The organism is Frondihabitans sp. VKM Ac-2883, from assembly GCF_015350875.1.
Classification (GTDB): Bacteria; Actinomycetota; Actinomycetes; order Actinomycetales; family Microbacteriaceae; genus Frondihabitans.
Window position 1 is genome coordinate 286,892 of the sequence record NZ_JADKSF010000004.1, and the last position, 57,671, is coordinate 344,562.

Genomic DNA, 57,671 nt, shown 5'->3' on the forward strand with positions numbered 1-57,671 from the left:
TTGACGGGAAAGAGTGTGGGCGTCTCCGGCGTGCGGGGCGAGAGACTGCTTCTTGGGCTCGAAACGCCAGGCGGCGTCGCGCTCCACCTCGCTGGTCGTGTAAGTGACACGGATGATCCAGCCGACGGAGGCGTCTTTGAACGCCGTCCATTCGCGGTCAGTGGCACTCGACTCGTCGAGGCGCGAATCGATGACCTCGCCGAACCGGGAGGACTCGCCAAGGGCATCCACGCCACCGGCGACGCTCACCGGCACGGACCGGGCCGATTCGAGCACGAAATTGCGCTCATCGAGCACAGGGCCTTCGAAACGACGCACGTAGACGACGTCGGCACCCGTCTCGTCGGCGACCTGCTGGGCGGTACGGCCGGCGCGAATGCTCGACTGGATCTCACGGGGCGAGACCTTCTGCACGACGGGCGCCTGGTCGGGCCCGGCCTGCCGCAGTTGCGACTGCAGGGACAGTGTTACGGGCAACCGGAATTCGCTCCCGGCGTCGGTGGCGACGAGCAGCGCGCCGCTCTCCACTCCGATGACCTTTAACTCCTGCATGCCTCACGCCTTCCGCCGTCGCGATTCACCAGTGAGGATGCCACGGAACTCCCGGAATTCCGGGGAATAACGCGGGCGCGCCGCAAGTTCATTTGCTGCGGCGTGAGACGACAAAGACGGCCGCGCGGGCTGGTTTGCTATTGATGATCGATTGGTGCAAACTGTGCCCGCCGATTTGGGTATCAGACCCTGATCTTCGGGCGAATATGAGTACAGAACTGGATGGGCATGGCCACCGACTACGACGCACCTCGAAAGAACGACGACGATTCTGAGTCGATCGAGGCGCTGAAAGAGCGGGTTCCCGACAAGATGTCGGGTGTGGTCGACGTCGACGACGCCGACAACCCCGGGAGCTTCGAACTCGCCGGGCAAGATCTCAGCGACCTCGACCTCGAGGTCGTCGTCTTGCCCCCTCAAGCCGACGAATTCACCTGCGTCGAGTGCTTCCTGGTGAAGCACCGCTCGCAGCTCGACCACGAGACCAAACTCGGGCCTATCTGCCTGGAGTGCGCGGCCTGATCGCATCGATCGCCAGCGACAACCGCTCCGGATGTCTCGTCGAGACGAGCCAGTAAGGAGCCGGGTCGTTGGGGTCGGTCAGCCCGATCTTGATCACCGGCTTGACCCAGCCGCGAAACAAGGTCCACGCACGAGCATCGAGACGCACACCGCGTTCGGCCGTCGCCTCCTCACCCGAGAAGGCGGCGGCCGCTCCTATTTCACCGGGATAGAGAATGGCCCGGCCGGCCCGGAAGCCCTCCTCGGCGACCGTCAGCACGGGGGAGCCGAACCAGAGCGCCAGCCCGAATCCGACGAAGAGGGCGATTCCGACACCCCAGCCGACGGGCACGTTGATGGGCAGGAAGACCAGCACCGACGCCGGCACCACGAGCAGGAGTGCCACGAAGACTTGCAGGGGCGGGGAGAGGCGTTCGCGGTACGAGGTCATGAGACTATTCGACCAGACTTCTGCACTACCCTCGACACGTGACTCAGAGCCTCGACGTTCCCTTTGCCCCTCTGGGCGAGGTCGAAGCCCCGTTCTACGCCCACCCGGGCGACGCCGGGGCCGATCTCACCAGTCGAGAGGCCCTCACACTCCTCCCCGGAGAGCGGGCGCTCATCTCGACCGGCGTCTCGATCGCCCTCCCCGACGGGCACGTGGCCTTCGTCGTACCCCGCTCGGGTCTGGCGGCGAAGCACGGCATCACAGTCGTCAACTCGCCCGGCACTGTCGACGCGGGCTACCGCGGCGAGATCAAGGTGACCCTCCTCAACACCGACGCCCGCACCCCGTTCGACATCGCCATCGGAGACCGGATCGCACAGCTCATCGTCATGCCGGTCGTCCGAGCCACGTTCGTCCCGGTCGACACCCTCCCCGAGAGCGTCCGCGGAGAAGGCGGATTCGGTTCGACGGGTACGGGCGGGTTCAGTGTCGCCGCAACGGCCTACGGTGTGGCAAATGACGCCGGCACGACCGGCAGCACCACCGACACGACTACGGAAGGCACCAAGTGAGCAGAAAGAGCCGCCGCGAGGCAGCAGCACTCGGAGAGACGGCGTCGGTCGACGCCGTCGAGCTCGAGACGACCGAGGTCACGGAGGGTGACGAGGTAGTCGACCTCGTCGACGCCGAAGAAGCCGAGACCGACCTCATCCTCGAAGACAAGTCCGCCCCAGACGACCGCGCCGAGGAGGGCCCGCTCGACGAGAGCGAAGCCAACCCGGTGCGCCCGTACGTCGACCTCGGCGGCGTCAAGATCGTTCCCCGCGAGGGGCTCCACCTCCGCCTCGAGGTCGAGGAGGGTTCCAAGCGCGTCGTAGCCGTCGGGCTCGACTTCGCCAAGTCGACCCTGCAGGTCCAGCCGTTCGCGGCTCCGCGGTCGACGGGACTGTGGCACGAGATCCGCGAGCAGATCGCCGACCAGATTCGCAAGCAGGGTGGCACGACGGCCGAGGTCGACGGTCCGTTCGGGCCGGAGATCCGTGCCGAGATCCCGATCGCGGCCGGCTCCGAAGGCGCCGTTCCCGGGCAGACCACCCGACTTGCACGCTTCGTCGGCGTCGACGGCCCGCGCTGGTTCCTCCGCGGCGTGATCGCCGGAGACGCGACAGTCGACCCGGAGGCCGCCGAGAAGATCGAAGAGCTCTTCCGCAGCGTCGTCGTCGTCCGTGGCACCGAGCCGATGCCGCCCCGCGACCTCATCCCGCTGCACATGCCGAAGTCGACCCCGGGCGACCCCGGCACGACGACGGTCTGATCCGGTGACGAGCGACTCGCACGGCGTGCAGCCGGAGCCGAACGGCACGGGTGCCGACGAGGCTCCTGCGGCGACGCTGAGCGAGCAGCTCCGTGCCGCAGCGCAGCGGGCGGGCATCGGCAAGGTCGCGCCGGGTGAGGTGCCGACCGGCCATGCTCTGCTGACGGCCATCGGGGGAGTCCGCGGCCTAGTCGAGTCGATCCTCCCCGGCCTCGGATTCCTGGTCATCTACACGATCACGCACGAACTCCTGCCTTCGGTGTTGGCGCCCGTCGCCCTCGGCGTCGTGTTCGTCGTGGTCAGGGCCGTGCAGCGAGGCCCGGTGCCTCAGGCGATCGCGGGGCTCCTCGGGATCCTGCTCTCCGCCCTCCTCGCCCTGATCTCGGGGCGCACGATCGACAACTTCATTCCCGGCATCGTGATCAACTCCGTGTCGGCGCTGGTGCTGCTGGTCTCGCTCGCCGCCCGCTGGCCGCTGATCGGAATCGTCGTAGGGCTCCTCACTAACGAGGGCTCGGCCTGGCGTGCCGACCGGGCCAAGCGCCGCGTGCTGACGCTGACAACGTGGCTGTGGGTGCTCCTGTTCGGCATCCGCCTTGCCGTCGAGGTGCCGCTCTTCCTCGCCGGCGACGTCGCGCTGCTCGGTGCCCTCAAGCTCCTGCTCGGCGTGCCGTTCTACGCCGCGATGCTCTGGGTGACGTGGCTGCTGGTGCGGACGGTGTATTCGGCCCGGTCGGCCGCTGACGTGGCTGCCGATGGCGCTGCGCCCGGATCCTGATTCGAGTGCTAGATTTGTCTTGACATCAAGATAAATCGTTGGGTTCGATTCTGAGCCTCCGGCCGGTCCGCCCCACACGCACGGACTTAGGCTGGCCTTGCTGGTGGAGCTCCTCGCTCCACGGCGAAGATGGGGCGAGTCAGCGCAAGGGAGACGGCACGTGTCAGACGTAAACAGTTTCGGCTCGAAGAGCACCCTCACCGTCGGTGAGAAAACGTACGAGGTCTACCGCATCGACGCGGTACCCGGCTTCGACAAGTTGCCCTTCAGCCTCAAGGTCCTGCTCGAGAATCTCCTTCGCACCGAAGATGGCGCGAACGTGACCGAGGCGCAGATCAAGGCCCTCGGGTCGTGGGTGCCGTCGGCCGACCCCGACACCGAGATTCAGTTCACCCCGGCTCGAGTCGTGATGCAGGACTTCACGGGCGTGCCCTGCATCGTCGACCTCGCCACGATGCGCGAGGCGATGGCGGATCTCGGCGGCGACCCCACCAAGATCAACCCGTTGTCGCCGGCCGAGCTGGTCATCGACCATTCCGTCATCGCCGACCTGTTCGGCAGCGAGAACGCTCTCGAGCGCAATGTCGAGCTCGAGTACGAGCGCAACGGAGAGCGTTACCAGTTCTTGCGCTGGGGCCAGACCGCGTTCGAAGACTTCAAGGTCGTTCCGCCGGGAACAGGCATCGTGCACCAGGTCAACATCGAGTACCTGGCGCAGGTGACGTTCACCCGCACCGTCGACGGCGTGCTTCGCGCGTACCCCGACACGCTCGTCGGCACCGACTCGCACACCACGATGGTCAACGGCCTCGGTGTGCTCGGCTGGGGCGTCGGCGGCATCGAAGCCGAGGCCGCGATGCTCGGCCAGCCCGTGTCGATGCTGATCCCCAAGGTGGTCGGCTTCAAGCTCTCGGGCGCGATCCCGACCGGCGTCACGGCGACCGACGTGGTGCTCACCATCACGCAGATGCTCCGCAAGCACGGCGTCGTCGGCAAGTTCGTCGAGTTCTACGGCGAAGGCGTCGGAGCAGTGCCCCTCGCGAACCGCGCCACGATCGGCAACATGAGCCCCGAGTTCGGCTCGACCGCCGCGATGTTCCCCATTGACGACGTCACCCTCGACTACCTGCGCCTCACCGGGCGCAGCGACGAGCAGGTCGCCCTCGTCGAGGCCTACGCCAAGGAGCAGACCCTCTGGCACGACCCCTCGGTCGAGCCCAGCTACTCGGAGTACCTCGAGCTCGACCTCGCGACCGTCGTGCCGTCGATCGCCGGCCCGAAGCGCCCCCAAGACCGCATCGAGCTGTCCGTCGCCAAGAGCCAATTCGAGATCGACCTCGGCAACTACGCCGACGCCGAAGAGCACTCGGGCGTCGACGAGGCCGTCGAGGCGACGTTCCCGGCGTCCGACCCCGTCGGGCTCACGCCCCAGGACGAAGACACCGCGCACGAGCACAGTCACACGCACGCCTCGTCCGCCACGCCGTCGCACGCCTCGAAGCCCTCGCCGGTCACCCTGGCCGACGGATCCGAGTTCACGCTCGACCACGGCGCCGTGGCCATCGCGGCCATCACGAGCTGCACCAACACCTCGAACCCCTCGGTGATGCTCGCGGCCGGGCTGCTCGCTCGCAACGCCAGCAAGAAGGGCCTCAAGGCCAAGCCGTGGGTCAAAACCACCCTGGCTCCCGGCTCCAAGGTCGTCACCGACTACTACGAGAAGGCCGGTCTGACCAGCTACCTCGAAGACCTCGGCTTCTACACGGTCGGCTACGGCTGCACCACTTGCATCGGCAACTCAGGGCCGCTCCTCGATGAAATCTCGACCGCGGTGCAAGACAACGACCTCGCTGTCACGGCGGTGCTCTCGGGCAACCGCAACTTCGAAGGACGCATCAACCCCGATGTCAAGATGAACTACCTGGCGTCGCCGCCCCTCGTCATCGCCTACGCTCTCGCGGGCTCGATGAACTTCGACTTCGAGAACGACGCGCTCGGCACGGGGTCCGACGGCACCGAGGTCTTCCTCAAAGACATCTGGCCCGAGGCCGCCGAGGTGCAGAAGACGATCGACGAGTCGATCGACACCGACATGTTCACCCGCGAGTACGGTGCCGTCTTCGACGGTGATGACCGCTGGCGCTCGCTCCCGACACCCGAGGGCGCGACGTTCGAATGGGACAGCGAGTCGACCTACGTTCGCAAGCCCCCGTATTTCGATGGCCTCACGATCGAGACGACCCCCGTCGTCGACATCACCGATGCCCGCGTGCTGGCGAAACTCGGCGACTCGGTCACGACCGACCACATCAGCCCCGCATCGACCATCAAGGTCGACAGCCCGGCCGGCCGATACCTCGCCGACCACGGCGTCGAGCGCAAAGACTTCAACAGCTACGGTTCGCGCCGCGGCAACCACGAGGTGATGATCCGCGGCACGTTCGCGAACATCCGCCTGCGCAACCAGCTTCTCGACGGCGTCGAGGGCGGTTACACGCGTGACTTCACGAAGCCCGACGCCCCGCAGTCGTTCATCTACGACGCCAGCGAGAACTACCGCGCCGAGGGCACCCCCCTCGTCGTGCTCGCCGGCAAAGAGTACGGCTCTGGCTCGTCGCGCGACTGGGCCGCCAAGGGCACATCGCTCCTCGGCGTCAAGGCCGTCATCACCGAGAGCTTCGAGCGCATCCACCGCTCGAACCTCATCGGCATGGGCGTCGTACCGCTGCAGTTCCCGGCTGGCGAGACGTGGGAGTCTCTCGGGCTCGACGGCAGCGAGTCGATCAGCATCTCCGGCCTCACCGCCCTCAACGAGGGCACGACCCCGAAGACGGTGCACGTTGTCGCGAAGCCCACGGCGCATTCCGCTGAGGGCAAGGCCACGGTCGAGTTCGACGCCGTCGTTCGCATCGACACCCCGGGCGAGGCCGACTACTACCGCAACGGTGGCATTCTCCAGTACGTGCTCCGCTCGCTGGTGTAGCTCAGTAGTCCTCCCGACGGACGCCCCGCCACTCCCCATTCTGGGAGGGTGGGGCGTTCGTCCGTTGCCAGGCGACGAAGCCTAAACTTCAGGTGGGGTTATACCCGTGCCCCCGGAAAGCGAGACACATGAGCCTCCTCGAGACGATCCACGAGCCCCGCGACCTCGATGGGCTGAGTGACGAGCAGATGCTCGTGCTGGCCGCCGAAATCCGACGGTTCCTGGTGACAGAGGTGTCGAAGACCGGAGGCCACCTCGGCCCGAACCTCGGCGTGGTCGAGCTCACGCTCGCGATGCACCGGGTCTTCGATTCGCCGAAAGACGCCTTCGTCTTCGACACGGGCCACCAGTCGTACGTGCACAAGCTCGTCACGGGGCGTCAAGACTTCTCTGACCTGCGCCTCAAGGGCGGCCTGGCCGGCTATCCGCAGCGCAGCGAGTCGGTGCACGACATCGTCGAATCGTCGCACGCCTCGTCGTCGCTCTCCTGGGCCGACGGCATCTCGCGCGCGTTCACCCTGACCGGCCACGGCGACCGCCATGTGGTCGCGGTCGTCGGCGACGGCGCCCTCACCGGGGGCATGACGTGGGAGGCCCTCAACAACATCAGCGACGACAACACCCGCCGCCTGATCATCGTTGTGAATGACAACGGCCGGTCGTATGCGCCGACCATCGGTGGCATGGCCCGGTTCTTAAACTCCGTGCGTACCGCTCAGGCCTACCGAGACATGCACGTCTCCTCGAGAGCGGCTTTCGATCATTTAGGATCCCCGGCGCGCGCGTTCTACCGGGGCGTCCGGGGCGGCCTCCACGGCTTCCTCAGCCGCTTCACCAACAACGACGCCCTCTATTCGAACCTCGACATCAAGTACATCGGCCCGATCGACGGTCACGATCAGAAGGCCATGGAGGAGGCGCTGCAGCAGGCGAAGAACTACGGCGCTCCGGCCATCGTGCACGCCATCACGCAGAAGGGCCGGGGCTTCGAGCCCGCGCTCAAAGACGTCGCCGACCAGTTCCACGCCGTCGGCCACATCGACCCCGAGACCGGCGAGGCCCTCGAGACGTCGAGCGCTCCGGGCTGGACGAGCATCTTCGCCGACGAGATCGTCTCGATCGCCGATCGCGACCGCACAGTGGTCGGCATCACCGCGGCTATGCTGCGCCCGGTCGGCCTCCATCGCTTCGCCGAGAAGTACCCGAAGCGGGTGCTCGACGTCGGGATCGCCGAACAGCACGCGGTCGCCTCGGCCGCGGGGCTGGCCTTCGGCGGAATGCACCCGGTCGTCGCGCTCTACGCGACCTTCGTCAACCGGGCCTTTGACCAGGTGCTCATGGACGTCGGCCTGCACAAGGCCGGAGTCACGTTCGTGCTCGACCGGTCAGGGGTCACCGGCCCCGATGGGCCCAGCCACCACGGCATCTGGGACCTCGCCATCCTGCAGGTCGTCCCCGGCATCCGCATCGCCGCGCCCCGCGACGGCACCCGCCTTCGCGAAGAGCTCCGCGAAGCGGTCGCCGTGACCGACGCTCCCACCGTGATCCGGTTCCCCAAGGGCGAGGCGGGCGACGACATCGACGCCGTCGAACGTCTTGACGACGGCGTCGACGTCCTCGCTCGTGGCGACCGACCCGACGTTCTCATCATGGCCGTCGGCCCGATGGCCCGGCTGGGGCTCGACGTGGCAGCTCGACTCGCCTCGCAGGGCATTGGCGCCACGGTCGTCGACCCCCGCTGGGTGGTTCCCGTGCCTCGCAGCGTCGTCGACCTCGCCGCCCAGCACCGCCTCGTCGTCACTCTCGAAGACGGCGTGAGGGTCGGCGGAATAGGCACGCGCGTGCGTCAAGATCTGCGCGCCGCCGACGTCGACACCGCGGTGACGGAGCTCGGTCTGCCCGACGAGTTCATCGACCACGCCTCGCGCGCCCAGATCTTCGAGGCGGCCGGCCTCACTGCCCAGGCCGTCGCGCGCGACGTCACGGCCATGGTCTTGGGGTCGAAGCTGCCCGTCGCTCGGCCCGAGGGGGCGTCGCCGTCGACTGACTCGCCGGCTTCGGTCACGTCGGCCCAGCGCAGTTCGGCCGACGCCGAATAGCCCGCACGCGAAAGTGCCCGAATCGCCGTCCGATCTGATGATCGGCGACGACTCGGGCACTTTCGACTGGAGGCTCCGGGTGCCTAGGCCGCACCGACCCCGCGGATGAGCGGGTCGTGGAACGCACGGCCTCGAACGCGCTCGGACGCACCGACCCGGTCGAGGTAGGGGGTCGCGCCGCCCATCTGGAATGGCCATCCAGCGCCGAGGATCAAGCAGAGGTCGACGTCTTCGGGGGCCGCGACAACACCGTCGTCGAGCATGCGACCGATCTCGTCGGCCAGGCCGTCTTCGATGCGGATGCGGAGCTCCTCTTCGGTCAGCGCTTGGCCCTTCTCGCCCGACCTGGATCCGCCGACCAGCTTGACGGCCTTGGGGTCGAAGCCTTTGCGGTTGCCCTTCGAGTCACGCTCGAAGATGTGACCGAAGTCAGCGAGGCGGTGCAGAGCCTCGCTCTCGAAGAAGCGATCGGGGAAAGCGGCGTGGTGCGTGTCGAGCACGTGCGCGCCGACCGTCAGCCCGACGAGTTCAAGGAGCTCGAACGGCGTCATCGGTAGTCCGAACGGCGCAGTTGCACGATCGACGACCTCGAAGGGTGTACCGGTCTCGACAGCGTGCATCGCCTCGCCGAGCAGCTTCGCAAGCACGCGGTTGACGACGAACCCCGGTGCGTCGGCCGTGATGACGGCGTTCTTGCCCAGCGTCTTCGCGACGGCCATCGCCGTCGCGAGCGTCTCGTCGTCGGTCGAGGGGGTGTTCACGACCTCGACCAGCGGCATCACGGCCACCGGGTTGAAGAAGTGGAAACCCACCAGGCGTGCCGGTTCAGTGAGCACCGACCCGATTGCCGACACCGAGAGCGACGACGTGTTGGTCGCGAGCACGCACGACTCCGACACCACCTTCTCCACGCGCGAGAAGACGTCTTGTTTAACACCCAGCTCTTCGAAGACCGCCTCGATCACCCAGTCGCAGTCGGCGAAGTCGGCAATATCGGTTGTTCCCGAGATCAGGGCCTTGAGGCGGTTCGACTCGTCGGGCGAGACGCGGCCCTTCGCCTGCAGCTCGTCGATGGACGATCGGATGTCGTCGACACCTCGCGAGACACGGGCCTCGTCGATGTCGGTGATGACGACGGGAACCTTGAGCTTGCGCACGAAGAGCAGGGCGAACTGTGAGGCCATGAGCCCGGCGCCGACGATTCCGACCTTAGTGATCTTCCGGGCCAGGTCGGGGGAGGGCGCGCCGGCCGGGTGCTTGGCGCGCTTCTGCACCAGGTCGAAGGCGTAGATCGAGGCGCGGAACTGGTCACCCGAGATGAGATCGGCCAGCGCTTCGTCTTCGGCGGCGAAGCCCTCGTCGCGGGTGGCCTTCTTCGCCCCGGCAAGAAGGTCGAGAGCGGCGTACGGAGCCTTCGCGACCGTGCCGATCCTCTTCTGAAGCGTCTTGCGAGCGATCGCTATAGCCGCGTCCCACTTGACGGCGCGCTCGATCTTGCCCGGCACGTGGGGTCTGGCCACTTTGACCGCCCCGCTGACGACACCGTCGGCCCAGCGGATGCTGTCTTCGAGGAAGGTTGCCGAGCCGAACATCACGTCGGCTATTCCGAGTTCGAGAGCCTGCGCGGGTTTCAGCGTGCGGTTGTTCTTGAGAGGGTTCTCGACGATCACCTTGAGAGCGTTCTCAATGCCGATCAGGTTAGGCAGGAGCCAGGCGCCGCCCCAGCCCGGGATGATGCCGAGGAACACCTCGGGAAACGCGAGTGCCGGTGCTGCCGAGTCGACCGACCGGTAGTCGGCGTTAAGGGCGATCTCGAGACCACCGCCGAGGGCGAGCCCGTTGATGAACACGAACGTGGGCACCCCTGCATCATGAAGCTTGCCGAGAGCGTCGTGGCCGAGCCGGGCCATCTGCCGGCCCGCCTCGCGCGAGGGAATCTGGCCGACCTTCGACAGGTCGGCGCCGGCGGCGAGAAAGTAGGGCTTGCCGGTGACGGCGATCCCCCGGATCTCTCCGGAAGCCGCACGGGCCCGGAGGCCATCGAGCGTCTCGGAGAACTCGACGAGAGTGACCGGCCCGAGCGTCGAGGGGCGCCGGTGGTCGCGATCGTTGTCGAGAGTGACCAGGGCCAGGATGCCGCCGGAGGGCAGAGCCACATCGCGCACGTACGAGTGCGTGACGACCTCGTCGCGCGAGAGTTCGAGAAGGAGCGAGGTGTCGGTCACTTGATCTTCTTCTTTCCGTCGAAGTGCGGGTTCTCCCAGATCACGCTTCCGCCTTGACCGAGGCCGACGCACATGGCCGTCAGCCCGTAGCGGACCTCGGGGTGCAGCTCGAACTGGCGGGCGAGCTGGATCATCAGGCGGACCCCCGAGGAGGCCAGCGGGTGGCCGACCGCGATGGCGCCGCCCCACGGGTTCACCCGCGGATCGTCGTCGTCGATGCCGAAGTGATCGAGGAGCGACAGCACCTGCACCGCGAACGCCTCGTTGAGTTCGAAAAGGCCGATGTCGTCGATCGTGAGGCCGGCCTTGTGAAGAGCCTTCTCGGTCGAGGGAACGGGACCGATTCCCATGATCTCGGGTTCGACTCCGGCAAAGGCGAAACTCACGAGCCGCATCTTGGACGCCAGGCCGGCACGCTTGGCTGCGTCTTCTGACGCGATCAGCGAGACCGTGGCACCGTCGTTAAGGCCGGACGAGTTGCCGGCAGTGACGCGGCCGTGAGGACGGAAGGGCGTGCGGAGCGTCGCAAGACCCTCGAGAGTCGTCTCGGGTCGAGGAGCCTCGTCGCGGTCGGCGAGCCCCCATCCCGCTCCGGAGCGGACGGCCACCGAAACGAGGTCGGGTTGGATGTGACCGTCACTGTAAGCCTGAGCGAGCTTCTGCTGAGACCGGAACGCGAAGTGGTCGGAGCGCTCCTTGGTCAGCGACGGGAACCGATCGTGAATGCGCTCGGCGGTGTTGCCCATGTTGAGGGCCTCGCCGCTCACGAGCTTCTCTGCCACGAAGCGGGGGTTCGGGTCGGCATCGAATCCCATCGGGTGGCGGCCCATGTGCTCGACGCCGCCAGCCAGCGCGAAGTCGTAGGCGCCGAAGGCGACGGCACCCGCGACGGAGGTGACGCTCGTCATCGCTCCGGCGCACATGCGGTCGATCGCGAACCCCGGCACGGATCGGGGCAGTCCCGCCAGCAGGGCCGTCGTGCGGCCGAGAGTGAGCCCCTGATCGCCCGTCTGCGTCGTCGCGGCTATGGCGACGTCGTCGATGTCGGCCGGGTCGAGCCCCGGGTTGCGGTCGAGCAGCCCCCGCATGGCCTTGACGACGAGATCATCGGCCCGGGTCTGCCAGTACATTCCCTTTTCACCGGCTCGCCCGAACGGGGTGCGAACCCCGTCGACGAAGACGACTTCTGTTCTGATGGCCACATTGCCTCCTGAATCGACTGCGCCTGTTGCAGACGCCAACGGGTCGATCCTAGAAGCGGCACCTGTGGGCCAGTAATCGACTGCGCTTATCTACGAAGCCGATTCGGAGCCCTGCGCGAGCGATTGGTGAGCCTCGACAAAGGCCTGCAGGATGGCGGGGGCCGTGGCCGCGATCTGCCACTCGCGCGCACCGGCCTCGCGCAGACCGTCGCCGATGTGGGCCAGGTCGAGAACCTCGGGCGCCTCCCAGGCGACGCGTCGCAGGTGGTCGGGAGTGAGGAGGTTCTCGACCGGGATCGACATCGCCTCGGACATGTGCTGAAGGCGCGGCCGAGCGGCTTTGTAGCGGGCGTCGCCCTCGGGATTGCGGTCGGCCCATGAGCGGGGCGGGGGGAGCTGGTCGGTCGACGGCCCGCGGAGCGAGGGAAGATCGGTCGACGCGCGGCCTCGTTCGAGAGCGGCCCACCAGCGACCCAGCTCGGTACGGCTCGCTCGACCGACGAACGACTTCAGAGCGCCGAGGTCACGCTTCGTGGCGGGGTTCTCGCGAACGGCCGCGATGATCGACGAGTCGGGAAGGAGGCGCCCAGCAGCGGTGTCGACCTCTTGCGCGTAGTCATCCCGCGCCTCCCACAGCTCGCGAACGAGGCCGAGAGCACGCTGCCCACGCAGGGTGGAGAGACCCGTCGTGCGACGCCACGGCTCCTGGCGGGGAGGTTTGGCCTCGCGTCGCAGGGTCGCCTGGAACTCCTCCTCGGCAATCTCGACCTTCTCCTGCTCGACGAGCACGTCGTACATCGCGTCGCGGAGGTCGACGAGCAACTCGACGTCGAGGGCGGCGTAGACGAGCCAGCTCTGGGGGAGCGGCCTCGTCGACCAGTCGGCGGCCGAGTGCTCCTTGGCCAGGTGGATGCCGAGGAGCTCTTCGACGACGGCGCCGAGCCCGACTCGGGGAAGGCCTGCCAGACGGGCACCCAGCTCGGTGTCGAAGATGCGCACCGGGTCGAGGTCGACCTCGCGGAGGCAGGCGAGGTCTTGCGACGCGGCGTGGAAGATCCACTCCTCGTCTATAATGGCGTCGTTGAGTTCACGCAAGGATCCAAGTGCCGGCGGGTCGAAGAGGAACACCCCGGCACCGCGGCGGAAGACCTGGATCAGATACGCGCGCTGGGAATAGCGGTAGCCGGAGGCGCGCTCGGCATCGACGGAGACAGGGCCGTGACCCTTCGCGATGGCGTCGATGGCGTCGAGGTAGGCCTCGCGGGTCGTGATGACGTCGACGAACGCGTGGTCGTCGTCGGCGGCGGGAACGTGGTCGACGGGAGCCTCCTGGGGCGGGGTTTCTTCTTCGATCCTACTTGTCACGCCCGACCCTTCGAGAGGCCAGCAGCGTGACGCCCTCCGCCGTCGGCGGGAGACCGGCGAGGGTGCAGATGAGCTCGGCCCAGGCCCGCACGTGCGGGGCGAGGTCCGCATCGCTCGGCGACCAGGAGGCGCGGAGCTCCAACAGCGCCCCGTCGCTCTGAGACGAGAGCTCGCCGTAGCCGCTCGACAGGATCTTCGTCGCCGTGCCCGAGGCCGACGAGTAGGCGGCGCCGTTGGCACCGAGCGACTCGATCAGCCAGCTCCAGGCGACGTCGGCGATGAACGGATCCAGGCCGATCTCGGTCTCGAGCGGAGCTTGGGCGAAGCTGACTATGCGCCAAGGTCCTCCCCAGGGCTCGGGCTCTTCCGGGTCGTAGAGGACGATGAAGCGTCCGGTGCCCAGCTCGGGGTCGGCGTTCTCGCCGACGCCGACGACGTCGGCGGCAAGGGCGAAGGCCGACGGGGCCAGCCCATTCGGCGCAGGGATCTCCGTCACGACGAGGTCGTCACGCGCGTCGATGGCGCGAATGGCCTCCACGGCCTCGACGAAGGCCCGGGGGCCGGTGATAGCCGGTTCCTGAGGACGTGAGGGAGTATCGGACACGAGATGAAGATTAGGCTCCCGGCAGAACCGTGGCTCCGAGGCACGCCGTAGGTGACCTTGGTCGCTCATGGCGGGCCAGCGCACGACCGGGCATTCTCGCGGCCCAGCCTGGTCGGTCGAGTCGCTGTGGCTCAGGCGGCCTGGACCTTCCAGCGCGCGTAGAGCGACGACTGATCGTCGATGAGCAGCTGATCGAGAGTGAGAGCTGACGCATCGAACCGCTCGGTGCCGAAGACGGGCAGGCCCGAGCCGATGACGATCGGCGAAGTCGAGAGGCACAGCTCGTCGACGAGACGATCGTGCAAGAACTGCCCGGCGAGCGACGGACCTCCCTCGCAGACCAGCGAGCGGAGACCTTCGGCGTGCAGGCGTTCGACGATGGCGGCCGGGGCCAGCCGGCCGTCAGTGTCAGCGGCGACCAGGATCGTCGCGAGCCCGCAGAGCGAATCGCCGAGCGACTCCGTGACGCGCGCCACGGCCGACGACGGGCAGATGACGACCACCCGATCGGCGCGCTCCGCGTCGATGCGGTGGCCGCTGAGGTCGCCTGAACTCGTCACGACGACCAGCTTCGCGGTGGACGGCACCCGATACCCCTCGGCGCGAACACTCTTCGCCCCGACGATGACGGCGTCGGCGACATCGCGGATAGCCCGCAGAATGGCCCGGTCGGCCGGGTTGCTGAGAGTGTCGGAGGTGCCGTCGGTGCCCGCCGCGTCACCCGACACGGCGGCGATCAGGTTGAGGCGGAGCCACGGCGTCGTCGGCGGCGCGTACCAGCCCTTCAGCACCTCGTGCGTGTCGTCGGCGCCGACCTCGAGACGCGTGGCGACATCGGGGCCGGCTTCTCTCGACCGGTGCAGAAGGCGCAGGATCACGCGGTGGTCTTCTCGCGAATCTGCCGCTTGGCCCGCCCGAGCAGCGCAGTCATGCCCCGAATCCGCAACGGGCTCACGGCCTCCACGAGACCGATGGTCTGCGGATAGTCGTCGGGCACGCCGAGAGCTTCGTCGACCGTCAGCCCCTCGAGGCCCTGCGCGATGATCGACGCGAAGCCACGAGTCGTCGGCGACTCGCGCGGTGCGGTCGCATACAGGTGCACGAGGCCGTCCGTCATCTCGACGAAGATGAAGACCGGCGATTGGCACTCCACGACCTGCTCGAGCAGATCGGGGTGATCCGCATAGCGTTCCGGCAGCCCCGGCAGCTCGTTCGAGAACTCGAGGAGGAGCTGCAGCCGGTCTTTCACGGAGAGGTCGAGGAAGTCGCGCTGGATCTCGGCCAGGGCCTCGGGGAGGGCCGGGCTGGATCCTTCGCCGTTGCTCGTCGGAACCGTGCTCATCGGGTGGTGGCCGCCGGAGCCTCACCGGGCTCGGCACCCGTGACGATCGGCACGCGCACGGCGGAGCCCCATTCCGTCCACGAGCCGTCGTAGTTGCGGACGTTCTCGAAGCCCATCAGGTGGTGCAGCACGAACCAGGTGTGGCTGGAACGCTCGCCGATGCGGCAGTAGGCAACCACCTCGTCGTCGTCTTTCAGCCCGGCGCCGTCGCGGTAGATCGCGTCGAGTTCGGCGAGGGACTTGAAGGTGCCGTCGTCGGCCGCAGCCTTTCCCCACGGCACGTTCTGCGCGCTCGGGATGTGACCGGCGCGCAGGGCGCCCTCCTCGGGGTAAGCGGGCGCGGTCGTGCGCGAGCCGTTGTACTCCTCGGGGGAGCGGACGTCGATCAGTGGGCTGCCGAAGTGGGCGAGCACGTCTTCTTTGTAGGCGCGGATGCCGGTGTCGTCTCGCTCGGGGACGGGGTACTCGACCGGGGTGATCGCGGGCTGGTCGAGGGTGTACTCGCGGTCCTCGGCCTCCCACTTCGCGCGACCGCCGTCGAGCAGGCGCACGTCTTCGTGGCCGAAAAGCGTGAAGACCCAGAGGGCGTAGGCGGCCCACCAGTTGTTCTTGTCGCCGTAGATGACGACGGTCGAGTCGCGCGAGATGCCGCGCTCGCTCATCAGCTCGGCGAACTTCTCACCCGAGATGTAGTCGCGCTGCACGGGGTCGTTGAGATCGGTGTGCCAGTCGACCTTGACCGAGCCGGGAATGTGGCCGGTCTCGTAGAGCAGGACGTCTTCGTCGGACTCGACGACGACGAGGCCGGCCCGTGCGGCAGGGTCGCCGGCGAGCTTCTCGGCGAGCCACTCGGTCGAGACGAGGCGCTCGGGGTGGGCGTAGTCGCTGAACTGAGCGGACGGATCGCGATCGACAGGCATGGTTCCTCCAGACGTCGCCCGGAGGCGACACGTACGGTTACGGCGTGCGGCGTAGAGTTTCACTTCGCCGTCTGCGGCGGCAGTGTTTTTTCGCCGTCTCCGTCGACAACGCTAGACGGGCGCCATGTATGCCGCGCGGAGCCCGCGCAAAACTCTGACACAAATCTGACACGGAGAGGACGGCGCCGCCGGATGACCGACGAGAGCAGCCCCACCGCGGGCGAGGCGGACACCAGGATCCGAGACACCGTCTCTCTCACCGACCGCTCTCCCTCCATCACCGCCGCTGAGATCGTCGCCCACCTCGTTCCTCCCCGTCAGTTCGATGGCGCCTCGCTCGACAACTACCGCCCCGACCCCGGCTACCCGTCGCAGGCGGAGGCGGTCGAAGCGGTCCGCACCTTCGGCGACCAGGCCACACCCGCGCGGGCCGGTTTCTTCCGCCGCAAGGCGGCCGTGCCGAAAAAGCTCGGTCTCTACCTCGACGGCGGCTTCGGCGTCGGCAAGACGCACCTGCTGGCGGCGCTCTGGCACCAGACCCCGGGGGCAGCAGGCTCGGGCACGAAATTCTTCGGCACCTTCATCGAATACACGGCCCTCGTCGGCGCGGTCGGCTACCGGGGAGCGGTAGCGCAGCTCGAAGGCGCGACTCTCATCTGCATCGACGAGTTCGAGCTCGACGACCCGGGCGACACGATGATCATGACGAGACTCCTCGGCGAACTCGCCGACCAGGGAGCCCGGATCGCCGCGACGTCGAACACCCCGCCGAACGCTCTGGGTGAGGGCCGCTTTGCCGCAGCCGACTTCCTCCGCGAGATCCAGGCGCTGAGCGATCGCTTCCGCACGCTGCGCATCGACGGCACCGACTACCGACGCCGCGAAATCGAGGCGCACGCGATCGTGACGGGGGAGCTCGAGCATGCGATCGCGTCGGCTCGGGGCGTCGTGTCGGTCGACGACTTCCAGGCAGTCGTCGAACACCTGTCGACTGTCCATCCGTCGAAGTACGTGAAGTTGATCGACGGCATTGACACGGTCGCTCTCCGCGACGTCGGCCCCCTCCATGATCAGACGGAGGCGCTCCGCTTCGTCGCGTTCGTCGACCGGTTGTACGACGCCCAGGTGCGCGTCATCGCCTCGGGGCTCGCGCTCGACGAGGTCTTCGGCGCCGAGATGCTGGCGGGCGGCTACCGCAAGAAGTACCTCCGCGCCATGTCGCGACTCGTCGCGCTCACGCTTCTCTAGGCCCCGGCTCCCGCTTTCCCGGCGCTTCGCGCTCTCACGGCACTTTCGGGCCCAAAGGCCAGATTCGCGAAACGTGTTGTTTACAAACGGGCGAACCGTGTTACATCCGGGAAACATACGTGCGCACGAACCGAAACGTCGGGACGCCAGTATGAGCCGTATCCCGAGTCAGGACCGGTCGTCGCCCCTGCACTTTCCAGCGTCGTTCGGTCCGGGACACCCTGCACTGCACAACTGAGAGGTGACACCAGATGCTCGACCAAGGCAATACCGCCTTCATCCTGATCACGGCCGCCATGGTCCTGCTCATGACCCCCGGCCTCGCCTTCTTCTACGGTGGCCTCGTCAAGGCCAAGAGCGTCATCAGCATGATGATGCTCAGCTTCGGCGCAATCGGCCTCATCGCCGTCCTGTGGGTCTTGTACGGCTACTCCATCGCCTTCTCGAACGGCCCCAGCGGCTCCGCCGGAACCGACACGTTCATCGGCATCGACGGGTTCCTCGGCTTCGACCCGGCCATGTTCGGCCTCAACTCGCTGATCGGCCAGGAGGCCGCCTTCCCCCAGCTCGCCTTCGCCGCCTTCCAGGCGACGTTCGCCATCATCACCGTCGCCCTCATCTCGGGTGCGATCGCCGACCGCGCGAAGTTCGGCGCCTGGATGGTCTTCGCCGGCGTCTGGGCCACGATCGTCTACTTCCCGGTCGCCTCGTGGGTGTTCAACTTCACCCTCGGCAAGGATGGTTCGGTCGTTGACGGCGGCTGGCTCGCCGGTCTCGGCCTGATCGACTTCGCCGGCGGTACGGCGGTCCACATCAACGCAGGATCCGCCGGTCTGGCTCTCGCACTCGTCCTCGGCCGTCGCGTCGGCTTCGCCAAGGGCGCCTACAAGCCGCACAACCCTCCCTTCGTGATGCTCGGTGCCGGCCTCCTCTGGTTCGGCTGGTTCGGCTTCAACGCCGGCTCGGAGCTCGCTGCCGACGGCGTCGCCGCCCTCGCGTTCGTCAACACCCTCGCCGCTCCCGCCGCCGCAGTGCTCGGCTGGCTCATCGTCGAGAAGGTCAAAGACGGCAAGGCCACTTCCGTGGGTGCCGCATCGGGTGCCGTCGCCGGTCTCGTCGCCATCACCCCGGCGTGCGCCGCCCTCACGCCGTTCTGGGCGATCGTGCTGGGAATCCTCACCGGTGCCATCTGTGCAATCGCGATCGACCTCAAGTTCAAGCTCGGCTTTGACGACTCGCTCGACGTCGTCGGCGTCCACCTCGTCGGCGGTCTCGTGGGAACCCTCTACATCGGCTTCTTCGCGAACGACGTCGGCCTCGCCTTCGGTGGCGGCTTCCACCAGCTCGGCGTCCAGGCTCTCGCGGCCGTCGTTGTCATGGTCTACTCGTTCGTCTTCGCCTTCGTCATCGGCCTCGTGATCGAGAAGACCATGGGCTTCCGCGTCACGAGCGAAGACGAGGTCGCCGGTATCGACACGGCCGTGCACGGCGAGGAGGGCTACGTGCTCCTCGACGAGCGCGCCTAGCGCCTCACTCCCCGCCGGGCCCTCGGCCTACCGAATCGGGCAGATCCGCCACACTCGCGGCAGATCTGCCCGATCTCGTCGGTCGAGGGCCCGGTGTGCACTCGAAGCCGAAAAGGAGCACGATCGAGCAAAGGCCCGATGAGGGGCCTAACCAGGAGGTCGTCATGGCTCGCTCCGGTAAGCAGGTTCAGTTCGATCGCTACGGCGACGTCGATGAGCTCCACTTCGTGGCCCAGGAGCTCCCCGTGCCTGACGACGACGAAGTGGTGGTCGAGATCGTCGCCGCAGGCCTCAACCACATCGAGAACTACATGCGGCAGGGCGACTTCCAGAGTCGCCTGCCGCTCGCGTTTCCGGCCAAGCAAGGATCCTGCTTCGCCGGAATCGTCAAGAAGCGCGGCAGAGCGGTTCGCGACCTGTCAGTCGGCGCCGAGGTGATCGGCCACGCCGTCGGCGGAGGAGCCCACGCGACCTACATCGCCGTGCCCCGCACCGCCGTGGTGCCGAAGCCCCAGCGTGTCTCGTGGGAGATCGCGGGGGGCCTGTACCTCGCCGGTGCCACGGCCTACGACGTCGTCCGCGGGCTTGCTCTCGGCTCCGACGACGTCCTCGTAGTCACCGCAGCTGCCGGCGGCGTCGGACACCTCGAGTGCCAGCTCGCCCTGGTCGCTGGGGCCCGCGTCATCGGCACCTGCAGCCCGCGCAACCACGACTACCTCCGCTCGATCGGCGTGATCCCGATCACGTACGGTGACGGCCTCGAAGAGCGCATCCGCGAAGCCGCTAAAGGCCCTGTCACCGCCTTCATCGACAACTTCGGCGGCGACAACCCGGCCCTGGCAAAGTCGCTGAAGGTGATCCCCAGCCGCTTCTCGTCGAGCGAAGACCGCCTCGAAACCGAGATGCGGTTCATCACGGTCGACCGCGACGACACCGAACCGGCCATGATCTTGAGCGAGCTCGCAACGATGATCGAAGAGGGCAGGATCCAACCGCTCATCTCCGGGTTCTACCCCTTCGACTACATCGTGCAGGCGTTCGCCGACCTGGGCGAGAAGCACTCGCGCGGCAAGGTGGTCGTCGGCATGCAACCCGTTGAGAGCGGAGCGCGATCGAGCTGGTACCTGTCGGGCAAGGCGCGCGACGTGCATTCGGCCTGACGCCGCGGGCGCCGCGAGACGTCGCGCGGACTCGCAGACGCGCCGCGGCACGTCCGTGGGTCCGCACGTCGTCTCGCGGCTGGCGTCTGGCGTCAGACGTCAGGCGACAGGCGTCAGGCGTGGACAGATGCCTTGTCGGCCACAGAGCCAGTCGACGTCGAACGCGAGCCTCCGAGCCGGAACGACGCGCCGCGGTGCTCCTCGGGCAGCCGGTCGCCGCGTGCGAACAGCTTCTCGCGGAGCGACCCCTCCACGTACTCCGACGGATAGGCGCCGCGGGCCCGCAGCTCGGGGATCACGTGCTCGATGACGTCTTCCCACGTACCCGGCGAGACGGCGTACGCGAGGTTGAACCCGTCGACGTCCGTCTCGGCGACGAGCTGTTCGAGATGGTCGGCCACCTCGGATCCTGAGCCGACGAAGATCGGCCCGAGTCCGCCGATGGCGCCGAACCGCGCGATGTCGCGCACAGTCCACTCCCGGCCGTCGAGCTTCGCCGACTCTTTGAAGTTCTCGATCACCGACTGGATCGCGTTGCCCTGCACGTCGCCGATCGGCTGGTCGAGGTCGTACTCCGAGAGGTCGATGCCGGTCCAGCCGGACATGAAGACAAGAGCCCCCTCCTCGCTGGCGTAGCGGAGGTACTCCTCGTGCTTGGCGACGGCCTTCTCGTGGGTGTCGTCGGTGATGATCGTGAGGAGTGTGTAGATCTTGGCCGAGTAGCGGTCGCGGCCGGCCTTCTCGAGGGCGTCGCGGATCCTCGAGACCGTCGCCTTGAGCACGGCCGCCGTGGGAGCCGACACGAAGATCGCCTCGGCGTTGTCTGCGGCGAAGGCGACGCCGCGGGGAGAGGCGCCAGCCTGGTAGATCACGGGGGAGCGCTGAATCGACGGCTCGGAGAGGTGGATGCCGGGCACCGTGTAGTTCTCGCCGCGGTGGCCGATCTCGTGGATCTTGGCCGGGTCGGTGAACACGCCACCCTCGCGGTCTTCGACGACGGCGTCGTCTTCCCACGACCCCTCCCACAGCTTGTACAGCACGTCGAGGTACTCACTGGCGACGTCGTAGCGGGCGTCGTGCTCGAGTTGATCCTCGTGGCCCATGTTGCGCGCCGCGCTCGGCAGGTAGCCGGTGACGACGTTCCAGCCCACGCGCCCCTTTGTGAGGTGATCGAGCGTCGACATGCGCCGGGCGAACGGGTAGGGGTGCTCGTACGCCGTGCCCGCGGTCACGCCGAAACCGAGGTGCTTCGTGACCGCCGCCATGGCCGAGACGAGCAGCACCGGGTCGTTGACCGGAATCTGCGCGCCGTTGCGGATCGCCGCGACGTTGTTGCCGCCGTAGACGTCGTAGGTGCCGAGCACATCTGCGATGAACAGGCCGTCAAACGTGCCCGATTCGAGCAGCTTCGCCAGGTTCGTCCAGTAGTCGATGTCGTTGTAGTGCCTCGAACGGTCGCTCGGGTGGCGCCACAGCCCGGACGACTGGTGGGCGACGCAGTTCATGTCGAAGGCGTTGAAGCGGATCTGTCGGGTCATGGTCTCATCCTCCGTGGGTTGGGGCGGTTTGTCAGGGCGTCCGTAACGCGGTGTCACACGCGCGGAGGCGCTACTTCGCGTCGACCGGCAGGAGGATGTTTTTGACCTTCGAGTCGGTGCTCAGGAAGGTCTGGACTCGAGGATCCTTGAACGCCGCGATCAGCTTCTTGACGTTGTCCGATTTCGCGTACTTGGTGCCGACGGTCAGCTGCCCGGCGAACTGGTCGGGGGCGGCGGGGGCGTAGATCTGCTTCGAGACCGGGATGCCCGCGGCGAGGTAGTACTCGGTGTAGCCGACGGCGGCGTCGAGGTCGTCGAGCGAGCGTGACTGGGCGGCGAAGTCGAGCAGTGTGAACTTCAGGTGCTTCGGATTCGAGGCGATGTCGTCCTGGGTCGCGTAACCCTTGTCGATACCCGGCTTGAGAGTGATCAGACCGGCACGGTCGAGGATCCAGAGCCCCTGCGCCTCGTTCGCGGGGTCGGAGTAGAGCGAAATCGTCGCGCCGTCGGGAATGGCGTCGACCGTCTTCCACTTCGAGCTCCACAGGCCGAATCCCCAGCGGAAGACCGGGGTAGCCGCGGTCTCCTTGAAGTCGGGGTTCGCCTTGAGCACCTGGCTCAGCCAGAGCTTGTGCTGGTAGACCGTGCCTGCGACCTCGCCCTCGCTGACGGCGCGGTTCAAAGTGGTCGAGTCGGAGAGGCCCTTGAAGGCAACCTTGATGCCGTAGTCGGGGGCGACCTCTTTCGCGACGTAGTCGACGAGGGCCTCCTCGGCGGCGTTGCCCTCGGCGGTGGCGACGTAGAGCGTGGCGCCCTTCGTGTCGTTGGCGCTGGCCTCGGGGAGAAGACGCGGAACGGTCAGGCCCGCTGCCACGGCGACGATGGCCACGGCCGCTCCCGCGACGTAGGGCCAGCGGCGGCGCTTGGTCAGGGTGAAGCCGTGGTCGGGGCCGCCTGACGTGGGGGGAGTGGTGTCGGAGGAAGACATGGCTGTGCTGCTTTCGGGTGAGAGGGGCGTGAATAGGGGAGGGTCAGGCGGCGACGCGCGAACGCCGGGTCGGAGGAACGTCGCTTGAGACCCTGCTGGCGAATCGGAGCCGCGGCGTCAGACGACGGGCGAGCCGATCGCCGGCGAACTGCACCAGGGCGACGAGCACGACGAGGATCACGATGGTCGCGAGCATCACCCGCGTGTCGAAGCGCTGGTAGCCGTAGGTGACGGCGACGTAGCCGATGCCGCCCGCGCCGATCGTGCCGGCGATCGCCGAATACTCGATCATCGCGATCGTGTTGATCGTCAAGCCGCCGACGATCGAGGGCAGCGCCTCGGCCAGCTGTGCCGTCCGGATCACCTGCAGCCTCGACGCCCCGGCTGCGCGAGCCACCCGCGAGAACTCGGGTGGGACTCCGCGCAGCGCGTTCTCGACGATGCGACTGAAGAAGGCGATGCCTGCGACCGACATGGGCACGACGGCCGCGGCGATGCCGATGTTCGTGCCCGTGACCAGCCGCGTGAACGGGATGATCGCGGCCATCAGGATGAGGAACGGCAGACTCCGCCCGAGACTCACGATCCAGCCGGTCAGCGTGTGCACGAGCGGCTGCTCGAACAGACCTCCACGGCCCGTGTTGTGAACCAGCGCGCCGATCGGCACCCCCACGGCCACGACCACCACCATCGTGATGCCGACCATGATGATCGTGTCGCCGAGGGCAGGCAGCACGAGGCCCGCGATCTGGTCGACGGGAACGAGATTCGAGTTGCTCACGCGACGACCTCCAGGGTCGGGTCGACGGGCGCCGTGTCGATCGATTCCGAAGCCGAGGATCCGGCGGCACCCCGCTCGGGCTCGGCGCTCGCGGCACCGACCGAGCCCCGGGGCAGCAGCCCCAGCTCGGCGAGCACGCGTCGGGCCCGCTCGACATCGCCCACCACCCCCACCGTCACCGTTCCGACGGTCACGCCGTCGACCACCTCGACCGCCGCCCCGAGCAGCGCCAGAGGGGCGCTGAGCTCGGCGGACGCGCGCACCAGCCAGTCGGTGGGCACATCGGCGCGCCCGTACGTGACCACGAGAGACTCCTGGCCGTCGGCCGCACGGGCCGACGCGCGGTGCGGCTGGAGGTCGATGCCGAGACGGGATGTCGGATCCTGAAGCAGGTCAACGACCCGGCCCGACTCGGTGAACCGGCCGACCTCGAGACGGGCGACGGTATCGGCGATCTCGCGCACGGCGTCCATCTCGTGGGTGATCAGCAGGATCGACAGGTCGAGGTCGTCGCGCAGCTCACGGAGGAGCCCGAGGATCGAGCGGGTCGACTCGGGGTCGAGGCCCGAGGTGGCTTCGTCGGAGAGCAGGATCCGGGGGCGGAGCGCCAGAGCGCGCGCCACACCGGCTCGCTGCCTCTGCCCGCCCGAGAGCTGGTGCGGGTAGTGGTCAGCCTTGTCGCTGAGACCGACCCGGTCGAGCAGCTCGGCGACTCGCGCCTTCGACTCCGCCGGGGTGACTCCGAGGTAGTCGAGGGGGAGCGCGACGTTCTGGGCGGCCGTTCGACGAGAGAAGAGGCCGTCAGACTGGAAGATCGTGCCGATCGCCCGGCGGGCGGTGCGGAGACCCTTCTCCGACGCCGCGGTCAGGTCGACGCCGTCGACGACGACGGAGCCCGAGGTGGGTCGTTCGAGGAGGGTGACGCACTGCGCGAGCGTCGACTTGCCGGCACCGCTTTTGCCGACCACGGCGGCGATCTCGCGCGGGCCGACTTCGAAGTCGAGGCGGTCGAGCACGACGGAACGTGTGCCACCGTGCTCGTACACCTTGCTGAGCTGGTCGATTCGGATCATGCGGCGACGGTAGAGCGTCTCGAGGCGCCGCACCGCTGTACGTCGCGGGGTGACGGGGTGTGACGCTCTGTGACGCGACTGTGGGTGTGGTCTGGCGCAGCGCTGTGTTCTTTCGCAACGGGGTGTGCCAATTTGCGAGTGATCCGCGGCGCCGGCCCCATGATTGCCGCGTGTCGGCGCCCTACGACTTCGGATCGCTCGCAAGATAGCGGCCTCGCCCCGAGAAGTGACGGGTGTCGCCCGAAGGGCGAACCGAACAAACAGTGGGCGATACCGGACTCGAACCGATGACCTCTTCCGTGTGAAGGAAGCGCGCTACCAACTGCGCCAATCGCCCGTGGGACTCGTCGATACTACTGGATGAATCGAGTTCGAACCTATTCGTCGGCCCTCCGAGATGCTCGTCGAGACACGAATCAATCTCAGTTTGTACTTCGGGCAAACCATCGGATAGAGTTCCTGAGGTCGCAGAGATGCGGCAGAAACAACAACCAGGTGTCGTACGTCAGACACTTTGCGGATGTGGCGCAGTGGTAGCGCATCACCTTGCCAAGGTGAGGGTCGCGAGTTCGAATCTCGTCATCCGCTCGAGTGAAAGCTCACCCCGATCAGGGTGGGGTGGCCGAGAGGCGAGGCACCGGCCTGCAAAGCCGTTCACGCGGGTTCAAATCCCGTCCCCACCTCCAGATCCACCGGTTTGAGTCTCTTCAGAGCCTCAGACAGACAACTGAATACATATGAGCGATTGGCGCAGCGGTAGCGCGCTTCCCTGACACGGAAGAGGTCACTGGTTCGATCCCAGTATCGCTCACCACCCGAAACCCCCGATTCGTCGGGGGTTTTTTGCTTTTCCCGCGAGGTCGCCCGGAACGCACCGTTTGGGTGCCGTGGCCCCCTCGTCGCCCATCGTGACGGTGGGCGCCGCATCTAGTCGCGTTTCGCAGGTTTAGTCGCGGCATTTCGCGACTATACGTGCAAATCGCGACTACGAGTGCCGAGCGCCGAGCACCCTAGGCGTTCAGCCAGGCCTCACCGTCGACCGGCACGACGCCGTGCCCGTGGTCGCTCAGCCACCCGGCAAGGCCGGTCTGGTCGGTCGTGACGATGGTCAGACCTGCCGCCAGGCCCTCCTTGATCGGCAGACCGATCTGCTCCCGCCGGCGGCCGTCGGGCGGTGTCTACCTCGGAGGAGCCCCGCGAGCCGAAAGGCAGTGACCAGGGCGAAGTGGGGCGGCCAGAGGCGGATCCAGAGCGGCTCGAAGACCTCGAGCCGAGTGGCCGACGTCGTAATCATTTACCGAAGGGCTCCGAACCGGGTCACCCGGGTGAATCGACTCTTAGCCAAGGCATTGCCCAAAGCACCCGGCAGCGAGTCGTCGAGATCGTACAGTCAGACGCTCAGCTAGGCGCGCGGCATGCGGCGGCGAGCGAGAGGCGCCTCGTCGAGCGGCTCTGTCTGCCACTCTGCCGAGAAAGTCGACGAGATCGGGTCGAGCGTCACGATAAGCCGGTGCGGCGTCTCGACGAAGATCACATCGAGGCGCACGGTGCCGTTCGGCCCGTCGGAGGCAGCGGCGGCCACCACCTCCGAGAGGGCCCAGGATCCCACGCCCACGGTCGCGCGCAAGGTCTCGCCGCGGTCGACCAGCTCGACCGTGTCGGATCCTTCGCCCGTGTCACCCGGCAAGCCGAGCCCACCCGGCAGACCGAGCCCGCCCGGCAGGTAGGCGACCGAGGTGAGCGTCGCGAGGCGGTTGCCCGCCCCGGGCGTGAAGGTGCTCGAGACGCGCGTCGTTGGGACGGAGGCCACGGGCAGCGCGAGCCCGGCGAGCCGCTCGGCCAGAGCATCGTCGGCCTCCGCAGAGGGCATAGAACCATCAAAAGCGGGCAGAAGGTTTTGCCAGACCGCGTCGAGCACGGCTTGCATGTCGGGGGTCTGGCCGGTGATCGCGATGACCACGTCGTGCTCCGGCAGCACCACGGCGAACTGCCCGTAGGCTCCGTCGCCGCGGTAGCCGTGTCGCGCCATCCAGAACTGGAAGCCATAGCCCTGACCCCAGTCTTTGTCGCCGTGGTTCGAGTTGTCGATGTGCGACACCGTCGCGTCGTCGACCCACGAAGCGGGCAGGATCTGCTCGCCCTCCCACACGCCGCGCTGCAGATACAGCTGCGCGAGCTTGGCGAGCGCCACGGTCGGTGCGTAGAAGCCGCTGTAGCCGAGCTGACGCCCCGATGCGTCGGTCTGCCAGCCGACCTCGCCGGTGCCGAGCGGATCGAACAGCCTCGGGCGCAGGTAGTCGGTCAGCGATTGGCCGCTGAGGCGCTGCACGATCGCCCCGAGAGTGAAGGTGCACGGCTGGTTGTAGCAGAACAGCGTGCCCGGCTCTTCGTCGGGCGGCATGAGCAGAAAGCCGCGCACGAGATCGACCGGGTCGATGGAATACGCCCGCGCCACCGTCTCTTCGCGGTGACCGCTGGCCATGGCAAGAAGGTGACGCACCCGGATCCTGCGGCTCTTCTCATCCGTGATCTCGGCATCGAGCTCAGGAAAGTGGCTGACGACGGTGTCGTCGAGCGAGAAGAGACCCTCGGCGATGGCGAATCCCACTGCGGTCGAGGTGAAGCTCTTACTGATCGAATAGAGCAGATGCTGGCGATCGGCGCTGTACGGCGCCCACCACCCTTCGGCTGCCACCTGCCCGTGGCGCAGCACCATGAGGCTGTGCGGTTCGACGCCGGCCGTCGATTCGAGGGCATCGACGAGAGCGGCGATTCCCGCCGCATCGATGCCGACGGCGGACGGGCGGGTGCGGGGGAGAGCGTCAGTGGTCACACGCTCACGCTAGCGCTGCGGCCCCGAGACGGCCCTCGATTCCGACACGCACTACAGCCGTTGGCGAACATGGTTCGGCTGAGGGCGAGATGCCGCCTATAGTTACGGCGACCACCAGATCCGCGCGGGTTGCAAGCCGCGACACATTTGCAGGAGAACACCATGGCTGCCGACTACGACGCACCCCGCAACGCCCCCGACGACGACGGTAACGACTCGATGCAGGCGTTCAAGGAGCGAGCTCCCCAGAAGGTCGGCCTCGTCGCCGACCTCGACGACGGCGATGCCTCGGGCGGGTTCCAACTCGACGCCGCCGACGTCGACGAAGCGCTCGACGTCGTCGTGCTGCCGATGCAGGATTACGAGTTCACCTGCGTCGAGTGCTTCCTCGTGCGCCCGCGCGCGCAGCTCGATCACGAGACCAAGCTCGGCCCCGTGTGCATCGAGTGCGCGTCGTAAGAAAGACAGGCGCCTCGTGACAGAGGCGCGCGCCTCCTGACAGAGGCGCGCAAGGGTGTAAAAGTCCCGTGAAAGCGGGGGAGCGCAGGATCCCTGTGGCCGGCAACGAAAGCCGGTCACCTCGGATCCTCATCCCCCTCTTTCACGAAAGGTCAGACATGACCACCTCAAGCGACTGGGCCGTCGAAGCCCACGGGCTCGTCAAGGTCTTCGGCGAGAACCGCGCGGTCGACGGCGTCGACCTCAGCGTCCGCGCCGGCACCGTCTACGGAGTGCTCGGCCCGAACGGCGCCGGCAAATCGACCACCATCAGCATGCTCGCCACGCTTCTGCGGCCCGATGCCGGATCGGCCACGATCTTCGGCCACGACGTCGTCAGAGAGGCGCAGGTCGTGCGGCAGCTCATCGGAGTCACCGCGCAGTTCGCGTCGGTCGACGAGAAACTGTCGGCGACCGAGAACCTCATCATCTTCTCCCGACTGCTCGGCCTGTCGCGTCGCGATGCCCGGACCAAGACCACCGAGCTGCTCGAGGAGTTCGGCCTCACCGAAGCCGCTAGCCGGCCGCTCGCGAAGTTCTCGGGGGGAATGCGTCGTCGTCTCGACCTCGCCGCAAGCCTCATCGCCCAGCCGCCGCTGATCTTCTTGGACGAGCCGACCACCGGGCTCGACCCGCGCACCCGCTCGCAGATGTGGGACACCATCCGGCGCCTCGTCACCGAGGGCTCCACGGTGCTGCTCACGACGCAGTACCTCGAGGAGGCCGACCAGCTCGCCGATCGCATCGCGGTCATCGACACGGGTCGGGTCGTCGCCGAGGGCACCTCGGAGGAGCTCAAGTCGTCGGTCGGCGAATCGTCGCTGCAGCTCCGGCTCGCCTCACCCGCCGACGTCGCACCCGCCCGCGACCTCATCCGAAGCGTGCTCGGCGTCTCGGCGGCCGTCTCGCCCGAAGCCGGTCGCATCACCGCGCCGATGACCGATCCCGACCGGATCACCGACCTGTTCGTCGCCTTCCGCGAGCGCGGCATCCACCTCACCGAGATGAGCGTGCAGAAGCCGACGCTCGACGAGGTGTTCCTCACCCTGACCGGGCACGGCGTCGAAGCCGATGCCGCACCAGCCGACGGCGCTGCCGCCGCCCACACCTCCCCGAAAGAATCGGTGAACGCATGACCACCCTCAGCCCCACCAGCGCGACTCCGCGTCTCACCGGCCCGGCCGGTCGCCCCCTCAAGAACCACGTCAGCGTCTCGCAGACCATCCGCCACTCGTTCACGATGGCCTATCGCGGGTTGCTCAAGATCCGTCGTACTCCCGAGCAGCTCATCGACGTCACGATCCAGCCGATCATCTTCACGCTGATGTTCACGTACCTGTTCGGCGGAGCGATCGCCGGAAGCGTCGCGGATTACCTGCCGCTGATCATCCCCGGGATCCTCGTCCAGACGGTCATCACGGGTTCCGTTGTCACCGGCACACAGTTGCGCGAAGACATGGACAAGGGCGTGTTCGATCGCTTCAAGTCGCTGCCCATCGCTCGGATCGCCCCTCTCGCCGGCGCGCTCCTCGCCGACACCGTCCGCTACGCGATCGCGACGACGCTCACCCTGACCATGGGATTCATCCTGGGCTGGCGTCCGGGCGGCGGCTTTGGCTTCGTCGTTCTTGCCGGGCTCCTCGTGATCGTCTGCGCCTGGGCCCTCAGCTGGATATTCGCGTTCTTCGGTGTCGTCGCTCGCAGCGCGTCAAGCGTGCAGGGCATCTCGTTCCTGGTGCTCTTCCCGCTGACGTTCCTCTCGAACGCCTTCGTGCCGACCGGCACGCTGCCGTCGTGGCTGAAGTGGTTCGCCGAGGGCAACCCGGTCTCGCACCTCGTGTCGGGGGTCCGCGACCTCGCGAACACGGGTGCGATCACGGGCAACCTCTGGCTGGCACTGCTCGGCGCCGGAGTGGTCGTGGCGATCTTCGCTCCGCTGACCGTGCGCGCCTACATGCGCAAGGCCTGACGCGACCGCTCCCGCGCCCGCCCCGTCAGCGACGGGCGGCGTAGTAGGCAGCGGCCTCGTCTTGGCGCTGCTGCTCCGCCCCGGACGCGATCGGCGCCCGCACGTGCTCGGGTGCGAACCCGAAGGCCTTGACCAGGCCGAGCGCGTGCGGGCGCAGCCGTGGCAGCAGGCGATCGTCGATGTAGTCGGTGATGGCCGTGGCGCGGGCCGCCGACAGCCGCCCGTGGATCAGGTACCAAGCAAGATGCTTCTCGATCAGCCCGAGGCCGAACAGATCGCGAAGCCAGGTCAGGATCCGACGGGTCGGCTCATCGGGGACGCCCGCCAGCGCCTCGGTGAAGGCCTCCCACTGGAGCAGCTCCGCGTGGGCGATGGCCGCCTCGATCAGCTCGTCCTGGTTCTGGTCGAACAGGCGGGCTGCTTCGACGGGCGAGGGCTTTCCCGACGCCGACTTGGCGGCGGGGCGCAGCTTTGCCGCAACACCGGCGATCATCGTCTCGACCCGGCCGGTGAGGAGCTGGCGTTGCGATTCGGCATCGCGGACGTGCCCCACGGCGCGGCCGACGGATCCTCGGTCTGTGACGGTCTGGGCGAGGCGTCGCAAGCCGGAGCGGTCGACCGATGCCTGTCCGACCTGCCCGGCGACGAGCGTCGCCACCCGACGCGGATCGGCGCCGGTGAACTTCTTCGAGTAGTCGGTCAGCAGGCGCTTGGCGACGAGCTGCAGCAGAACCGTGTTATCGCCCTCGAATGTCGCGTAGACGTCGAGGTCGGCTCGGAGCTGGGTGAGGCGGTTCTCGGCGAGGAATCCGGCACCGCCGCAGGCCTCGCGGGCCTCCTGGAGGATGTCGAGGGCCGACCAGGTGCTGAGCGACTTGAGGGCGGCGGCCAGGGTCTCGAGGTCTTGCCGGTCGGCGTCGGTGGCGTGCTCGCCCGAGAAGACGCCGTCGAACGCGGCGAGGAGCTTCTCGTGCGCGAACGACATCGCGTAGGTCGTTGCGAGGCGGGGGAGCAGGCGACGCTGGTGCCGCTGATAGTCGAGGATCACGACTTCACTCGTCGGGTCGGCGGCGGTGAACTGCCGACGCTGGGTGCCGTAGGTGATCGCGATGTGGAGCGCCAGCTTGGACGCGACCACTGACGCGCCGTCGAGCGAGACCCGCCCCTGCACGAGCGTGCCGATCATGGTGAAGAACCGTCGACCCTTGCTCGCGATGGGCGAGCTGTAGCTGCCGTCAGGGGCGACGTCGCCGTAGCGGTTCAGGAGGTTCGTTCGCGGCACTCGCACCCCGTCGAAGTGCAGCCGACCGTTGTCGATGCCGTTCAAGCCGCCTTTGAGGCCGTCGTCTTCGCCGCCGACTCCCTCTAGGAATCCGTTGTCGTCACGGATCGGCACGTAGAAGGCGTGGACTCCCTGCTCGACGCCCTGCGTCACAAGCTGCGCGAACACGACGGCCGCTCGACCGTGGACGGCGGCGTTGCCGAGATAGTCCTTCCAGGCGGCGCGGAACGGCGTCTGGATCACGAACTCCTCGGCGTCGGCGTCGTACGTTGCAGTGGTGCCGATCGACGCGACGTCGGAGCCGTGGCCGGTCTCGGTCATGGCGAAGGCCCCCGGCACCTCGAGGTTCATGATGCCGGGCAGGAAGGTCTCGTGGTGGTACTCGGTTCCGAGGTGCATCACGGCAGAGCCGAAGAGGCCCCACTGCACACCCGCCTTGATCTGAAGCGAAGGATCCGCGGAGACGATCTCTTCGAACGCAGCGATATTGCCGCCGTGGTCGTCGCTTCCCCCGAGGTGCGTCGGGAACGCGCGCAGGACTGCCCCGCGTTCGAGCAGCCGATGCAGTTGGCCGAAGCAGCGCTCGCGCTGTTCGGCGAGGGTGAGGTCGGCGTGCCGGTGGAAGGCGTCCTCGCGCAGCAGCTCGCGGGAGTGCTTGCGCGCCTCGGACCACCGTCCGAGCAGGTACTCGCCGAGCCAGGCGGTGTCGAGGGTGTCGGCCGCGGTGGTCAGAGGCGTGGTGGGCGCCGCTGCAGGTGTGGTTGCGCGCGCAGTGGTTTCTTCGAGACGTGTCATCAGCGTTGATTCCGTTCCGGTGGGGTTCTCGGCTCACGGTAGAACCCTCCGCGACGGTGTCGAAATCATCCGTGGGCCGCTACACACGTTGTCAGTCTCGCCGGGCATGCATTTGTCGGATTCCTCCAGGTCGGGGGTAGCTACTGCGCCCGGCACACGCATTCATCGACGACCCCGAGCCCACTCATAAGCGATGCCAAGGCGGCCTCCGTAGGTTCGCTGTGATCCGGACCGGATCGTCCCCCCATCGAAAGTCGTCATGTCGCTCAGCTCCTCCCGCCGTTTTGCCCGCATCAACATTCCGCGCATGGTTCTGTGGCTGGTGTCGCTCGTCGTCGTCGCGGGAGGCTACCTCCTCATGACCCAGTCGAACGCGAAGGAGGCCGCGGTCTACGCCTCGGGCACAGCCGACTACCCCAAGCTCTTCGCCGCCCAGTCGGGCAGCACGGTCGGCGGCCTCTTGATCGCGGCCGGCGTCATCGGAGCCCTCTTGGCGTTGACATCCATGTCCATCACGTGGCGAGCCGCCCAGGCACCCGAGTTCCCCGCCCCCACGACTCACTCGGACGACCTCGACGACCTCGAGCTCGAGACGGAAGACGAGTCGGACCCGATCGACGAGTCCGACGCGAAAGACACCACGGGCACCACCGCGATCGACGAGGCACCGGCGACCTCACCGCGCTAAACGCGCAACCGACGATCGACGAGCAACTCCAGCGCTTCGGCGTAGGCCTCCGACGGCGTCAGAAGCGCCGCCAACGCCCGCGCGGCCTCCACCGTCTCCGCGCCGAACCGATCCCTCACTCCGGCAACGGCATCCGCGCGCACGAGTGACGGCACCTCCTGTCGCCCCTGCATCGTCTCGGCGAGCGAGAGCAGCCGCAGCCCGAGCGATGTGGGCCAGTGCCCGCCAGCCGGCTCCGACGAAGAACTGGACGCAGTCCCAGACGACGAACCGGACGACGAGCCGAGGATCCACACGCCCAGCGCAAAAACGGCAGCCCCCGCGATAGGGACGTCCTCGAACGCCCCCGAGAGACGGTGCGTCGCCAGAAGCCGGGTGCGGAGCCGATTCGCCAAGGATGGAGCCCGCGACGGAGCCGACGCGCTGGTCGGCATCCCACCACCGAACGCCGCGCCCCCGCGCACGTGCGCGGCCAGCGCAGCAGCAGCCACCAGGAGGGCGAGGGGTGACCGCGACCGCGACTGCTCCCCTCGGAAGATCGCCAGCGCCTCGTCGTAGAGACGGATGCCCTCGTCGGCCTGCCCCTCGGCCAGAGCCACCTCGGCGAGGCCGACCCTGCTCATGAGTCGTGAGCCACCCGGATCCTCGCCCTGGTTCTCTTCGTCGACGAGCACCCCCTCGAAGTACCGCCGCGCCGCGTCGTACCGTCCGAGCGAGAGCTCCGCCATGGCCCGCCGGAAGGCGACCTCTTGCAGGTCGCCGGCGGCTCCGAGGCTCTCGAGCGCCTCTCGTGCGACATTTGACCAGCCGAGGGCCGCCTCCGGGTCGGCCGACTGGCTTGCGAGTTCGGCGAGCGACGAGGCGGTGGTCCCGATCGTCCAGACGTGGCCGTTCGCGACGGCGCTCTGGTGCGCTCGGAGCGCCAGCCGGAACGCGTCACCGACCCGCCCCTCGTTCTCAGCGGTCTGGCCGTCGATCGCGGTGGCGAGTTCGACGATCACATCGTCACCCGATGCGAGGGCCTCCTTCAGGCGCCGACGGAATGCCGGCGGATCGACGACGGTCGCCAAGAAAAGGCCAGAGAGAGCGTCGAGGCGAGGATCCTGCGCAGGGCCGCTCGCCCGAAGGCTCCGGAGGCGCGCCACCGCGAGCAGCCCCGACCGGCGGTCCCCAAAGGCGAGGAGGCTGCCGGCGATCGAGGCGCAGAGGATCTCGGGGTCGCGGTAGCGGGCCTCCACCGGCGCAGAGCGCAGCACCCGGATCACCTCGGGCGCGAAAGCCTGCACCTCGGCGTGGCTGCCCGCCAGCGACCAGTAGTAGCCGAGCGCAGCGAAGGTCGTGGCGACGACACCCCGTCGTTCCTCAGCCAGGGCCTGCCGCAGCACGAAGACGAGGTCGTCTTGCTCGGCGGCCATCAGAGCGAAACTCCGCACCTGGTCGGCGCCGTCGAGGCTCGACCGGATCAAACGGGAGAAGGCCTCGGCCCACGCGAACATGCCGTTGCTGACGAGCTCCTCCTCGGCCGCTTCGGCGAGTCGGAGGTCACCGAATTCGCGCACCGTCTCGAGCATCCGGTAGCGGAGCCGCCCGGTGCCGGGCTCGTCGGCGGCGCCGAGCAGCGACTGGCGGACGAGGCCGTCGAGAGCGTCGGCGACCGCCATAGGTTCGAGCCCGATATCGCCCGGGCTCAGGACGACCCGGTCGTTCGGCCGACCGGCAGATGCACCCGGGGCCGCCCCGAGCAGCTCGGCGGCGTCGGCCGAGAAGCCGTCCGGAAACCGCGACAGTCGTCGCAGCAGCACTCGCTCATCGTCGCCGAGGAGGTTCCACGACCAGTCGATCACGGCCGTGATAGTCCGGTGCCGTTCGGGCGCCGACCGGTCACCCGAGGTGAGCAGGGCGAAGCGATTGCCCAGACGCCGTTCGATCTCGTCGACCGACAGCGACCGCACCCGGGCCGCAGCGAGCTCGATCGCGAGTGGCAGGCCGTCGAGCCGATCGCAGAGCCTGACGACGACGTCGCGGGGGAGCAGCACGCCGGGCCGAGCCGCCCTCGCCCGCTGCTCGAACAGCGACACGGCCGCGCCGTCGCTTCGCAGCGATCCGAGCGGGTGCACCGTCTCGGCGCCGATCGCGAGCGGAGAGCGGCTCGTGGCGACGACTCTCAGCTCGGACGTCTCGGCGAGCAACTCCGACACCAGGCCGGCCGCGGCGTCGACGACGTGCTCGCAGTTGTCGAGGACGAGCAGGGTCGACATCTCGGCGAGAACGGCGACGAGTCGGTCTTTGACCGGACCCACACCAGGATCCGAGAGCCGAATCCGCGGCGCACTCACCTCGCGCACCCCGAGGGCACTCGCTACGGCGAGCAAGACGTCCTCCCCGTCCCGCACGCCGGCCAGCTCGACGACGGCGACGCGGGGCCACTGCCCGGCAGCACGATGCGCGACCTCCTGGGCCAGCCTCGTCTTGCCGAGCCCGCCCGGGCCGAGGATCGTGACCAGTCGGGCGTGCTCGAGCAAGGCCTCGATCCGGTCGACGTCGGACGACCGTCCGAGCAGTTCGTTCGGGGCCGAGCGGAGGCCGAGTGCGATGTGCGCGCCCCGGCGAGGTGGTTGGGCGACGCTCGTGGCTGGTTCGCCGGGCCCCCGCTGAGCGCGACCGTCGTGGAGCGGATCGTCTTCGGTGGCTAGCAACTCGGCGTTCAGCGCGACGAGGGCGTTCGATGGCCCCGTGCCGAGCTCATCAGCGAGACGCTCCCGGTACGACGCGAAGACCTGGAGCGCCTCGGTGCGGCGACCGCTTCCGCTCAAGATCCGCATCCGGAGCACGACCAGGTCTTCGTGCTCCAGACCCACCGCGTCGGCGGCCAACTCGTCGAGGGCCTCCAGGGCGCCGACCGTGTCTCCGAGATCGCATCGGGCGGCCGCCGCGACACGGAGGAGATCCGCTCGGAGGGCGGCGGCCACGCGGGTCAGCTCGTCGCTCACCGGTCCGGGCTCGAGGTCGGAGCCGGGCGCCCCCCGCCAGAGGCGAAGGGCTTCGCCGGTGAGAGAGGTCAGAGTGGCCGGATCGGCGCCGGGCCGGATCCTCGCGGTCGTGAGAAGCGAACGAGCCACCTGGAGGTCGCTCGCCCGGGGGTCGCCGAGACGGTAGCCGGTCGGGGTCGAGACGATGACGCCCGGAGCGACCGACTGGCGAAGGCGAGAGATCAGGGTCTGGAGCGCGGCCTTCGCCGAGACAGGCGGCTCGTCACCCCAGAGATCGTCGATGAGGCGGGCGGAGGTGACCCCGTCGGATCCTGCGAGTGTCAGCGCGACGACGAGTGTCTTTGCGCGGGGCCCGGCAGGCGAGACAGTCTCGGCTGCGGCCGTGGCACCGGCCACCCGAAGAGGCCCGAGCACACCGACGGAGACGACGGAAACATCGGGCGTAGACACTCGCTGAGTCTAGTGACCCCGCTTGTCTCAGCGATACATCGGTGATGTATCTTCACGCGGCTGAGTGGGTGGGTGCCTCGGCGGTCGCCACTATGCAAGCTATTCGAGCCGAAAAGCCCGGCGCGCGCTCCCACTGGCCAGGATCGCTCTCCAATTGGCGAGAGAGAACCGCGGCTCACCACTGAACGTCAGGCCGCCGTGTCGGTGGCGAACCAGAGTTCACCGAATTCGCGCCCCCGAGCCGAGGCGGCGAACGCCTCCTGGAGGTCATCGGCCGCGCCCCCGACCACGAGCACTTCGAGCCCGCGTTCGAGGAGTCCGTCGAGGAGCTCGCCGACGAAGGCGTGATCCGCCAGGGCCACGAGACTGGCGTCGATCTCGACGTGGGCGGCCGCTTCGTCGGGCACGGCAGATGCGAGATCACGACCGGCTGCGGCGTCGTGGACGAGAGGAGGAAGGGTGAGCGTGAACATCTGAGAGACCAACCTAGACTCCTCGACCGGTCTCGGTGGCGACCCCACTTCGCGTCTGCCCCTTGCGTCACACCAGTCACATCTGCAACGCTCACACCTGTCATGACTCGGTCTTTCTCCGCGCCGCCGCAGCGCGCCCCCCTCTCACACACCCGCCGTCGCATCAGCGTGGGGGCCCTTGCGCTCGCTTTCGCCCTCCCTCTGTTCGTCGCCGCGCCCGCCGAGGCCGACGCGTATCCGAGCTGGGACGACGTCGAGCAGGCCCGCGGCAGCGAAGGGGCGAAGAACAAGCAGATCGGCTCGCTCACCTCGCTCATCGCCGAACTCGAGCAGGCGACGGCCACGGCTCAGGCCGCCGCCGACAAAGCCGGCGAGGAGTTCCAGAACGCCCGAGACGAGCTCGACCTCGCCGCTGGCAAGTACGACAAAGTCGTCGCCGAGCAGAAGAAGGCTCAGAAGCAGGCGGACGAACTGGGAGTCGCCGTCGGGCAGATAGCGGCGACGCTAGCCCGGCCGGGCAGCAGCAACATGACCACCCACCTGCTCTTCGGCGAGAGCAAGCCGGGTGAATTCCTCAAGGGCCTCAGCATGTCGGCGAAGATCGGCGACCAGGTCGACAAGCTCTACGACGAGGCCCAGAAGGCGACGAACACCGCCGAAGGCCTCGCCGCGCAGGCGAAGCTGGCCAAGACGGAGCGGACCCGCCTCGCCGCCGCCTCGCAGAAAGCCCTCGAGCGGGCCGCCGCGGCGACCGCAGCGGCCTCCTCGGCCGAGGCGGAGCAGCAAGACAACCTCGGCGTGATGAAGGCGCAGCTCGCGACCCTTCGCAACGACCGATTGTCGATCGAAGACGGCTACCAGGACGGCGTCAAGGCGCGGGCGGCGGCGGCAGCGCGGGCAGCTGCGGCAGCGCGGGCCCGTGAGGCAGCGGCAGCGAAGGCGGCAGCCGATGCAGCGGCCGCCCAGGCTGCTGCTGCGGCTCAACCGGCGGCCCCCTCGACTCCGTCCACCCCCTCCACGCCGGCTCCCTCGACCGGTGGCGGCAGCAGTGCCCCCAACCCGGGCGCAGGGTCCGGCTGGACGAAACCGATCACCGCGTACAGCTTCTATCAGGCGTACGGCTACCGGTACCACCCCGTGTACCACGACTACCGCCTGCACTCCGGCGCCGACTTCTCCGCCTCCTGCGGCACCCCGATCTACGCGACGCACGCGGGCACGGTCAGCTACGGCGGCCCCTCGGGCGGCTACGGCAACATGATCATCATCGATCACGGCAACGGCGTCTCGAGCGCCTACGGCCACCTCTACACGAGCGGCATCTACGTGCAGGCCGGGCAGACGGTCAGCGCCGGGCAGAACATCGCCGGTGTCGGCAACACGGGTGTGTCGACGGGATGCCACCTCCACTTCGAGATCCGACTCAACGGTGTGGCCACCGACCCGATGGCGTACTTGGCTTCTCGCTAGCTCTCTCTTTCTCTCCGCTCGCTCACCCCGTGTCGCGAGACTCCCCATGTGGCCCGTCCGCGCCGGGGTGATGGGCCATTTCATTTATGGAGTCTCGCCATGGCTCAGAGCGAGACTCCAGTACTTGCGGGTAGCACACCTGCGCACCCGCAACTACTGGAGTCTCGATGCAGCACCAAGCCGTGGCGCGCCCGCAGACTCCGACGACCGTCTCGTCTCGGTGCCGCTTCTCGGTCGGTAAACTGGTCGAAACCCCTGAAAGCAAAGGAACACCCGTGTCAGATGCCGTCGCACCCGTGAGTAATCCCCTCGAACCGCGAGAGGTCACCGAGACGGCCACGGGTTTCGACCTGTTCCCCGACCGCAGCATCGTGGCGGTCCGCGTCGACGGTGCGCTGTTCGACATGGCCACGACCTTCGAGCCCGGCATCGTCGCCGAGCCGGTCTCGATCAACTCGCCGCAGGGTCTCGAGATCCTGCGTCACTCGACGGCGCACGTGATGGCGCAGGCCGTCCAGTCGATCAACCCGGAGGCGAAGCTCGGCATCGGCCCGCCCGTCACCGACGGGTTCTACTTCGACTTCGACGTCGTGGAGCCGTTCACTCCTGACGACCTCAAGGCCATCGAGAAAGTCATGGAGCGCATCGTCAAGGCGAACCAGCGCTTCGTGCGCCGCGTGGTCACCGAAGACGAGGCTCGCGAGCTGATGGCCAACGAGCCGTACAAGCTCGAGCTGATCGGCCTCAAGGGTGGTTCCGACCTCGACCAGGCCGCGGGCGATGCCGGAGAGGCGGTCGAGGTCGGCGGCACCGAGCTCACCGTGTACGACAACGTCGATGCGAAGACCGGCGACGTCGTCTGGCGCGACCTCTGCCGTGGCCCGCACCTTCCGTCGACGAGGCTTATCCAGAACGGCTGGAAGCTCATGCGGAACGCGGCCGCGTACTGGCGCGGCTCGGAGAAGAACAAGCAGCTGCAGCGCATCTACGGCACCGCCTGGGCCACGAAAGACGAGCTGCGCGAGCACCTCGCCCGCCTCGAGGAGGCCGCCAAGCGCGACCACCGCAAGCTCGGCGCCGAACTCGACCTCTTCTCGTTCCCCGACGAGCTCGGTTCCGGCCTCGCCGTCTTCCACCCCAAGGGCGGCATCATCCGCCGCGAGATGGAAGATTACTCACGCAAGCGCCACGAGCAGGAGGGCTACGAGTTCGTCTACACGCCCCACATCACCAAGTCGAACCTGTACGAGACCTCCGGTCACCTCGACTGGTACAAAGACGGCATGTTCCCGGCGATGCACCTCGACGAGGCACGCAACGAGGAGGGTGAGATCGTCCGCCAGGGCGCCGACTACTACCTCAAGCCGATGAACTGCCCGATGCACATCCTCGTGTACCGCTCGCAGGGCCGGTCTTACCGCGACCTGCCCCTCCGTCTTTTCGAGTTCGGCACCGTGTACCGCAACGAGAAGTCGGGCGTCATCCACGGCCTCACGCGCGTCCGCGGCATGACGCAGGACGACGCGCACATCTTTACCACCCGCGAGGAGATGGCGAACGAGCTGAAGAACACGCTCGGGTTCGTACTGTCGTTGCTCAAGGATTACGGTCTCAACGACTTCTACCTCGAGCTCTCGACGAAAGATCCCGAGAAGTACGTCGGCGATGACGCCACCTGGGAGGAGGCGACCGAGACCCTGGCCCAGGTCGCTCGCGAGACGGGGCTCGAGCTGGTGCCGGACCCGGCCGGCGCCGCGTTCTACGGCCCGAAGATTTCGGTGCAGGCCCGCGACGCAATCGGCCGCACCTGGCAGATGTCGACGGTACAGCTCGACTTCAACCTTCCCGAGCGCTTCGACCTCGACTACACGGCCACCGACGGCTCGCATCAGCGACCCGTGATGATCCACCGTGCCCTGTTCGGTTCCATCGAGCGTTTCTTCGGCGTGCTCACCGAGCACTACGCCGGCGCGTTCCCCGTGTGGCTCGCTCCCGTCCAGGTCGTCGGCATCCCCGTGGCCGACGAGTACGGCGACTACCTCGACAGCATCGGCGCCCAGCTCCGGGCCGCGGGCGTTCGGGTGCAGATCGACCACGGCAACGACCGCATGCCCAAGAAGATCCGCACGCACACGAAGGCCAAGGTGCCCTTCCAGCTCATCGCCGGCGAAGAAGATCGTGCCGCGGGCTCGGTGAGCTTCCGCTACCGCGACGGGTCGCAGGAGAACGGCATCCCGGTCGCCGACGCGATCGCCAAGATCGTCGAGGCCATCGAGACGAAAGCGCAGGTCTGACGGTGACCGACGCCGCGAACGAGCACGAGAACGCCGAGTCGTCCCGCTCGTTCGCGGCGGCGCCCGATGCCTTCCAACGTCTCTGGACGCCGCACCGGGCGGTCTACGTCGAGAACGGCCCGGGCGGCAAGGGCGGGTGCCCGTTCTGCGAGGCACCGGGGGAGTCCGACGAGAAAGCCCTCATCGTCGCTCGCGGCCAGCACGCGTTCGTCCTGCTCAACCTGTTCCCGTACAACCCGGGTCACCTGCTCGTCTGCCCCTACCGGCACATCGCGACCTACGACGAGGCGACCCCCGACGAGGTCGCCGAGATCGGTTCGCTGACTCAGATCGCCATGCGGGTGCTGACCGAGGTCTCGCACGCGCAGGGCTTCAACCTGGGCATGAACCAGGGCAGCGTGGGTGGCGCCGGAATCGCGGCGCACCTGCACCAGCACGTCGTGCCCCGTTACGCGGGCGACTCGAACTTCTTCCCGATCGTCGCCGAGACCAAAGCGGTCACCCATCTGCTCGGCGACGTGCGCGACGCGGTCTCTCGGGCTTGGCCTATGGGCCCGGACGCACCGGCGTCAACCCCGTAAGCTAGGCGATTATGAGCGACAGCACCCCCACCTCGACCACCGGATCCTCTCTCGTCAAGCGCGGCTTGGCCGACATGCTCAAGGGCGGCGTCATCATGGACGTCATCAATGTCGAGCAGGCCCGCATCGCCGAAGACGCCGGTGCCACCGCGGTCATGGCTCTCGAGCGTGTTCCCGCCGACATCCGTGCTCAGGGCGGCGTCGCTCGCATGTCCGACCCCGACATGATCGACGAGATCATCAAGGCCGTGAACATCCCGGTCATGGCGAAGGCCCGCATCGGCCACTTCGTCGAGGCGCAGATCCTCGAGACGCTCGGCGTCGACTACATCGACGAGTCCGAGGTGCTGAGCCCCGCCGATTACGTCAACCACATCGACAAGTGGAAGTTCACCGTTCCCTTCGTCTGCGGCGCCACCAACCTCGGCGAGGCGCTCCGTCGTATCACCGAGGGTGCCGCGATGATCCGCTCCAAGGGCGAGGCCGGCACCGGCGACGTCTCCGAGGCGACCAAGCACATCCGCACCATCACGAAAGAGATCGCGGCCCTCCGCCACCTTCGCGAGGACGAGCTCTACGTCGCCGCGAAAGAGCTGCAGGCTCCGATCGAGACCGTGCGCGAGGTCGCGGCGACCGGCAAGCTCCCCGTCGTCCTCTTCACCGCGGGTGGCGTGGCCACCCCCGCCGACGCCGCGCTGATGATGCAGCTCGGTGCCGACGGCGTCTTCGTCGGGTCCGGCATCTTCAAGTCGGGCGACCCTGCGGCCCGCGCTGCCGCCATCGTGAAGGCGACCACGTTCTTCGACGACGCCAGGGTCGTGGCCGAGGCCTCTCGCGGTCTGGGCGAGGCCATGGTCGGTATCAACGTCGCCGACATCCCCGCACCGCACCGCCTCGCCGAGCGCGGCTGGTAGCGCGGGCGCCCACACCACGGTGACACACAAAGGATCCCCGCTCACGATCGGCGTCCTGGCCCTCCAGGGTGACTTCCGCGAGCACCTGCACGTTGTCTCGTCGCTCGGCGAGAAGGCGGTGACCGTCCGGCGCGCGTCAGAGCTCGACGAGGTCGACGGTCTGATCATCCCCGGCGGCGAATCCAGCGTCATGGACAAGCTCTCGCGCACGTTCGAGCTCGCCGAGCCGTTGAAAGCGGCGATCGCCTCGGGGCTGCCCGTCTACGGGACGTGTGCCGGTCTGATCATGCTGGCCGACCGGATCCTCGACGGGATGGCCGGGCAGCAGACCCTCGGGGGCCTCGACGTGTCGGTGCGCCGCAACGCTTTCGGCTCGCAGCGCGACTCGTTCGAAGAAGACCTCGACGTGCCGGCGCTCGACGGAGAGCCGGTGCACGCGGTCTTCATCCGCGCTCCAGTGGTCGACGAGGTGGGTCCTCTTGCGACCCCGCTCGGCACTCTGGCGGACGGCCGCGTCGTCGCCGTCGAGCAGGGCAACCTGCTCGGCACGTCGTTCCACCCGGAGATGACTCACGACTACCGCTTTCACGAGTACTTCGTCGAAAAGGTGCGTGCTCACCGCGCCTGACGAGGGCGGCCGGTACACTTATCGAGATTTTCGTGTCGAGAAGACACGGCAGCAAAAGTAAGCGAAGGAGCCACCGTGTCCGGCCACTCTAAATGGGCAACAACCAAGCACCAGAAGGCCGTCGTCGACGGTCGCCGCGCGAAGTCGTTCGCGAAGCTGATCAAGAACATCGAGGTCGCGGCCAAGATGGGCGGGGCCGACTTCGAAGGCAACCCGACCCTCGTCGACGCCGTTCAGAAGGCCAAGAAGACCTCCGTCCCCAAAGACAACATCGACCGCGCCGTCAAGCGCGGTGCCGGCCTCACCGGTGACGCCGTCGACTACCAGACGATCATCTACGAGGGCTACGCCGCCAATGGCATCGCGCTCATGATCGAGTGCCTCACCGACAACAAGAACCGCGCGGCCGCCAACGTCCGCACGGTCATGTCGCGCAACGGCGGCACGATGGCCGACCCGGGCAGCGTGGCCTACAACTTCGCCCGCAAGGGCATCATCACGGTGATGAAGTCGGGCGATCTGACCGAAGACGACGTGATGGGCGCCGTACTCGACGCCGGTGCCGAAGACGTCATCGACCAGGGTGCGGGCTTCGAGATCCAGACCGACCCCAGCGACCTCGTTCCCACGCGCACCGCTCTCCAGGAGGCGGGCATCGACTACGACGCCGCCGACATCGAGTTCGTGCCCGGCCTCAAGGTCGAGGCTGACGCCGAGACCGCTCGCAAGGTGTTCCGTCTCATCGACGCCCTCGACGACGATGACGACGTGCAGAACGTCTACAGCAACATCGACGTGACGGCCGACGTGCAGGCCGAGCTCGACGACGACGAATAAGCGGGCGACGATCGTGGTGAGCCCGGGCGTGCGAACGACCGGGCTCCGATGACCCTTCGCGTGCTGGGGGTCGACCCCGGCCTCACCCGCTGCGGTGTCGGTATCGTCGAGGTCGCCGCGAATCGCGTCCCGAAGCTCGTTTCCGTGCACACGATCCGGTCGGCCGCCGACGCTCCACTCGAGCAGAGACTGATGATCATCGGCCGTGGCATCGAGGCGCTCGTCGATGAGTTCCGCCCCGACGCGATGGCGATCGAGCGCGTCTTCGCGCAGAACAACGTGCGCACGGTGATGGGCACCGCACAGGTGAGCGGGCTCGCCCTGCGCGCCGCCGCCGAACGCGGCATCCCGGTCGCCCTGCACACACCGTCCGAGGTGAAGGCGGCCGTGACCGGCTACGGCTCGGCCGACAAAAAGCAGGTCGGCGCCATGGTGGCCCGGCTGCTCGGCCTCGACGAGGTGCCGAAGCCCGCCGACGCGGCTGACGCGCTGGCGCTGGCGATCTGCCATGCGTGGCGCCGAAACGCCCCGGGAGCGAGCACGCCCGCCGGATCCTCGTCGCTTTCCCGTCTTGCTGCGACCACGCCCACCCCGGTCGCTCTGACTCCGGCTCAGCGTGCGTGGCGTGACGCCGAGAAGTCGATGCGCGCTCCTAGGCTGAAGGGATGATCTCCAGCCTCCGCGGTTCCGTCGCCGCCGCATCCGGTTCGACCGTGGTGATCGAGGTCGGGGGAGTGGGGCTCAAGGTCTCGGTCACGCCGCAGCTTGCGCTCTCGCTGCCCATCGGCTCGACTACTCACCTCTTCACGACGCTGATCGTGCGCGAAGACGACCTCGCGCTCTTCGGCTTCACGACTCCCGACGAGCTCGAGATCTTCGACCTGCTTCGCGGCGTCACCGGCGTCGGCCCGAAGTCGGCCCTCGGCGTGCTGGGCCACCTCACACCCACCCAGATCGCCTCCGCCGTCGCCACCGAAGACGACGCGGCGTTCCGTCGGGTTTCGGGAATCGGCCCCAAGACGGCGAAGCTCATCGTCGTGCAACTCACCGGCAAACTCGACGTGCGCTTGCAGGCACCGACCGTCACGGCGAAGTCGACCACCGCCTCCGACGTGCTGATCGCCCTCATCGGCCTCGGATGGTCGGAGCGCGACGCGCAAGCCGCTATCGACGACGTGGTCGACACCGCCGATGCCTCGGTGACGACCGCGGTGCCCGCACTGCTCCGTGCCGCCCTCACCCGCCTCGGGCCGCAGCGCTCCGGCGCCGGTCGCTGAGCGCCCGCATGAGCGACGATCTCACTCGCCCCGATCTCGAGAACGACGCCGAGCTCGCCTTCGAGGGCGCCCTCCGGCCCAAGTCGCTGACCGAGTTCGTCGGACAGTCGAAGGTGCGCGGCCAACTCGAGCTGCTGCTCCGCGCGGCGGCCATGCAGGGGCGTACCCCCGATCACATCCTGCTGGCCGGCCCGCCCGGTCTGGGCAAGACGACGCTGGCGATGATCGTCGCGCACGAGAGCAACCGCCCGCTGCGCATGTCGAGTGGGCCCGCCATCCAGCACGCCGGTGATCTGGCAGCGGTGCTGTCGTCGCTCGTGCCCGGCGAAGTGCTGTTCATCGACGAGATCCATCGCATGACCAGGGCGGCCGAAGAGATGCTGTACCTCGCCATGGAGGATTACCGCATCGACATCATGGTCGGCAAAGGTGCCGGTGCGACCAGCATTCCGCTCGAACTCTCGCCTTTCACGCTCGTCGGCGCGACGACGCGCTCCGGGCTTCTGCCGAACCCGCTGCGCGATCGCTTCGGATTCACGGCGCACCTCGAGTTCTATGACGAATCCGAGCTCGAAGAGGTCATCCGCCGGGCCGCGTCGCTTCTCGAGATCGATATCGACGGGGTGGCACTCCGCGAGATCGCGGGTCGCAGCCGAGGCACCCCGCGCATCGCGAACCGCCTGCTCCGTCGCGTCCGCGACTTCGCCCTGGTGCACGGCCAGCGCGCCGACCTTGGTACCGTCCGAGGCGCCCTCGACCTGTACGACGTCGACGCCCTCGGCCTCGACCGGCTCGACCGGGCCGTCCTCGAGACGATCCTCACTCGCTTCGACGGGGGCCCTGTCGGGTTGAACACGCTCGCCGTGTCGGTCGGCGAGGAGCCCGACACGATCGAGTCTGTCGTCGAGCCCTTCCTAGTACGGGTGGGGCTGCTGACCCGGTCGCCGCGGGGAAGGATCGCCACGCCCGAGGCCTGGCGGCACTTCGGCCTCGCCCGGCAGTCAGAGGGGCTTTTTGGTGATGGCCTATAATCGCCGGAGGCTTCTCAGCGGTCGTGTCTGATCTCACGCGGCGACAACCACTTCATCTCACCACGCGAAAGAAGAAATTTCATGGATGCACCTACCGCGATCATGCTCGTCCTCCTGGTGGTGTTGATCTTCTTCATCTTCCGCAACCGTCGTAAGCGCCAGAACGAGCAGGCCGAACTCCAGACCAAGATGGTCCCCGGCGTTGAGCTCATGCTGACGTTCGGCATCTACGGCACGCTCGTGTCGATCGACGACGCCGAGAACGTCGCAGAGGTCGAGATCGCGCCCGGCACCATCATCAAGGTGCACCGCCAGACCCTTGGTCGCATCGTCGAGCCCGTGGTGGCCGAGGTTCCCGCGACTGAGACCGGTATTGTCGGATCCTCGTCCGACCAGCCCCGCTACAGCCTCAACAAAGACACCGCAATCACCTCGAACGAGCCCTCGTTCGGAGAGCGCGTCGACCCGAACACCGACGGAACGCCGTCGACCGGCACCGACAAGTCCTGATCCGTCTCGATCCCGGCCGTTCGGCCGGATCCCCACCCGATGAGGGCTCGCCTCGGCACGCCCTCTTCGCATGAGAAAGCAGAGTTCCTCCGTGGCACGATCGACGCCCGCGAAGAAGGCCCTTCGCTCCCTGACCTGGCTGCTGGTGATCATCGCCGCCATCACAGCCCTCAACGGGGCGGCGACGATCTTGCACAAGACCACGGGCGACGACACAGGGTGGTGGGGCAACGCCAGCTTCGTTCCCGAGCTCGCGCTCGACCTCCAGGGCGGCACGCAGATCACCCTGCAGGCACAGCTCCAGAGCGGTGCCACGGTCTCGTCCGACCAGCTGAACCAGGCCGTGTCGATCATCCGTCAGCGCATCAACGCGAACGGTGTCACCGAGGCCGAGATCAACACGCAGGGGCGCAACAACATCGTCGTGTCGCTGCCCGGCAAGCCGAGCGAAGAGCAGCTGAACCGCATCGAGTCCGCTGCTCGCCTCACGTTCCGTCCAGTCCTCTACACCGAGGCCGCGACCGCCAGCTCGGTGGGGGCCTCGGCGTCGGCCACCCCGTACACGCCGAGCAAGACACTCGATGCGAACCCCACCGCCAAGCCGACTGATGCCTCTGACGTCAGCTGGATCTCGGAGCGTCTCGCCGACCTCTACACGAACTACAACTGCGCCGCCCCGGACGACGTGACGAACGCCCCCGACGACGAGCCGCTGGTCACCTGCTCTACCGACGACAGCGGTCAGGTCTCGAAGTTCATCCTCGGCCCCGTCGAGGTCGAAGGCTCGACGATCAGCGACGCGACCTCGGGCCTCGCCACCAACTCTCAGGGCAACAGCACCGGCCAGTGGGCAGTCAACATCGACTTCAACGGCAAGGGCACCACGGAGTTCAAGAACGTCACCAGCCGTCTTGTCTCGCTGACCGCACCGCGCAACCAGTTCGCGATCGTGCTCGACGGATCCGTCATCACCGCCCCCTCGACCAACTCGGCAATCACCGACGGCTCGGCCCAGATCACCGGAAACTTCACCTCCGACTCCGCGAAGACCCTGGCCGACCAGCTGAAATTCGGCGCCCTGCCCATCAACTTCGAGGTCCAGAGCAACGAGGTCATCTCGGCCACTCTCGGCACGACGCAGCTCCTCTCCGGCCTGATCGCCGGTCTGATCGGCCTCATCCTGGTGATCATCTACTCGGTGATCCAGTACCGGGCACTGGCCTTCGTGACCGTCCTCTCCCTCGCGATCTCCGGAGTTATCACCTATCTCACGATCGACTTCCTCTCCTGGCACGACGGCTACCGCCTGTCGCTGGCCGGCGTGGCAGGTCTCATCGTGGCCATCGGTATCACCGCCGACTCCTTCATCGTCTACTTCGAGCGCATCCGAGATGAACTGCGAGACGGCAGGTCTCTCGAGTCAGCGGTCGAGCACGGCTGGAAGCGCGCAATCCGCACGATCCTCGCGTCCGACACGGTCAACTTCCTCGCCGCCGTCACCCTCTACATCCTCGCGGTCGGCAACGTGAAGGGTTTCGCTCTCACCCTGCTGCTGACCACCCTCATCGACGTCATCGTCGTGGTGCTGTTCACCCACCCGATGCTGCGCTTGCTCGCCGGCACCCGCTACTTCGGCGGCGGCCACAAGTTCAGCGGGCTCGATCCCAATGCCCTCGGTGCCGTCTACCGCGGTCGTGCGCACTTCCGCGAGCCCCTCGCGGCGGGTCGCAAGCGCGCCGGCGGCAAAGAGGCAGAGAAGCGTCAGACGATCGCCGAGCGCCGCAGGGCCGAGGCGGACGGCACGGCGCCGACGAACGGTACCGGCCCCACCAGCGGCACCGGGCCGACCAACGGCACCGCACCCACGAACGACCAGTCCGGCACCACGTCCGAGAAGGATTCCTGATGGCCAGCTTCTCCCAGTTCGGTAACGACCTCTACACGGGGGCCCGTTCGGTCAATATCGTCGGCCGACGCAAGATCTGGTACGGCATCGCGATCATCCTGGTGCTCGCGTCCGTGCTCATCCCGCTCGCCCGCGGCGGCTTCCAGTTCAGCATCGACTTCACCGGCGGCTCCGAGTACCAGATCTCGGGGGTCACCGACCCCAAGCAAGAGACCGCCATCGATACCGTGACGGCATTTAAATCCGACGCCACGCCCCTCGTCTCGATCGTCGGCGGTGACATCGTCCGCGTGCAGGTGAACGAGTTGACGACGCGTCAGACCGACGCCCTCGGCCTCGACCTCGCCAAGGCGTACAACGTGCCCGAGAAGAACGTCGCAACAAGCTTCATCGGCGCCACCTGGGGTGGCGACATCACGACACAGGCCATCCGCGGGCTCGTGATCTTCCTCATCCTCGCGGCGATCTTCATGACCATCTACTTCCGCACCTGGAAGATGGCAGCGGCCGCGATGGTCTCGCTCATCCACGACCTGGTGATCACGGCGGGTGTCTACGGCATCCTCGGCTTCCAGGTCTCCCCGGCGGCGGTGATCGGGTTTCTGACAATCCTCGGCTACTCGCTCTACGACACGGTCGTCGTCTTCGACAAGATCCGCGAGAACAACTCCGAAGACAAGAACGGCTCGTCTCGCACCTTCGGCGAATCCGTCAACCTCGCGGTCAACCAGACGCTCGTCCGCTCGATCAACACCTCGGTCGTCGCCCTGCTGCCCGTGGCAGCGATCCTCTTCATCGGATCGGTTCTGCTCGGTGCGGGCACCCTGCGCGACATCTCCCTGTCGCTGTTCATCGGGATCCTGGTCGGCACCTACTCCACGATCTTCATCGCGGCGCCGGTCTACGCGCAGATCCGCGGTCACGAGACGCTGATCAAGAAGTCCGACGAGAAGAAGGCGAAAGCCGAGGTCACCGCATGACAACCGAAGGATCCGCCCAGCGCACTGAGATCGATGCCGCTGAGGCTGTCAGCGCCGTCGAGAACGGCGCCTACCTCCTCGACGTGCGCGAGCAGCACGAGTGGGATGCCGGCCATGCTCCCGGCGCGCACCTGCTGCCGATGTCTGAGATCGGCGTCCGCGTGTCGGAGGTCCCCGACGACCGCGAGATCCTCGTCGTCTGCCATCTCGGCGGTCGTTCCGCCCAGGTGACCAACGCCCTTCGCCAGAACGGCTACAACGCCGTCAACGTGCTCGGCGGAATGGTGGCCTGGCAGCACGCCGACGGCGAACTGACGAGCGAGAACGGCGCCGAGCCGTCGGTTGACTGACGTCGAACGACTATCCTGAACAGATGCGGTAGTCGGGCGAGAGCTCTCGTGACCGGGTCCGCTAGCTGAACAGATGCACTGCTGAACACAGGCACTGACGAGAGTGGGCGCTGATGACGACAGAGATCTCTACGACCGAGTCTCCCGCGCCCGGTGATCCGGTTCGCCCGGGTTCAGCGCCGCAGGGTGGGGGAGCCTCGACGGCTTCTCTGCGCACTCTGCTGCCCCGCCTCTTCTCGCGGAGCCAGCCGGCGGGTGCCGTCGACCGGCTCATCAAGACGGTCCGCATGCATCACCCCAAGGCCGACCTCTCGATCATCGAACACGCCTACACGGTCGCCGAGCGCGCCCATACCGGGCAGTTCCGCAAGAGCGGTGAGCCGTACATCACCCACCCGGTGGCGGTCGCTCAGATTTTGGCCGACCTCGGCATCGGTGCGAAGACGATCGCGGCGGCCCTGCTGCACGACACCGTTGAAGACACCGACTACACGCTCGACATGCTGCGTCGCGACTTCGGTGACGAGATCACCATGCTCGTCGATGGCGTCACCAAGCTCGACAAGCTCAAGTACGGCGACAGCGCTCAGGCCGAGACCGTCCGCAAGATGGTCGTCGCGATGTCGAAAGACATTCGCGTGCTCGTCATCAAACTCGCCGACCGCCTGCACAACGCGCGCACCTGGGGTTTCGTCGAATCCTCGTCGGCCAGCCGCAAGGCGACCGAGACGCTTGAGATCTACGCTCCGTTGGCCCACCGCCTTGGAATCCAGACCATCAAGTGGGAGCTCGAAGACCTCAGCTTCGCGGTGCTCCACCCGAAGCTCTACGTCGAGATCGACAGCCTGGTCAAGCAGCGGACCCCGCAGCGCGAGCAATTCGTGCAGAACGTCATCAATGCGGTCAAGAGCGACCTCAAATCGTCGAAGATCCGCGGCGACGTCGTCGGCCGACCAAAGCAGTACTACTCGATTTACCAGAAGATGATCGTGCGCGGTCGCGAGTTCGACGAGATTTACGACCTCGTCGGCATCCGCGTGCTGGTGAACTCGCTCCGCGACTGTTACGCGGTACTCGGCTCGATCCACGCGCGCTGGAACCCGATCCCCGGTCGCTTCAAGGACTACATCGCGACCCCGAAGTTCAACCTGTATCAGTCGCTGCACACGACCGTGATCGGGCCCAAGGGCCGTCCGGTCGAGATCCAGATCCGCACCCACGAGATGCACCAGCGTGCCGAGTTCGGTGTGGCCGCTCACTGGAAGTACAAGCAGCGGATGAACGGCGGCCGCGACAACCTGAGCGACCCCAAGACCGAGACCGACATGGCGTGGCTCGCCCACATCTCCGACTGGCAGGCCGAGACCGCCGACCCGGGGGAGTTCCTCGACAGCCTCCGCTTCGAGATCGGGGCGAAAGAGGTCTACGTCTTCACGCCGCAGGGCAAGGTCATCGGTCTGCCCTCGGGGGCGACGCCCGTCGACTTCGCCTACGCCGTGCACACCGAGGTCGGGCACCGCACGATGGGGGCCAAGGTCAACGGCCGCCTGGTGCCCCTCGAGTCGACCCTCACGTCGGGCGACGTGGTCGAGGTCTTCACTTCGAAGAACCCCGACTCGGGCCCCTCCCAAGACTGGCTCGCCTTCGTCAAGAGCCCGCGCGCCCGCAACAAGATCAAGCAGTGGTTCACCAAGGAGCGCCGCGACGAGGCGGTCGAGCAGGGCAAAGACGCCATTGCGAGAGCGATGCGCAAGCAGAACCTCCCGCTCCAGAAGCTCATGAGCCAAGACTCGATCGCCGAGGTCGCAGCGACGATGCGCTACGACGACATCACGGCTCTGTACGCCGCTGTCGGCGAAGGGCACATCTCGACGCAGTCGGTGATCGAGAAGATCCTGTCGGCCGTACAGACGCAGACCGACGACGACACCGATCTCGACCTCGAGTTCCCGTCGAAGGGGCGTCAGCGGCCCCTGCGCAACAGTGACTCGGGTGTGCTCGTGCGAGGCGCACCCGACATTCTCGTCAAGCTCGCCAAGTGCTGCACCCCGGTGCCCGGCGACCAGATCGTGGGCTTCATCACCCGGGGTCAGGGTGTCAGCGTCCACCAGGCCTCCTGCCACAATGTGCAGAGCCTGATGAACGAGCCCGAGCGCATGATCGAAGTCTCGTGGGCGCCCTCCTCCAAGAGTGTGTTCCTCGTGCAGATCCAGATCGAGGCGCTCGATCGGTCGGGCCTCCTCTCCGACGTCACGCGGGTGCTCTCGGAGCATCACGTGAACATCCTGTCGGCGACGGTCTCGACCTCGTCCGAGCGTCTGGCCCTCAGCCGGTTCGTGTTCGAGATGGGCGACACCACCCACCTCGACCGGGTGCTGAATGCGGTTCGCCGCATCGATGCGGTCTACGACGTCTACCGCGTCAGCGGGGGTTGAGCGAGCGCGGTGTCGCGGATCTTTGGGCTCGCGGGGTCTTGGGCTCGTTGGGTCTTGGGCTCCTGAACTGAGGAGTCGCGCTCCTCGACGAGGGAGTAGCAGGCCTCTGATGCACGTCAGTCAGGAGCCTCGGGCCCCGGCACTCCTTTGTTCAGGATCCGGGCCCGACCGTTCCTGAATTCAGGTACAGTCGCGACGCGCCGTCAAGCACCATCGCGGCCCGCCGTGAGGCCCAGCCCGCCGAGCCGCTCCTCCGCTCGCCGCCGGTACGGCAGATGCGTCGATCTTGAGAGCACGGCGCGGATGTCGTCTGCGGTCAAGTGGTGCTCTTCGGCGAGCCGACGGGCCGCAAGCGCCACCCGGGCGTCCCACACGTCGGCGCGCGCGAGGTCGACGAGCGTGCGAGCCGGCGTGGTCACCCGGATCGGACCGAAGTCGACGATCTCGTCAGCGAAGTCGCGCACCCGATGCCCGTGCGTCAAGATCTCCGCCTCCCACGGCGCTTCGGCAATCGCGCCCCAGACCCAGGCCGCCGTCAGGCGCACCGCGACCGCTGCCGGAGTCACTCGCGGCGCGAGCGCCAGCGCCCGCCGCCACGGAACATCGAATTCGGCGATCGAACAGAACGCCCGGTCGAGGGGAAACACGTCTCCGTCGAGGGCGGCGGCCTGTAACTCGACGGAGGGGAGCTCAGCGGTGGTGAGAACGGACGGAAGCGAGGTGGTCATGGCTCCAGCCTCGACGAACGAGACGACGAGGATCCGCGGCAACCCCGATCTGTGGAGAGCCGCTGGCCGCCCCGGCGCGGTGGAGGCCCGGCCCGCGCCCGCCGAGTCGTCCACGACCGCCCGAGCGGCACAGACCTTCAAGACGGCATAGCCCCCTCAGGACGGCGCAGACCCACCTAACCGGCACAGACCCGCGTCCTAGGACACGGGTCTGAGCCGGTAACGAGGGTCTGGGCCGATTAGCAGGGCCCGAGCCGATCGCGAGGTCTAGCCGAGCGCGTCCAGCCAGACGCGACGGGCGTCGAGCGCCTCCTGAGCGTCTTTGATGGCGCGCTTGTCGCCCGAGGCCTGTGCCGCCTCGAGCTCGGTCTCGAGCTTCGCGATGGCGCTCTGCAGCTGGCCGGCGAGGCCCTCGGACCGGGCTTTGCGCTCCGGGTTGTTCTTCTGCCAGAACTCTTCGTCGAGGGTGCGAACGTGCGTCTCGATCTTGCGGAGGCGGTCTTCTACGGGACGGACCTGCTCGCGCGGAACCCGACCGATGTCGTCGAAGCGCTGCTGCAGAGAGATCAGGGCGTCGCGAGCCGCAACCCGGTCGGTGAGTGCGAGGATCGCCTGGCCCTCGTCGAGCAGGGCGTTTTTCGCCTCGAGGTTGGCGCTGTATTCTTCTTCGTCTTGCGCGACGAGGGCGGTCTTCGCCCCGTAGAGCACGTCGCCGGCAGCCTTGAATCGGGCCCAGAGAGCGTCGTCGTACTTCTTGCCGGCGCGGCCGGCGCGCTTCCAGTCGTCGAGCAGCTGGCGGTAGGTGGGGATGCCGTCGGCACCCTTCGGCGCCAACTCTTCAGCTCGCTCCACCAGAGCCTGCTTACGGCTTCGGGCGTCACGGTGCACCGAGTCGAGCTCGGCGTAGAAGGCCTTCCGGTGCGTGTCGATCGTCGAGCGGGCCGCGCGGAAGCGCTTCCACAGGTCGTTGCCCTCGCCCTTGGGAATGCGCGGGCCGTCTTGCTGGTGCTTCTGCCAGCGCGAGAAGATGTCGTCGACGGACGCGGTGACCTGTTTCCACTGGACCCGCGCGGGATCCTGAGCCGCCAATGCCTCGGCTTCGACGACGAGAGCCGTGCGGTAAGCGACGGCCTCCGCCTGAGCGGCCTGCGCTTCAGCGCTCTGCTGCTGGGTCAGTTCGACGACTGTCGTGTCGAGAGCGGCGACTCGAGTGCGCAGGGCATCGATGTCGCCGACGGCGCTGGGCTCGGCCAAGGCCTCTTTGAGGTGGCCGACCGCTTTCGAGACGTCGGAGGCGCTGGCACCTCGCTTGACGCGCTGCTCGAGGAGCGTCACCTGACCGGCGAGCTCGGTGAACTTGCGTTCGTAGTAGGCGAGTGCCTCTTCGGGGGTCGCGTCGGGGTACTGGCCGACGGCGCGTTCGCCATCGGCCTGTCGGACGTAGACCGTCCCGTCGTCATCGACTCGGCCCCAGGGCGCCTGATCGTTCGTAGCCACAATTCCACCTTGCTGCGTGTCTCGTCGGTGAGGTCCATCAGCCTCTCGCGATGGATGTTCAGCCTATTGCACAGACGCGAAGCCTGGGCGGAGCCTTGGAATGAAGCTACTTGATGGTGGCAGCGGTGATCGTCGTCGCGACCTTGGGCGCGCCGTCCGTCGAGCTCGTCGCCGAGTCTGCGGGGGTCAGTCCCTTGTCGGTGATGTTCTTCTCCATCGACGACAGGCCGGAGGTCACCTTGCCGACCACCGTGTACCCGCCGGTCGTCCCGTCGAGGGTCGTGGGGCCGTAGACGATGAAGAACTGCGTGGCCTGGGAGTCGGCCGTCGAGGCCCGCGCCATGGCGATGACGCCGGTCTTGTACTCGGAGTCGGAGGGCACGTTCTCGAGAGGGCCGAACTGGTAGCCGTCGTCGCCCGTGCCATCGGCCTTGGTCGCACCGCACTGGAGGAACTTGGCGCCGCTGCCGTTGCTCATCCGCCAGCAGTGCGTGCCCTCGTAGAAGTTCTTCTTGATCAGGGTCACCAGCACGCTGGTCGCCTGAGGCGCCTTTGCACCGTCGAGTTCGATGCCCAGCGTCACGTTCGAGTTGAGCTTCAGCGAGCCCGTCCAGGTGCGGTCTTCGGCGATGCTCTTCGACGGCACGGCGGAGGCGGCGGAGGCCGATGCTGACGGCGACGAAGCCGCCGTCGGTGCGGGGGAGAACCCACCCCGGGCGTAGACGATCTGCGCGCCCGTTCCGAGAGCGCCCACGAGTACGACGGCGATGATCGCCGCCACGTTGTCACGGAACCGACGCTTGGTCTGCACCCCGTAGACCTGTTGCCGGGCGGTGTAGCGCCTCAGCCGCTCACGGGCTTCACGGTCGTTCTTGCTCGGTGCCACGGATCCTCCAGAATGAGCTGGCGCCCCCGGAGGAGCGTGAAGCAGGTTCAGCCTGAACTGTAACGGAGGAGCGGCTCCGACCACGGCAGGCGGTGTCGGGGGTCCGGTCTAGCATGAGTTCTCATGAGCCCGCTTTCGCGCGTGCGGCAGAGTTCCACCCCTCTGGCCGTCCGCATGCGCCCCACCAGCCTCGACGAGGTCGCCGGCCAGAAGCACCTGCTGCGACCGGGTTCGCCGCTGGTGCAGCTCGCGTCCGACACCTCCGGCGAGTCGGGTGCCGTCTCGGTGATCCTGTGGGGTCCGCCCGGCACGGGTAAGACGACTCTCGCGCAGGCGGTCGCCCACAGCTCGGGCCGACAGTTCGTCGAGCTCTCGGCCGTCACCGCGGGTGTCAAAGACGTCCGCCAGGTGATGGAGAAGGCGCTCACCAGCCGCGATCTCTACGGCACGACGACCGTGCTGTTCCTCGACGAAATCCACCGCTTCACCAAAGCGCAGCAAGACGCTCTGCTCCCCGGAGTCGAGAACGGCTGGATCATCCTCATCGCCGCGACGACCGAGAATCCCTCGTTCTCCGTCATCACACCGCTCCTCTCCCGGTCGCTTCTCCTCACCCTCGAGCAGCTGAGCGACGACGACCTCGCCGAGCTGGTGCGACGCGCCGTCCGCGACCCCAGGGGCCTCGACGACAGTGTCACTCTCGACGACGACGCCCTCGCGATGATCGTGCGTCTCGCCTCGGGCGATGCCCGCCGTGCGCTGACGGCCCTCGAGGCGTCGGCGCAGTCCGCGTGGGCCATGGCCGACGTCGAGGCCGCGTCGGGCTCGGTCGACGACCTCGACGAAGACGACGAGGCCGACGACGGAAACGACGACAAGGATCCAGCCCGGCCCCGCGACGACACCGACCCGCAGTCCGGCTCGGCCCCGCTCATCACCTCCGAGCTCGTCGCCCAGTCCGTCGATCGGGCGCTGCTCCGGTACGACCGCAACGGCGACGAGCACTACGACGTCATTTCGGCGTTCATCAAGTCGGTGCGGGGGAGCGACGTCGACGCCGCACTCCACTATCTGGCCAGGATGATCGAGGCCGGGGAGGATCCTCGGTTCATCGCCCGGCGCATCATCGTCTCGGCCGCAGAAGACATCGGGATGGCCGATCCGCAGGCCCTCCTCATCGCAATGGCCGCCGCCGATGCTGTGCAGATGATCGGCATGCCCGAGGGCCGCATCCCGTTGGCCGAGGCCGTCGTCTACCTCGCGACCGCTCCCAAATCCAACCGCTCCTACCTCGGCATCGATCAGGCCATCGCCGACGTGCGAGCCGGCAAGGCCGGCCGCGTGCCGAAGCACCTGCGCGACGCGCACTACCCGGGCGCCAAACGGCTCGGCCACGGCAAGGGCTACAAGTACGCCCACGACTCCGAGTTCGGCGTCGTCGAGCAGCAGTACCTCCCCGACGAGCTGGTGGGGCGCAGCTACTACGACCCCACGAGCAACGGCAACGAGCGCGACGTGACGGCGAGGCTCGAGAAGCTGCGGAGAATCACACGGGGGCACTAATGCTCCCGCTCGTCCCTCTCTCCATGTAAGCTTGAACGGTTGCCTGTATTCAGGGCGTCGAAGCGCGGCTGCTCAAGACGTCCTGATCAAGGTGAGACGACCTGTAGCCGGTCGACCACCGCGGCGATCACCCCTCTTGTTACGAACGCCGGCGCTCGCGCGCTTGACGCTCATTTCATTTCCATTTTCGACAAGGAAGGGAACCGTGTCCACTAAGTCACGTACCCGCAGCAAGACCCGTCTGTCGCGTGCCCTCGGCATCGCGCTGACCCCGAAGGCCGCCCGCTACCTCGAGAAGCGTCCTTACGCTCCCGGCGAGCACGGCCGCACCAAGCGCAAGACCGACAGCGACTACGCCGTCCGTCTCCGCGAAAAGCAGCGTCTGCGTGCCCAGTACGGCATCCGCGAAGCTCAGCTCAAGATCGTCTTCGAAGAAGCGCGCAAGGCCAAGGGCCTGACCGGTGAGAACCTCGTCGAGCTCCTCGAGACGCGTCTCGACGCACTGATCCTGCGTGCCGGCTTCGCCCGCACCACGGCTCAGGCTCGTCAGATGATCGTTCACCGTCACATCCTCGTCGACGGCAAGCTCGTCGACCGTCCCTCGTTCCGCGTCAAGCCGGGCCAGATGATGCACGTCAAGCCGAAGTCGGAGTCGATGGAGCCATTCCAGGTCGCCGCCGCCGGTGGTCACGTGGACGTCCTCCCCAAGCTTCCCGCGTACCTCGAGGTCGAGATCGACAAGCTGCAGGCGAAGCTCGTTCGTCGCCCGAAGCGCGTCGAGGTCCCCGTGACCTGTGAAGTCCAGCTGGTCGTCGAGTACTACGCCGCCCGCTAGGCCCCTTCTTCACCCGGCTTCTCCTCCTCCACAGGGAGAGCCTCTCCACAGACAGGGAGCAGCCCGCCTCGCGCGGTCTGCTCTCTTTCTGCATCTCGGTAGGATTGACGGCAGTCCATTCGAAGGAGCTCCAACCGTGAAATCCCTGTTCTTCCTGCTCGTCGGCACCGCCCTGGGCTTCGTCGTGGCTCACAAGGTCAACCAGACACCGGCCGGTCGGGAGTTCTTCACGGGTCTCGACAGCCGCCTGTCGCGTTTCTCCACCGCCGTGGCCGATGGCTATCGCAGCCGCGAGGCCGAACTGCGCGATCGCGACTGAT

Annotated in this window: 51 protein-coding genes and 4 tRNA genes (1 of these 55 cut by a window edge); 34 read left to right on the forward strand and 21 right to left on the reverse strand. The window is 67.4% G+C overall.

Translation table 11 applies throughout. The features are described from left to right. A protein-coding gene (sepH, locus tag ITJ49_RS09805) for a septation protein SepH (protein WP_194604592.1) crosses the window boundary here: on the reverse strand, positions 1–552 show its 5' end (the start). Its footprint begins 651 nt before the window's first position; 552 of the gene's 1,203 nt are visible here — the first part of the coding sequence; it begins with the start codon at positions 550–552; its stop codon lies off the left edge, out of view. 228 nt (positions 553–780) lie between these two features. On the opposite strand from sepH, the gene ITJ49_RS09810 reads away from it, so the two are divergent. Then, positions 781–1,074 (forward strand): DUF4193 domain-containing protein, encoded by a 294-nt coding sequence (locus ITJ49_RS09810; protein WP_055961860.1) that lies wholly within the window; start codon positions 781–783, stop codon positions 1,072–1,074. On the opposite strand, the gene ITJ49_RS09815 is transcribed toward ITJ49_RS09810, so the two are convergent. Beyond that, positions 1,049–1,504 carry a DUF3093 domain-containing protein gene (locus tag ITJ49_RS09815; protein ID WP_194604595.1) on the reverse strand — a complete coding sequence of 152 codons (456 nt, stop codon included), beginning with the start codon at positions 1,502–1,504 and terminating at the stop codon, positions 1,049–1,051. The genes ITJ49_RS09810 and ITJ49_RS09815 overlap by 26 nt on opposite strands. A gap of 71 nt (positions 1,505–1,575) precedes the next feature. On the opposite strand from ITJ49_RS09815, the gene dut reads away from it, so the two are divergent. From dut to dxs, 5 genes are all read left to right on the forward strand, one after another. Next, entirely contained in the window at positions 1,576–2,076 is a 501-nt protein-coding gene (gene dut / locus ITJ49_RS09820) for a dUTP diphosphatase (RefSeq protein WP_194604890.1), read from the forward strand. A 137-nt stretch (positions 2,077–2,213) separates the two neighbouring features. Next, positions 2,214–2,819: a DUF3710 domain-containing protein gene (locus tag ITJ49_RS09825; protein WP_055961857.1), complete on the forward strand. Its 606-nt coding sequence runs from the start codon at positions 2,214–2,216 to the stop codon at positions 2,817–2,819. Between the two features lie 4 nt (positions 2,820–2,823). Then, entirely contained in the window at positions 2,824–3,597 is a 774-nt protein-coding gene (locus ITJ49_RS09830) for a DUF3159 domain-containing protein (protein ID WP_370544446.1), read from the forward strand. A 160-nt stretch (positions 3,598–3,757) separates the two neighbouring features. Next, entirely contained in the window at positions 3,758–6,580 is a 2,823-nt protein-coding gene (locus tag ITJ49_RS09835; RefSeq protein WP_194604598.1) for an aconitate hydratase, read from the forward strand. A gap of 128 nt (positions 6,581–6,708) precedes the next feature. After that, positions 6,709–8,679, forward strand: coding sequence for a 1-deoxy-D-xylulose-5-phosphate synthase (dxs, locus tag ITJ49_RS09840; RefSeq protein WP_194604600.1), 1,971 nt, complete (start codon positions 6,709–6,711; stop codon positions 8,677–8,679). Between the two features lie 83 nt (positions 8,680–8,762). Here the strand turns inward: dxs and ITJ49_RS09845 are convergent, their stop codons facing one another. From ITJ49_RS09845 to ITJ49_RS09875, 7 genes are all read right to left on the reverse strand, one after another. Next, positions 8,763–10,904 carry a 3-hydroxyacyl-CoA dehydrogenase NAD-binding domain-containing protein gene (locus ITJ49_RS09845; protein WP_194604603.1) on the reverse strand — a complete coding sequence of 714 codons (2,142 nt, stop codon included), beginning with the start codon at positions 10,902–10,904 and terminating at the stop codon, positions 8,763–8,765. Then, positions 10,901–12,106 (reverse strand): thiolase family protein, encoded by a 1,206-nt coding sequence (locus tag ITJ49_RS09850; protein WP_194604606.1) that lies wholly within the window; start codon positions 12,104–12,106, stop codon positions 10,901–10,903. The genes ITJ49_RS09845 and ITJ49_RS09850 overlap by 4 nt, the downstream gene beginning before the upstream one ends. A 90-nt stretch (positions 12,107–12,196) precedes the next feature. After that, positions 12,197–13,471, reverse strand: coding sequence for an HRDC domain-containing protein (locus tag ITJ49_RS09855; RefSeq protein ID WP_370544447.1), 1,275 nt, complete (start codon positions 13,469–13,471; stop codon positions 12,197–12,199). Then, a complete protein-coding gene (locus ITJ49_RS09860) occupies positions 13,461–14,075 on the reverse strand; it encodes a DUF3000 domain-containing protein (RefSeq protein WP_370544448.1) in 615 nt (204 codons plus the stop codon). Before ITJ49_RS09860 ends, ITJ49_RS09855 begins: the two co-directional genes overlap by 11 nt. Positions 14,076–14,206: 131 nt before the next feature. Further along, the gene (locus ITJ49_RS09865; protein ID WP_194604612.1) at positions 14,207–14,953 is read right to left on the reverse strand and encodes a dihydrofolate reductase family protein; all 747 of its coding nucleotides are present in this window, start codon (positions 14,951–14,953) and stop codon (positions 14,207–14,209) included. Next, on the reverse strand, positions 14,950–15,417 hold the full coding sequence (locus ITJ49_RS09870; protein ID WP_194604615.1) for a SufE family protein: 468 nt from the start codon (positions 15,415–15,417) through the stop codon (positions 14,950–14,952). The genes ITJ49_RS09865 and ITJ49_RS09870 overlap by 4 nt, the downstream gene beginning before the upstream one ends. Then, positions 15,414–16,337 carry a sulfurtransferase gene (locus ITJ49_RS09875; protein WP_194604617.1) on the reverse strand — a complete coding sequence of 308 codons (924 nt, stop codon included), beginning with the start codon at positions 16,335–16,337 and terminating at the stop codon, positions 15,414–15,416. The genes ITJ49_RS09870 and ITJ49_RS09875 overlap by 4 nt, the downstream gene beginning before the upstream one ends. Positions 16,338–16,529: 192 nt before the next feature. Between ITJ49_RS09875 and zapE the strand changes: the two genes are divergently transcribed. From zapE to ITJ49_RS09890, 3 genes are all read left to right on the forward strand, one after another. Next, the gene (gene zapE / locus ITJ49_RS09880; RefSeq protein WP_194604620.1) at positions 16,530–17,585 is read left to right on the forward strand and encodes a cell division protein ZapE; all 1,056 of its coding nucleotides are present in this window, start codon (positions 16,530–16,532) and stop codon (positions 17,583–17,585) included. Positions 17,586–17,836: 251 nt separating this feature from the next. Beyond that, positions 17,837–19,111 carry an ammonium transporter gene (locus ITJ49_RS09885; protein ID WP_123943953.1) on the forward strand — a complete coding sequence of 425 codons (1,275 nt, stop codon included), beginning with the start codon at positions 17,837–17,839 and terminating at the stop codon, positions 19,109–19,111. A gap of 164 nt (positions 19,112–19,275) precedes the next feature. After that, positions 19,276–20,271 carry an NADP-dependent oxidoreductase gene (locus ITJ49_RS09890; RefSeq protein WP_194604623.1) on the forward strand — a complete coding sequence of 332 codons (996 nt, stop codon included), beginning with the start codon at positions 19,276–19,278 and terminating at the stop codon, positions 20,269–20,271. A gap of 113 nt (positions 20,272–20,384) precedes the next feature. Here ITJ49_RS09890 and ITJ49_RS09895 read toward each other — a convergent pair whose 3' ends face one another. From ITJ49_RS09895 to ITJ49_RS09915, 5 genes are all read right to left on the reverse strand, one after another. Further along, positions 20,385–21,809 (reverse strand): LLM class flavin-dependent oxidoreductase, encoded by a 1,425-nt coding sequence (locus ITJ49_RS09895; protein WP_194604625.1) that lies wholly within the window; start codon positions 21,807–21,809, stop codon positions 20,385–20,387. Between the two features lie 70 nt (positions 21,810–21,879). Further along, positions 21,880–22,797: a MetQ/NlpA family ABC transporter substrate-binding protein gene (locus ITJ49_RS09900; RefSeq protein WP_123943945.1), complete on the reverse strand. Its 918-nt coding sequence runs from the start codon at positions 22,795–22,797 to the stop codon at positions 21,880–21,882. A gap of 43 nt (positions 22,798–22,840) precedes the next feature. Further along, the gene (locus tag ITJ49_RS09905; protein ID WP_370544449.1) at positions 22,841–23,578 is read right to left on the reverse strand and encodes a methionine ABC transporter permease; all 738 of its coding nucleotides are present in this window, start codon (positions 23,576–23,578) and stop codon (positions 22,841–22,843) included. After that, on the reverse strand, positions 23,575–24,651 hold the full coding sequence (locus ITJ49_RS09910) for a methionine ABC transporter ATP-binding protein (RefSeq protein WP_194604628.1): 1,077 nt from the start codon (positions 24,649–24,651) through the stop codon (positions 23,575–23,577). The genes ITJ49_RS09905 and ITJ49_RS09910 overlap by 4 nt, the downstream gene beginning before the upstream one ends. A 264-nt stretch (positions 24,652–24,915) precedes the next feature. Further along, positions 24,916–24,988 (reverse strand) — tRNA-Val (locus ITJ49_RS09915). Positions 24,989–25,167: 179 nt separating this feature from the next. Here ITJ49_RS09915 and ITJ49_RS09920 point away from each other — a divergent pair. The 3 genes from ITJ49_RS09920 (at position 25,168) to ITJ49_RS09930 (ending at position 25,465) form a co-directional block, all read left to right on the forward strand. Beyond that, positions 25,168–25,239: transfer RNA gene (locus ITJ49_RS09920), tRNA-Gly, on the forward strand. 24 nt (positions 25,240–25,263) lie between these two features. Then, positions 25,264–25,337: transfer RNA gene (locus tag ITJ49_RS09925), tRNA-Cys, on the forward strand. A 53-nt stretch (positions 25,338–25,390) separates the two neighbouring features. Beyond that, positions 25,391–25,465, forward strand: a tRNA-Val gene (locus tag ITJ49_RS09930). A 588-nt stretch (positions 25,466–26,053) separates the two neighbouring features. On the opposite strand, the gene ITJ49_RS09935 is transcribed toward ITJ49_RS09930, so the two are convergent. Next, complete coding sequence (locus tag ITJ49_RS09935; protein WP_194604631.1) at positions 26,054–27,484, reverse strand: serine hydrolase; 1,431 nt, start codon at positions 27,482–27,484, stop codon at positions 26,054–26,056. Between the two features lie 162 nt (positions 27,485–27,646). Here ITJ49_RS09935 and ITJ49_RS09940 point away from each other — a divergent pair, with 162 nt between their 5' ends. From ITJ49_RS09940 to ITJ49_RS09950, 3 genes are all read left to right on the forward strand, one after another. Further along, positions 27,647–27,943, forward strand: a complete 297-nt coding sequence (locus tag ITJ49_RS09940) for a DUF4193 family protein (RefSeq protein WP_055958050.1) — start codon at positions 27,647–27,649, stop codon at positions 27,941–27,943. 158 nt (positions 27,944–28,101) lie between these two features. After that, positions 28,102–29,118 carry an ATP-binding cassette domain-containing protein gene (locus tag ITJ49_RS09945; RefSeq protein WP_194604634.1) on the forward strand — a complete coding sequence of 339 codons (1,017 nt, stop codon included), beginning with the start codon at positions 28,102–28,104 and terminating at the stop codon, positions 29,116–29,118. Beyond that, on the forward strand, positions 29,115–29,951 hold the full coding sequence (locus ITJ49_RS09950) for an ABC transporter permease (protein WP_194604637.1): 837 nt from the start codon (positions 29,115–29,117) through the stop codon (positions 29,949–29,951). Before ITJ49_RS09945 ends, ITJ49_RS09950 begins: the two co-directional genes overlap by 4 nt. 25 nt (positions 29,952–29,976) lie before the next feature. On the opposite strand, the gene ITJ49_RS09955 is transcribed toward ITJ49_RS09950, so the two are convergent. Beyond that, the gene (locus ITJ49_RS09955; protein WP_194604639.1) at positions 29,977–32,028 is read right to left on the reverse strand and encodes an acyl-CoA dehydrogenase; all 2,052 of its coding nucleotides are present in this window, start codon (positions 32,026–32,028) and stop codon (positions 29,977–29,979) included. A 259-nt stretch (positions 32,029–32,287) separates the two neighbouring features. Between ITJ49_RS09955 and ITJ49_RS09960 the strand changes: the two genes are divergently transcribed. Beyond that, entirely contained in the window at positions 32,288–32,716 is a 429-nt protein-coding gene (locus tag ITJ49_RS09960) for a hypothetical protein (RefSeq protein WP_194604642.1), read from the forward strand. Here ITJ49_RS09960 and ITJ49_RS09965 read toward each other — a convergent pair. After that, the gene (locus ITJ49_RS09965) at positions 32,713–36,156 is read right to left on the reverse strand and encodes a BTAD domain-containing putative transcriptional regulator (RefSeq protein WP_194604645.1); all 3,444 of its coding nucleotides are present in this window, start codon (positions 36,154–36,156) and stop codon (positions 32,713–32,715) included. The genes ITJ49_RS09960 and ITJ49_RS09965 overlap by 4 nt on opposite strands. 188 nt (positions 36,157–36,344) lie before the next feature. Continuing rightward, on the reverse strand, positions 36,345–36,641 hold the full coding sequence (locus ITJ49_RS09970) for a hypothetical protein (RefSeq protein WP_194604650.1): 297 nt from the start codon (positions 36,639–36,641) through the stop codon (positions 36,345–36,347). Between the two features lie 90 nt (positions 36,642–36,731). Here ITJ49_RS09970 and ITJ49_RS09975 point away from each other — a divergent pair, with 90 nt between their 5' ends. The 14 genes from ITJ49_RS09975 (at position 36,732) to ITJ49_RS10040 (ending at position 51,842) form a co-directional block, all read left to right on the forward strand. Beyond that, positions 36,732–38,099: a peptidoglycan DD-metalloendopeptidase family protein gene (locus ITJ49_RS09975; RefSeq protein WP_194604653.1), complete on the forward strand. Its 1,368-nt coding sequence runs from the start codon at positions 36,732–36,734 to the stop codon at positions 38,097–38,099. Positions 38,100–38,374: 275 nt separating this feature from the next. Then, a complete protein-coding gene (gene thrS, locus ITJ49_RS09980; RefSeq protein WP_370544450.1) occupies positions 38,375–40,393 on the forward strand; it encodes a threonine--tRNA ligase in 2,019 nt (672 codons plus the stop codon). A gap of 2 nt (positions 40,394–40,395) precedes the next feature. Further along, positions 40,396–40,974 carry an HIT domain-containing protein gene (locus ITJ49_RS09985; protein WP_370544451.1) on the forward strand — a complete coding sequence of 193 codons (579 nt, stop codon included), beginning with the start codon at positions 40,396–40,398 and terminating at the stop codon, positions 40,972–40,974. A gap of 11 nt (positions 40,975–40,985) precedes the next feature. Continuing rightward, positions 40,986–41,888: a pyridoxal 5'-phosphate synthase lyase subunit PdxS gene (gene pdxS / locus ITJ49_RS09990; protein WP_055958023.1), complete on the forward strand. Its 903-nt coding sequence runs from the start codon at positions 40,986–40,988 to the stop codon at positions 41,886–41,888. A gap of 19 nt (positions 41,889–41,907) precedes the next feature. Continuing rightward, complete coding sequence (pdxT, locus tag ITJ49_RS09995) at positions 41,908–42,516, forward strand: pyridoxal 5'-phosphate synthase glutaminase subunit PdxT (RefSeq protein WP_194604659.1); 609 nt, start codon at positions 41,908–41,910, stop codon at positions 42,514–42,516. 75 nt (positions 42,517–42,591) lie between these two features. Next, the gene (locus ITJ49_RS10000) at positions 42,592–43,353 is read left to right on the forward strand and encodes a YebC/PmpR family DNA-binding transcriptional regulator (RefSeq protein ID WP_194604662.1); all 762 of its coding nucleotides are present in this window, start codon (positions 42,592–42,594) and stop codon (positions 43,351–43,353) included. 48 nt (positions 43,354–43,401) lie between these two features. Beyond that, positions 43,402–44,022, forward strand: coding sequence for a crossover junction endodeoxyribonuclease RuvC (ruvC, locus tag ITJ49_RS10005; protein WP_194604665.1), 621 nt, complete (start codon positions 43,402–43,404; stop codon positions 44,020–44,022). Next, positions 44,019–44,630 (forward strand): Holliday junction branch migration protein RuvA, encoded by a 612-nt coding sequence (gene ruvA / locus ITJ49_RS10010; RefSeq protein WP_194604669.1) that lies wholly within the window; start codon positions 44,019–44,021, stop codon positions 44,628–44,630. The genes ruvC and ruvA overlap by 4 nt, the downstream gene beginning before the upstream one ends. Positions 44,631–44,638: 8 nt before the next feature. Then, positions 44,639–45,661 (forward strand): Holliday junction branch migration DNA helicase RuvB, encoded by a 1,023-nt coding sequence (gene ruvB, locus ITJ49_RS10015; RefSeq protein ID WP_194604673.1) that lies wholly within the window; start codon positions 44,639–44,641, stop codon positions 45,659–45,661. A gap of 81 nt (positions 45,662–45,742) precedes the next feature. Continuing rightward, positions 45,743–46,171, forward strand: coding sequence for a preprotein translocase subunit YajC (yajC, locus tag ITJ49_RS10020; protein WP_055958002.1), 429 nt, complete (start codon positions 45,743–45,745; stop codon positions 46,169–46,171). Between the two features lie 91 nt (positions 46,172–46,262). Continuing rightward, positions 46,263–48,077 (forward strand): protein translocase subunit SecD, encoded by a 1,815-nt coding sequence (gene secD / locus ITJ49_RS10025; protein ID WP_194604676.1) that lies wholly within the window; start codon positions 46,263–46,265, stop codon positions 48,075–48,077. Further along, positions 48,077–49,057, forward strand: coding sequence for a protein translocase subunit SecF (gene secF, locus ITJ49_RS10030; RefSeq protein ID WP_194604679.1), 981 nt, complete (start codon positions 48,077–48,079; stop codon positions 49,055–49,057). Before secD ends, secF begins: the two co-directional genes overlap by 1 nt. Next, on the forward strand, positions 49,054–49,407 hold the full coding sequence (locus tag ITJ49_RS10035) for a rhodanese-like domain-containing protein (protein WP_194604682.1): 354 nt from the start codon (positions 49,054–49,056) through the stop codon (positions 49,405–49,407). The genes secF and ITJ49_RS10035 overlap by 4 nt, the downstream gene beginning before the upstream one ends. A gap of 113 nt (positions 49,408–49,520) precedes the next feature. After that, a complete protein-coding gene (locus tag ITJ49_RS10040; protein ID WP_194604686.1) occupies positions 49,521–51,842 on the forward strand; it encodes a bifunctional (p)ppGpp synthetase/guanosine-3',5'-bis(diphosphate) 3'-pyrophosphohydrolase in 2,322 nt (773 codons plus the stop codon). A gap of 203 nt (positions 51,843–52,045) precedes the next feature. Here ITJ49_RS10040 and ITJ49_RS10045 read toward each other — a convergent pair whose 3' ends face one another. Beyond that, on the reverse strand, positions 52,046–52,570 hold the full coding sequence (locus ITJ49_RS10045; protein ID WP_194604689.1) for a hypothetical protein: 525 nt from the start codon (positions 52,568–52,570) through the stop codon (positions 52,046–52,048). Here ITJ49_RS10045 and ITJ49_RS10050 point away from each other — a divergent pair. Beyond that, entirely contained in the window at positions 52,569–52,721 is a 153-nt protein-coding gene (locus ITJ49_RS10050; RefSeq protein ID WP_194604692.1) for a hypothetical protein, read from the forward strand. The genes ITJ49_RS10045 and ITJ49_RS10050 overlap by 2 nt on opposite strands. Positions 52,722–52,837: 116 nt before the next feature. On the opposite strand, the gene ITJ49_RS10055 is transcribed toward ITJ49_RS10050, so the two are convergent. Both ITJ49_RS10055 and ITJ49_RS10060 read right to left on the reverse strand, forming a co-directional pair. Further along, on the reverse strand, positions 52,838–54,067 hold the full coding sequence (locus ITJ49_RS10055) for a DUF349 domain-containing protein (protein WP_055957990.1): 1,230 nt from the start codon (positions 54,065–54,067) through the stop codon (positions 52,838–52,840). Positions 54,068–54,173: 106 nt separating this feature from the next. Further along, the gene (locus tag ITJ49_RS10060; RefSeq protein ID WP_194604695.1) at positions 54,174–54,953 is read right to left on the reverse strand and encodes a peptidylprolyl isomerase; all 780 of its coding nucleotides are present in this window, start codon (positions 54,951–54,953) and stop codon (positions 54,174–54,176) included. Positions 54,954–55,076: 123 nt separating this feature from the next. Between ITJ49_RS10060 and ITJ49_RS10065 the strand changes: the two genes are divergently transcribed. From ITJ49_RS10065 to ITJ49_RS10075, 3 genes are all read left to right on the forward strand, one after another. Further along, on the forward strand, positions 55,077–56,516 hold the full coding sequence (locus ITJ49_RS10065) for a replication-associated recombination protein A (protein WP_194604697.1): 1,440 nt from the start codon (positions 55,077–55,079) through the stop codon (positions 56,514–56,516). Positions 56,517–56,721: 205 nt separating this feature from the next. Then, complete coding sequence (gene rpsD / locus ITJ49_RS10070) at positions 56,722–57,351, forward strand: 30S ribosomal protein S4 (RefSeq protein ID WP_055957982.1); 630 nt, start codon at positions 56,722–56,724, stop codon at positions 57,349–57,351. A 136-nt stretch (positions 57,352–57,487) separates the two neighbouring features. Next, entirely contained in the window at positions 57,488–57,670 is a 183-nt protein-coding gene (locus tag ITJ49_RS10075; RefSeq protein ID WP_055957979.1) for a hypothetical protein, read from the forward strand. Position 57,671: the final 1 nt, after the last annotated feature.

Coding starts and splice junctions, on each gene's coding strand:
- ITJ49_RS09900 (WP_123943945.1), bottom strand. CDS start 22,797: ATGTCTTCCTCCGACACCACTCCCCCCACGTCAGGCGGCCCCGACCAC.
- ITJ49_RS10035 (WP_194604682.1), top strand. CDS start 49,054: ATGACAACCGAAGGATCCGCCCAGCGCACTGAGATCGATGCCGCTGAG.
- ITJ49_RS10065 (WP_194604697.1), top strand. CDS start 55,077: ATGAGCCCGCTTTCGCGCGTGCGGCAGAGTTCCACCCCTCTGGCCGTC.
- ITJ49_RS09810 (WP_055961860.1), top strand. CDS start 781: ATGGCCACCGACTACGACGCACCTCGAAAGAACGACGACGATTCTGAG.
- zapE (WP_194604620.1), top strand. CDS start 16,530: ATGACCGACGAGAGCAGCCCCACCGCGGGCGAGGCGGACACCAGGATC.
- ITJ49_RS09950 (WP_194604637.1), top strand. CDS start 29,115: ATGACCACCCTCAGCCCCACCAGCGCGACTCCGCGTCTCACCGGCCCG.
- ITJ49_RS09940 (WP_055958050.1), top strand. CDS start 27,647: ATGGCTGCCGACTACGACGCACCCCGCAACGCCCCCGACGACGACGGT.
- ITJ49_RS09885 (WP_123943953.1), top strand. CDS start 17,837: ATGCTCGACCAAGGCAATACCGCCTTCATCCTGATCACGGCCGCCATG.
- ruvC (WP_194604665.1), top strand. CDS start 43,402: ATGACCCTTCGCGTGCTGGGGGTCGACCCCGGCCTCACCCGCTGCGGT.
- dxs (WP_194604600.1), top strand. CDS start 6,709: ATGAGCCTCCTCGAGACGATCCACGAGCCCCGCGACCTCGATGGGCTG.
- ITJ49_RS10040 (WP_194604686.1), top strand. CDS start 49,521: ATGACGACAGAGATCTCTACGACCGAGTCTCCCGCGCCCGGTGATCCG.
- ruvB (WP_194604673.1), top strand. CDS start 44,639: ATGAGCGACGATCTCACTCGCCCCGATCTCGAGAACGACGCCGAGCTC.
- ITJ49_RS09815 (WP_194604595.1), bottom strand. CDS start 1,504: ATGACCTCGTACCGCGAACGCCTCTCCCCGCCCCTGCAAGTCTTCGTG.
- ITJ49_RS09890 (WP_194604623.1), top strand. CDS start 19,276: ATGGCTCGCTCCGGTAAGCAGGTTCAGTTCGATCGCTACGGCGACGTC.
- ITJ49_RS09945 (WP_194604634.1), top strand. CDS start 28,102: ATGACCACCTCAAGCGACTGGGCCGTCGAAGCCCACGGGCTCGTCAAG.
- ITJ49_RS09870 (WP_194604615.1), bottom strand. CDS start 15,417: ATGAGCACGGTTCCGACGAGCAACGGCGAAGGATCCAGCCCGGCCCTC.
- yajC (WP_055958002.1), top strand. CDS start 45,743: ATGGATGCACCTACCGCGATCATGCTCGTCCTCCTGGTGGTGTTGATC.
- ITJ49_RS09875 (WP_194604617.1), bottom strand. CDS start 16,337: ATGCCTGTCGATCGCGATCCGTCCGCTCAGTTCAGCGACTACGCCCAC.
- ruvA (WP_194604669.1), top strand. CDS start 44,019: ATGATCTCCAGCCTCCGCGGTTCCGTCGCCGCCGCATCCGGTTCGACC.
- ITJ49_RS09975 (WP_194604653.1), top strand. CDS start 36,732: ATGACTCGGTCTTTCTCCGCGCCGCCGCAGCGCGCCCCCCTCTCACAC.
- pdxS (WP_055958023.1), top strand. CDS start 40,986: ATGAGCGACAGCACCCCCACCTCGACCACCGGATCCTCTCTCGTCAAG.
- ITJ49_RS09910 (WP_194604628.1), bottom strand. CDS start 24,651: ATGATCCGAATCGACCAGCTCAGCAAGGTGTACGAGCACGGTGGCACA.
- ITJ49_RS09960 (WP_194604642.1), top strand. CDS start 32,288: ATGTCGCTCAGCTCCTCCCGCCGTTTTGCCCGCATCAACATTCCGCGC.
- ITJ49_RS10050 (WP_194604692.1), top strand. CDS start 52,569: ATGGCTCCAGCCTCGACGAACGAGACGACGAGGATCCGCGGCAACCCC.
- ITJ49_RS09955 (WP_194604639.1), bottom strand. CDS start 32,028: ATGACACGTCTCGAAGAAACCACTGCGCGCGCAACCACACCTGCAGCG.
- ITJ49_RS09895 (WP_194604625.1), bottom strand. CDS start 21,809: ATGACCCGACAGATCCGCTTCAACGCCTTCGACATGAACTGCGTCGCC.
- secF (WP_194604679.1), top strand. CDS start 48,077: ATGGCCAGCTTCTCCCAGTTCGGTAACGACCTCTACACGGGGGCCCGT.
- ITJ49_RS10045 (WP_194604689.1), bottom strand. CDS start 52,570: ATGACCACCTCGCTTCCGTCCGTTCTCACCACCGCTGAGCTCCCCTCC.